This window comes from bacterium (genome assembly GCA_024742285.1).
Taxonomy (GTDB): Bacteria; Myxococcota_A; UBA9160; order UBA9160; family UBA4427; genus UBA4427.
In genome coordinates, this window is sequence record JANSYR010000027.1 from 1 (window position 1) to 44,534 (window position 44,534).

Below are 44,534 nucleotides of genomic sequence, written 5' to 3' on the forward strand. Positions count from 1 at the left end.
CGAACGGGAGAATCCGCGTTCGAGCTCGGCTGATCCGCGGGTTCCGTGTCCCTCCGCCACGCCTGAGCGAAGTACCGCGCAGGAACTGCGGGTGACTTGCGTTCTCGTCGCCGGACCCCGGTTCGATCCGGCGTGGTTTTTTCCCAATCGTCCCGGGGCTGGATGGGGTATCGTGGACCTCGGAGATCCAGATGATCGATTCCTTGTTCACCCTGTATTGCGAAGATTGTGAAGTCGCCGGGCGGCCGAGCCGCCTCTGGGTGCGAGCCGAGATCGAAGTCTCGACGACGCGCGGACCCGAGACGCAGCACTATCTCGAATGCATGAACTGCGGCTACCGCTTCAAGAGCTGCATGGAAGACCACATGGAAGCGGTGGACGACGAGGAATGGAACCGGTTCGTGATCGAGCCGGGATCGTTCCAGCCCGGAGCACCCTCCCCGGATCGTTCCCGCACGACCGAAGGCTCTCGCTGACCGAAAGCGACTCCACCCCGGGCGCTGGCCTCCCGCCTCTCTCCGTCGAGGCGTCGGTGTCCGCCGATTCGCTCTTGGGGGCGACCGCGGATTTCGAGGCGCTCTCCGGCTGGCCTGCGCGCCTGGCCCGCTTCTGGCCCCGCCGCGTCGGGGCGGCGGAGCCCCTGGCGGCCGCCCTGGTCGACCACCATCGGACCGGGCGTCCGCGCCGGGTCTCGGCGACCCGCGCCGACGGCGTCCGTTTCGAGATCGAGACCGAGGAGTATTTCACCCTCGAGGGGGAGCTCGCCGAGCTCGATCGGATCGCCCTGGATCAGGCCCGCGGGCGGGTGCTCGACGTGGGCGCCGGCGCCGGTCGTCACGCCCTCGCCCTCGAGGCGCGGGGGCTCGAGGTCGTCGCGGTCGACGTGAGTCCGCGCTGCGTGGCGCTCTGCAGGGCGCGGGGCGTCCGCGACGCCCGGGTCCTCGACGTCATGGCCCTCGACTCCGACGCCCCCCTCGGTCGCTTCGACACCCTGCTCTTCGGGATGCAGACGATCGGGGTGGCGGGGGGCGTCGTCCCGCTCGGGAAGCTGCTCACGCGCCTGCGCGCCTGCCTCGCGCCGGGGGGGCGACTGATCGTGGATTCGAGCGATCTCTTCGAGGCGTGGGAGGGCGACGCGTCGGACCGGTCGCCCTCGCGCGGCGAGATCGTACTGACGACCCGCTATCGCGGATGGCGCGGGGAGCCCTTCCCATGGGTCTATCTCGCGGAAGACGTGTTGACCTCGGTCGCGCGGGAGGCCGGCTACGAAGTCGAGGCGCTCGGGCGGGTGGAGCGTGGAGAGTACCTTCTCGCTCTTCACGCCGAGGAAGCGTGTTAGGCGATGGATCCGCGTCGCGCGAAGCTCGAGCAGCTGTTCCGGTGGAAGCAGGTCGCCCTCTGGTCACCGGTGGTCTGGCTGCCCCTGGTCGTCTACTGGGGAGCGACCGGTCGCGGGCCTCGGGCGATCGGCCTGGCGATCGCGGGGGGCATCTTCGTCGGCGTCGCGCGCTTCGTGGTCGGGAGCGCGCGCTGTCCCGGCTGTGAGACCCGCTTCAGGGACACGCCCGCGGGCTTCCGGCGGATCTGGAACGACATGACGTGCGAAGCGTGCGGCCTCTCCCTCTTCGAGCTAAGACGTGGCCGCGCCCGGGACTAGCAAGCCGTAACGAGCCTGCTTCGAATGGAGGAGTCGCCCCATGGCCCCCGCCTTCGATACGTACTCCCGTGACCCGGACGACGTCGCGCGCGTCTTCCGCTACTTCGCCGAGGTCGAGACGCCGCGGCTCGGCTCTCGGGTCTACACCGACTACTGTGCCGGCATCGCCGACGATCCCCGACTCCTCGAGCTCGCCTGCCGGACGATCCCGTCGCAGCCGCCGCCCAACGTGTTCTTCGCGGCGGTCAAGCACCTGCTCCTCGAGGACCCGGAGCGGAGCGACGAGGCCCGCGCGTTGGCGCGCTTCTATCCGACGCTGAGCGGTGGCTCGATCCCGGACGAGTCCGCCTTCCCGGCGTTCCGCGCCTTCTGTCTCGCCCACGCCGACGAGCTCGACCCGGTGCTGCGCTCCGGCCGGACGCAGACGTGCGTCGTCCACCGCAGCGCGATCATGCTGCCGGCGATCGGGACCCTTCCCCGGGTCGCGCAGGCGGACGGTCGCGTCGGCCTGCTCGAGATCGGCCCGGCCATCGGCCTGAACCTCCGTCTCGACCACTATCGCTACGTCTACGAGGGGGAGGGCGCGACGCTCACCTGGGGCGCCGAAGACGCGACGCCGCGACTCGCCTGCGAGATCCGGGGAACCGTCCCGCTGCTTCCGGCGCGGCTCGAGATCGCAGCGCGCCACGGCCTCGAGCTCTCGCCGATCGACGTCGACGATCCGAGCGCGGTGCGCTGGCTGCGCGCGTTGATCTGGCCCGAGCACGTCGAGCGCGGCCGCCTGATGGACGAGGCGATCGAAGTCGCCGCGCGCGTGCCGGCGCTGATCGCTGCGGGCGACGCGACGAAGGATCTCGAGGACGCCGTCGCGCGCCTGCCCGCGGATGCGCCAAGGGTCGTCTTCGCGACCGTCGCGCTCTACCAGATCGACGACGACGGCCAGCGCGCGATCCACGCGTCGCTCGCCCGCGCCAGCGCGGCGCAGCCGATCGACTTCGTCACGATGGAGAGCAACGGCCAGGGCGGGTGTCGGATCGACCACTTCGCCTTCGAAGCCGGCGGCGCGACCGACCACACCGTTCTCGCCCAGGCCGACAGCCACGGTCGTTGGATCGAATGGGGCCGGCAGCTCTGACCCTGAAGACCGCGCCGCCTCGAGTGGAGCCTTCAGCGGTCACCGGCTCCGCCGGTGACAGCGCGCTCCGCGCGCGTCAATAACGTGCGATGACCTCGTCGCCGAAGCGCTTCACCCAGTCGATCTTCTGCTGGAGCTTCATCGTGTCCGGCTCGTAGGGATTGCGATAGCCGACGGTCAGACACGTCACGCCCTTGTCTTCGAGGCGCTTGAAGTCGTCGACCCCGAAGGCGGGCATCCCGGCGTAGACGCTGAACGGCTCGTTCTCGCGGCCGTACTGCTTTCGGTAGCCGTTCACGATCTCGAGCCGTTCGACGAGCTCCTCCTCCGAGAGCGAGACGAAGTTCACGCCGTTGCCGAACTGGCCGGCGCGGCGATAGGCGGGCTTGCTGTGGCCGCCGATCACGATTTCGGGCATCGCCGACGGAACCGGACACATCTTGATCCGCGGGATGTCGTAGTACTCGCTCTTCCACTCGAAGTACTCGCCGGACATCAGCCCCTGGATGATCTGGATCATCTCGTCCATGCGCTTGCCGCGGCTGTCCCAGTCCTGGCTGCAGGCCTGGAAATCCTCGATCCACGGGGAGAGGCCGATGCCGAAGATGAGGCGCTCGTTCGAGAAGACGTGGAGCGAGGACACCTGCTTCGCGGTCAGGACCGGGTCGCGGATCGGGAGCTTGAGCACGCCGAACGCGAACTTGATGTTCGAGGTCACGACGGACATGGCGGCGAAGAGCTGGAACGGATCGAGGAAGGGGGCGCCCTCGAGGAAGTCCCGATTGCCGGTCGGCGTGTAGGGGTACTTGTCCCGGGCGACCTCGGGGTAGAGGATGCTGTCACCGAGCGCGAAGACGCCGAAGCCGGCCTCGTCGGCGGCCTGCGCCAGGGGCAGGTAGTGGTCGATGTCGCACATCGATTCGGCGATTCCGAACTGCATGGTGGTCTCCCGTCGGGGCCGTCGGTGGCCCGGGCCACAACGATAGCCGCGCGATAACGTGTTCGGGGGCCCTGAATGTGCCCGTGAGCGAGGAGGTTCGATGGCCGAGTTGAAGCACGATCTGCCCGAGGGCATGGTGGAATGGATCGCCGAGACCGGCGGCGGCGAGGTCACGCATCTTCGTCGCCACGTCGCACGGCGCGAGGCGTGGATCGTCGACGTGACCCGGCCCGACGGCAGCGTGCTCGAGGGTTTCCTCCGCCTCCAACGCGACGACGGTGGGGTCGATCCGCGGCGGCTCGAGCGCGAGACCCGGATCACCCAGGCGTTGATGGAGACCGACGTTCCGGTGACGACCGTCCACGGCTGGAATCCCGACCTGCGCTGCACGCTCTTCTCGCGCGACCCGGGCCGCTCGGACATCGACAAGCTCGAAGACCCGGCGCAACAGCGCGCGATCATGGAAGACTTCATGCGCGTCTGCGCGCGCTTCCACAACCTCGACCTCGACGCGCTCGGGATCGACGACGTGATGGAGCCGCGTCCGACGAACGCGCGCGAAACGGCCCTCAACGAAGTCGATTTCATCTGCCGACAGTGGGAGCGCTTCCTCGACGGCTACGACGACCCGCTGACCGTCTACGGCCTCGACTGGCTGCGTCGCTTCGCGCCGGAGAAGGTCGCGCGCGTGTCCCTCGTCCAGGGCGACACGGGTCCGGTCAACTTCATGTTCCAGGGCGATCGCGTGAGCAGCGTGATCGACTGGGAGCTCGGTCACTGGGGCGACCCAATGGAGGACCTCGGAAACATCCTCGTTCGCGAGATGTGGAATCCCAGCGGCGGGCTCGAAGGGCTCTTCAAGCTCTACGAGGCGGAGAGCGGTATCCCCTACGACCGCTTCGGCGCCCAGTACTACGCCGTCCACCAGCAGGTGCGCGGCATGATCCCGATCCATCACGTCGCGCTCCACGCCCATCCCCGCGAGTCCCTGGCCTGGTATCTCTGTTATCGGTACCTGGGCGATCGAACGACCTGCGAGATGCTGATGATGGCGATGGACGTCGACGTCGAGCGGCCGGAGATGCCCGAGGACGTGGGCGCGCCCGACGTGCTGGCGAACGGCGCGATGTTCGCTCTCGAGAACGACGTCACCCCGACGGTCGAGGACGCCTTCGCGGCGCGACGCGCGCAGGACGTGAAGATCCTGATCGAGTGCATGGACCGCAGGCGGCGCTACGGCGCAGCGATCGACGAGATCGAGTGCGAAGAGATGACCGCGCTCCTCGGGACCCAGCCGAAGTCCGTCGCCGAGGGCAACACGAAGCTGTGTGAAGCGTTCCGCAACCACGAGATCGAGGACGCCGCGGCGATCGAGTACCTCACGCGCAAGGCCTGGCGGGACGCGTGGCTCTACTCGCCCGCCGTCGACATCTACCCCGATCGGGACTGGTCCAGGATCGACTGATCCGTGGCCTGGTTCTTCGCCTGCGGGCGCTCGGCGAAGGGGGTTTCGCGGCGGGCGTTTCGTGTCAGTCGTCGTTCGACATGGCGCCCATGACGGTGGCCATGTGCGGGATGGCGTTTGCCCAGAAGGTGTGGGTGCCCTGGTCGAGGAGCTCGCGGCCGGCTTCGACGAGGGCCGCCTGGGCGGCGGCGGCGAGGGCGCTGCCGGTCGAGATCCGCGCGGCGCCGGCTTCGAACATCTCGCTCGCCGAGGGGCCGCCGGGCAGGATGAGCGCGTTGATCGGACGGTCGACGGCGGCGGCGACGGTTCGGAGGTCGTCGGTGGTGGCGAGGCCGGGGGCGTAGAGCACGTCGGCGCCCGCTTCCTGATAGGCCTGGAGCCTCGAGATCGTGTCGGCCAGATCCGGGTTGCCGCGAATGTGATTCTCGGCGCGGGCGGTCAGCACGAGGGGCGCCTCGCTCGCGCGGTTGGCCTCCGCCGCGGCGCGGATCCGGTCGGCGCCGTGGGCGGGGTCGTAGAGTGCGCCCCCGCTCCAGTCCTCGATCGAGCAGCCGGCCAGGCCCGCCTCGAGGGCCGCGCGGATCGTGGTCGCCGCGTCTTCGGGGGCGTCGCCGAAGCCGTTCTCGAGATCCGCGCTGACCGGCAGCGGCGTGGCACCGACGATCTCCGCCGCGTGCGCGATCGCTTCGTCGCGGGTGACGCCGCCGTCCGGTCGGCCGAGGGCGTTCGCGAAGCCGGCGCTGGTCGTGGCGAGGGCCGGGAAGCCGAGGGAGGCCAGGATCCGGGCCGAGCCCCGGTCCCAGGGATTCGGCATGACGAAGGTCTTCTCGTGGAGGGCGCGGAAGGTGTCGCGGGCTTCGCTCGGGGTCGGCAGGGCGGTCGTCATCGATGGGGCTCCGGGGCGCGAGGTTCGCTCGCGAGCGTCGCAGAGGGTCGGTCCGTTGTCTGGCGCCAATCGGACCCCGATCTCGCGGGCCAATGATGGGTCCAAAAGGCCACATCAAGGATCGGAGTTTCGAGAGCACTTCAGTCGCAGACCCCTTCCTGCCGATTCGAAGGAGGCGAGGGCGATTCCGCCTCCGCGCGAACGGGGCGAGCCATGCCGACAGTCGAAGAACTCAAGATGGACGGGACCGAGCGCGAGTGGTGGGAGCGCGTCCGCGCGCGCGGTGCGCTCTGGTACGTGGTGAACAAGGGCCTGGCCTTTCTGATCCTCTTCCCGGCGCTCGGTCTCGGCGTGCTCGACTGGGACTGGAGCCCGAGCCTGCTCGTCGAGGGTTGGATGATCGGCCTCTTCTGGGGCGCGTTCTTCTTCATGCGCAAGGAGCTGCGCTACCGCTTCACCCTCGAGCAGGAAGGTCTGCCCGCGCCGGACGGCTGGGGCGACTGACCCGACCGTTGGGGCGAGTGACGGGGGCTCCTGATCCGAATCCGTCGAAGGGGCGAACGGCGAGCGATGGATCTTCTCTGGCTGCTGCTCGCGATCGCGGCGCTGGTCGCCGTCTTCGCCACGACCCGTCCGGGTCGCGACGCGATGAAGCGGATCGGGCTCCGCGATCGCGTGCCGGGGGCGGCGCCGACGGACGATGTCGCGTATCTCCTCTCGATCTGTGGGGGCGACCGGGTCGAGGCCGCGCGGTGCGTCGAAGCAGAACGCGACCGCTTTCCCGATCTGACCGAGGCGGACCACTACCGCCGGGCCATCCGCAAAGGCATGGCGGAGCGTGAGGGCATGGCGGAGCGTGGGGGAACGGCGCAGCGCGAGAGTCCAGGGGAGCGCAACGCCTAGTCCGCTCCTCGACCGGTCGTGCCACCCGCCAGGAGGTAGATTCCTGCCGTGGACCCCCGGCTCTTCCTTCCCCTCGAGACGACCGATGCGTCCCCGCCCGCGACGCTCGGGCGCGGGGACGAGGCGCTGGCGTGGTCGGGCCTCGCGTGTGGCTGCGGATCGGAGGCGTTCCGGGTCACCGGTTGGCCGCGCATCACGACCGGCCGCGGCGGGCTCTTCTGGCGGAGCCTGACCCGCGTCTTCCGAGAGACGCGCCAGCCCATGGAAGAAGGGGAGCTGCTCGAGGCGCCGTTCTGGCTGCCGCTGCGGGTCCAGTGCGAACGCTGCGAGCGAGAGACGGTCCTCCTCGACCGGGATGCCGTCGCCGATCGCTTGTCCGAAGAGGGGCGCAAGGAGCCCCGCGAGTCCTATCGTTGTCGCGTCTGTCGGCGCGGACGGGTCGGGCTGCGGGTCGGGTCGGCGGTCGATGCGAAGGCACCCGAGCGGGCGGACTTCGTGGTCGTGGCGCGCTGCCGCGCCTGCGCTCGGGAGAGCCGCGTGGCCTGGTCGCGGGGGCGACCGAGCGAGCAGGAAATCGAGCTCGACATGCTCTACGGGCGACGTTAGGCGGAGCACGACCGATGCCAGGCGGAGCATGGCCGACGTGAGACGGAGCGACTCGGACCGGTGAGCATCCAACCCAATCGCGTGATCGCGAAGATCATCCATCAGGTGGACCAGGCGGACTGGCCGCCGCTCCGCTCGGAGGTCTTCGCGGAGGAGGGCCGCGACGCGTGGCTGCGGATCTACCGGGCGCCGGCGCATCCGCGCTACGCGACCGCGATCCACTTCTGGGTGCACGCCCTGCGCGACGAGCTCGCGGCGACCGGGCGGCGCGTGGATCTCGTCGGGGCGGCGGGACATGCGCTGTGTCGGGCGCGGTCGATCGAGGCGTGGCTCGAGACGCTCGACGAGAACCGGTGCTTTCGGGCATCGCCGGCGCGCGCGGAGCTTCGCGACGCGATCGACGAGACCGGGAAGGCGGAGCTCCACTGGATGCTCGAGAGCGACACCCGGCGGTCGAGCGTGCTCGATCTGCGGTCCGGCTTCGTGGCCGATTTCTGGGCGCGGGGAGGGGGGCCGAGCTGGCGGAGAGGCGCGGGATGGCCGATCTGAGGCGGATTTCCGTGCTCCTTCTCCTGGCCCTCGCGGGCGTGTCGAGCGGTTGCTCGGATCCCGACGCCGCGATCCTGGCGCGGTTCGACGATGCGGAGCGGGCCCGTTTCAAGCGTGGACAGCAGGTCGCGGTTCCCTGCTGGACGTGCCACGACCTGGCCGGCACGGTCAAGAAGGTGGGACCCTCGCTCCTCGGCCTCTACGGACGGCGCTCGGGGGCGGCCCCGGACTACGAGAGCTCGGCGGCGCTCCGGGCCGCGTCGATCGTCTGGGACGACCGGATGCTCGGGGCGTTCCTGCGCAATCCGGCGGGCTTCGTTCCCGGCAATCGGATGGTCTCGCCGGGTGTGCAGGACGCCGCGCGTCTCGAGGATCTCCTCTTCTACCTGCGGCACGTGACGGAGCCGGGCGCACGAGATCGCTAGTGACTTCCCGATCGCGCGTATCGTCCGCGGCCGGAAGCGATACGCGGACCAAGCGCGCGACCGCGGTCGGAAGCGATGCGCAGACCACGCGCGCCTCGCGTGCGTTTGCGACTCCGGATCAGCGTGTTTCGGGCAGGAAGCGCCACGCCCCGGGGTGGCTGGTTTATGCTTGGGACCCGCCGCGGCATGAGCCGCGCGGTCCCGCGACCCGCCGCCGCCCCGGGTCGCCGTCTGCGAGGCTCACTCCCGATGAACGCGAACGCGGAGAACGATCGGTCCGCCCGTCGAGCGGAGCTCCTCGCGCGCCGGACGCGCGCGATCCGGAACGTGACCGTCCGCCTCTGCGACACGCTCTCGCCGGAGGACTGCGCGGCGCAGTCGATGCCCGACGCGAGTCCCGCGAAATGGCACCTGGCGCATACCACCTGGTTCTTCGAGACCTTCCTCCTCTCTCGGGAGGATCCCGACTACAGCGTCCGTCACCCGCGTTTCGAGTACCTCTTCAACTCCTACTACAACGCCGTCGGCGAGCAGTACTCGCGCCCGGACCGCGGATTGCTCACGCGGCCGGGCTGGGAAGAGATCCTCGCCTACCGCGATCACGTCGACACGGCGCTCCTCGGCCTGCTCGAGGACCCGGGCCGACTGCCCGGTGCGGCCCTCGACGTCGTCGAGCTCGGGCTCCACCACGAGCAGCAGCACCAGGAGCTGCTCCTGACCGACGTGAAGCACCTGCTCTCGCACAATCCGCTCGCTCCTGTCTACCGACCGATGAAGGAGCCTTCCGACGTCGCGATCCAGTCGATGGCCTGGCACGCCTATCACGGCGGCCTCGTCGAAATCGGTCACGAAGGCCGCGGTTTCGCCTTCGACAACGAGTCCCCCCGCCATCGCGTCCATCTCGAGCCCTTCGAGCTCTCGTCGCGCCTCGTACGGAACGGCGAGTTCGCCGCCTTCATCGACGACGGCGGCTACCACCAGCCGGAGTTCTGGCTCTCGGAAGGCTGGGCCCGCAAGGAGGAAGAAGGCTGGGAGGCGCCCCTCTACTGGTCGAAGCAGGACGGGCGGTGGCACGCGTTCACCCTCGGCGGGCGCGTGGCCGTCCGGAGCGAGGAGCCGGTCTGTCACGTGAGCCTCTTCGAGGCGGACGCGTTCGCGCGCTGGGCCGGCTGTCGTCTTCCGACCGAGGCCGAGTGGGAGCACGCGGCGGCGGACGTCCCGGTCGAGGGCAACCTGCTCGAAGGCGGTCGCTTCCATCCCGAGGTCGCACCGGCCCGCGCGGTCCATCTGGGGCCTCTCCAGCTCTTCGGGGACGTCTGGGAATGGACGGCCAGCGCGTACTCCGCCTATCCGGGCTTTCACCCGGCGGCCGGTGCGCTCGGCGAATACAACGGTAAATTCATGTCCAGCCAGATGGTTCTGAAGGGCGGATCGTGTGTGTCGCCCCGCTCCCACCTGAGGGCGAGCTACCGCAACTTCTTCCCGCCGGACGCGCGTTGGCAGTTCAGCGGGATCCGTCTCGCGCGCGACGTGGAGCGCGGCGGGGTCCTTCCCGCCTGAGCCGGCTCATTCGAGGCGTCGGGGCTTCCGACAAGAGGGGTGATGAGCCCGTCCGCTGCAGATCCGAGATTGACCTTCGCCCTGGCGCTCCTCGCCGGGATGATTGCGCAGGCCCTCGCGCGGCATCTTCGGCTGCCGGGCATCGTGCTGCTCCTGATCGCGGGCATCGCCCTCGGCCCGGACGGGCTCGGCTGGGTCCAGCCGCGCTCGCTCGGACACGGCCTCTTCTCGATCGTCGACTTCGCCGTCGCGATCATCCTCTTCGAGGGCGGGCTCAATCTCGAGATGTCGCGCCTGCGGCGCTCGGGCCAGGCGATCCGTCGGCTGATCACGTGGGGCGCGGTCGTGACCCTCCTGGGCGGCGCGCTCGCTGCGTACCTGTTCCTCGACTGGGGCGTCATGAAGGCGCTCCTCTTTGGCGGCCTCGTGGTCGTGACGGGGCCGACGGTCGTCGGTCCGCTCGTCTCCGAGCTTCGCCTCCGCCCGAAGGTCGCGACGCTGCTCGAGGCCGAAGGCGTATTGATCGACCCGATCGGCGCGATCCTCTCGGTCGTGATCCTCAAGCTCGCGCTGTCTTCGGCGGACCTGGGGCCACTGCTCCTCGCGCAGAGCGGCGCCGGGCTCGCGCGCATCGCGGCGGGCGGCGTGCTCGGGATCGCGGCGGGCTTCGTTCTGGCGCGGGCGCTGCGGATCTCCCGGCTGCTTCCGGACGGGCTCGAGAACGTCTTCGTGCTGGCGGCGGTGCTGCTCCTCTATGCGGGCTCCGAGACGCTGCTCTCGCACAGCGGCGTCCTCGCGGTGACCGTCGCCGGCGTCGTCGTCGGCAACACGCGGTCCTCGGTCGAGCGGGAGCTGCGCGAGTTCAAGGATCAGCTCACCGTGATGCTGATCGGCCTCCTCTTCGTCCTGCTCGCCGCGGACGTGCGCTTCGAGCAGGTGCGCGCCCTCGGTTGGGAGGGGCTGGCCGTCGTCGCCGCCCTGGTCCTGGTCGTGCGTCCGCTCGGCGTCTGGCTCTGTACCCGGGGCGCCGACCTGGAACGCAACGAACGGCTCTTCCTCGCGTGGGTCGCCCCGCGCGGGATCGTCGCCGCAGCGATCGCGAGTCTCGTCGCGGCGGACCTCGAGCGGGCCGGGCTCGAGGGCGGGATCGAGCTGCGCGCGCTGGTCTTCCTGACGATCGCGGTGACCGTCACCCTCGCCGGGCTGACGGCGGGCCCGATCGGGAGTCTCCTGGGCGTCCGTCTCCGCCAGCGCGACACGGTTGCGATCCTGACGGCCCAGACCCTCGGGCTCGCGCTCGCGCGGGAGCTGCGCCGCGGCGGGGTCCCGGTCGTCTTCCTCGACTCGAACCCGAACGGGATCCGTCGCGCGGAGGACGAAGGATTCGCCGTCGTGTACGGGGACGCGCTCCAGGAGACGGTCATGCAGCGCGCGCGACTCGGCTTCGTTCGAACCGTGGTCGCGCTGACGGCCAACGAGACGCTCAACGGCGTGTTCGTCGCGCGCGCTCGGGACCGCTTCGGGGTTCCGAACGGGCTCGTCGCCGCCTCGGAGGTCGGCGGCGGACTCGTCTCGGAGCAGGTCGCCGGCGGAACGGCGAAGATCGCCTTCGAGGGGCCCCACGACGTCGAGCGTTGGGACGTCCGGGGACGACGGGGCGACGTCGAGATCACACGGCTCCTCTACACGCCGCCGGAGGTCGCGGACGATGGTTCCGAGACGGTCGAGACGTCGTCGTCCGGAGGTCTCTCGGAACGCTTCGTCACGCTGACCGTCGACCGTGACGGAAAGACGTTCGTGATGGACGGGCGGTGGGCGTTCAAGGCGGGGGACACGATCTCCGTCGCGATCCACGCGCCGGAGCGCGAAGATGCCGAGCGCGAGCTCGCTGGGCTCGGGTTCACGCCGCTGCCGGAAGACGAGGCGGACGGTGAAGCGGGCGACGCGCCGGACGCGGATGGTTGAGCCGACCGGCGTGGCGTAGGATCGCGGCGATGAGTGCCGCGACGCCGCTCCGTTCCCTGGATCGCCATCCCGACCTGGTCGCCGCGGCGATCTATGCGCGGGAGGTTCCGGCGCCGATCGCGGCGGTCTGGGAGAACGTCCACGACTGGGAGCACCTGCCCTGGCTCCACGATCAGGCGTTCACGAAGATCGCGCTCCGCGAGGCCGGCGACTGGGGCTGGCACGCGGACGTCGGCTTCCCCGGTGACACCGAGGCAGACGTCGAGCTCGTGATCGATCACGCCGCCTCGTGTTATGTCGCTCGGACGCGGACCGAAGGCACCGTCCGCGGGGAGACCTGGACGCGCCTCACGCCCCTCGCCGACGACCGGACCGGGGTCGAGGTCGAGTTCCTTCTGCCTGCCATGCCCGAGGCGGCGCTCGCGCAGGCGGGGGACGCGATGGTCGCGCTCTATGCCGGGCTCTGGGACCAGGACGCGGAGATGATCCGGGTCCGGGATGCCACGGATCCGGGGAACCGGACGGCCTCCGCGGGTCGCGGACCGGTCGAGCTGGGGGCGTGGTCGACGGTCCGGTCGACGCTGCCTCGGGTCGTCGAGGTCGGGGGCCACCGCTTCGTCCTCGCGCTCCGCGGGGATCGGCCCGTCGTGTTCGCGGCGGAGTGTCCGCACTGGCGCGGGCCCCTCGAGGACTGCGCGATCGAGGCCGACGGGAGCGTGGTCTGTCCCTGGCACGGGTACCGCTTCGAGGTCGAGACGGGGCGAAGTAGCGACGGGCGGGGCCTCAAGCTGCGCCCGGCGCCCCGGATCGAGCTGGACGAGGCGGCGGACTCGATTCGGCTGGTGGCGAGCGGAAACCCCACGCAAGTGTGAAACTGTTCACGGTCACGTCGGGGACGAGTGACGAGACTGTCCCCATGATGAACGCCGCGAGAGGACTGGACATGGATCGCCGCGAGCTGCTCGGAAGCGTCTCGATCTTCGCCTCGCTCGAAGAGAAGGAGCTCGATCTCCTGCTCCAGGCGACGACGACCAAGAAGCTGAAGCCCAAGGAAGTGCTCTGTCGCAAGGGCGACCCCGGGAACCAGCTCTACGGGGTCCTGTCCGGCTCGCTCAAGGTCACGACGACGGGAACGGACGGCAAGGACGTGATGTTCGGCCTGATGGGACCGGGCGAGGTGATCGGTGAGATCGCGCTCTTCGACGGCGAGGAGCGCTCGGCGACGGTGACCGCGGTCGAGACGACCGAGCTTCTCACGCTCCATCGCCGCGAGCTGCTCCCCTTCCTCGAGAAGAACCCGCGCGCCGCGATCGGCCTCGCGGGCGTGCTCGCCGCGCGCGTGCGGGCGCTCTCGGATCGTGCCGAGGATCGACAGACGATGCCGCTTCCGGGGCGGATCGCGAAGCGCCTGCTCAGCCTCTCCGAGAGCCACGGCAAGCGACCGATCGTCGGCGGCCCGGTCGAGGTCCGCATGCCGCAGCAGGACCTCGCCGACCTCGTGGGGACGACCCGCGAGAGCGTCAACAAGCAGCTCCGCGCCTGGGAAGAAGAGGGCATCGTCGAGCTCGGCCGCGGCCGCGTCGTCTTGAAGCAGCCAGAAAGCCTCGAAGCCGTCACGGCGATGTTCGAGCTCTGACGGCGCCACTGTCCGCCGGACCCGCCGTCTGCCCACTCGGATCCCGACTTCGCATCGGGATCATCCACCGCACGATCGACCGCGACAGGTCCGCCGATCCGTCGCGCACGGGGCCGACCGGTTCCCCGTGGGATCAACTCGTCTACCACTCGTGCAGGCGGTCGCGCAGCCGTTGCCTCGCCGCGCTGTTCCATCTTGCATGACGTGCATCGATGGGGGCAAGATGGGCAGCAGGGGGAACCATCCGAAGCACTCCTGATCCAGAGTCGATTCGATGCCCGACGAGGGGGCCCCGATGACCAAGGCCATAGGCATCTTTGCTGCTCGAAAGGCTGCGGCTCACTTGCGTCGCGCCCGTTCGCTCCGTCTCCTTCCGGTGCTCGCGATTCTTCTGGGAGGCGTGATCGCGTCGAACGCGTTCGCTCTTCCCCCTCGAATCTACGCGAGCCCCGCCGCGGATGGCGTCCCCCCGGTCTTCTCGCCGGTCCCCCTTCCCGCGAGCGCCACGCTCGACCTCTGGATCGAGACGGGGGCGAACGACTCGAACGACGCGAGCGAAGAAGTCTGCTTCGACGGCTCGGGAGACGAGCTCTGCGCCTGGCATCTCGAGATCGAGGTGACGGGGGGTGCGACGATCACTTCGTTCGCCGAGAACTTCGATCTTCCCGGTCGAGCGCTCGAGTACTCGATCCCCGATCCGACCCACCTGCGCGTTCTTCGACTCGACGCGAGTGGGGCCGAGGCGGGTGACGAAGGTCGCCTGCGGATCGGGCGTCTCGCGATCGTGAATCCGGGCGGTGGCGAGGTCGTCCTCACGTCCGCGAGCTCGGTCGTCGATGCGGACCTCGAGCTGATCTCGCTCGCGACGGAGGTCATCGCCTCTCCCGAGCCTGGAGGAAGCCTTCCGCTCTTCGCAGGACTGCTGGTGACCGCGGGCTGGGCGCGGCGTCGGCGCCAGCGCTCCGGGTCACGCGTCGCGGGTCGAGGGGGCGCGACGGTCCTGGCGATCGCTGCGACCGTCCTGATCTGCGCCCCTTCGTCGAGTCACGCGCAGCAGGCGATCACGCCCGTCGAGGACCTCTGTCTCACCGGCGGGACCCACTCCTATCGACCGGAAGCCCCGGCGCTGCCGGTCGTAACGTCGACGGTCTCCGGGTATGCGTGCGCCGACCCGTTGGGGACCGGCGTCGCGACGCCCTTCGGCACTTCGATCTCGATTACGTCGACCCATCCGATGGAATGGGTGTCGGTGACCGTCGGCTACCGGGGCTCTGCGGCGCCGCAGCCCACCGTGACCGTCGTTCTCTCCGACGGGCTCGGCCTCTCGGTCGTCTCGGAGATCGTCGTCAACGGGGGTGGCTCGCTCTTCTTGCCCTCCACCGGAAGCACCGCATTCTCGCTTGCGGCCACGGACACCGTCGAGCTCGGCGTCATCGATATCTCCCACCGGCCCCATTGTGGCGACGACTTCGTGGACGGAAGCGATCCGGACGGGGACGGGCTGCCGACTTCGTGGGAGCGCTGCGGTCTGAAGGTCATCGAACGCCCGGACCCTGCGCCCGACATCACCAAGGTCTGCCGTCTCGAGCCGTGTTCGCTCGACCTGGAGGCGATGGGCGCCGACCCGCTCACGAAGGACGTCTTCGTCGAAGTGGACTGGATGCGGAGAGGTCCACATCGCCGTTCGCACTGGCCGCGCCGGCGCGCGGTCAAGCAGGTCGTGGCGTCCTTCCTCGACGCGCCGGTCTCGAATCCGAGCGGCATCACCGGCATTCGCCTCCATCTGGACGCAGGGCCCCGGTCGATCATGAATCCGGAGACCGGCGAGCGATGGCGCGATCTCTCTCGTTCGAACTCCATCGCGCACGTCGACCGGCTCGGATCCTGCGAAGTCATTCCGGGTGACCTGTCGGACCCCGCGGATGGGTGCGGATTGCTGTACGCCACGATCTGGGACGAGTTCGACAGGATCCGTGACGGGACCACCGTGCTTCCGCGCAACTTCGAGGCCGCTCGAAAGTCCGTCTTTCGCTACGGGCTGTTCGCGCATCGCGTCGATGGACCGGCCACCGGCGTGGCGGCTTCGACCGGGGGACTCGCTCGTGATGCGCCGGCTTCGGATTTCATCTCGAGTCTGGGAGACTGGAACGGGAGCGGCACAGGAGACGTCCTCGATCAGGGTACGACGCTCATGCACGAGCTCGGTCACACGCTCGGGCTGGAGCATGGCGGCCCATCTCCCGAACCCAACTTCAAGCCGAACTATCTGAGCGTCATGAACTACTCGTTCGCCACGACGGGTCTGCTGCGACTGACGCGTGGGAACCGGTTGCAGTATTCGCGATGGAGCCTTCCGGATCTCGATGAGTTCGCCCTGGTGGAGACGAACGGGATCGACGGTCAGGATTCGGACAATGCGACGGCCCTCGCAGAGTGGGGAACGCGGTGGTCCTGTCCGCCGGGCGTCTGTACGGCGTCCGGGGTGGCCTGCTCTCAGAGCAGCGACTGCGCGGTCTCCGAGACGTGTCTGAACGGCATGTGTTCGGGGAGTGCCGACTACTGCATCGTAGACGTGCAGTGTCCTGGAGCGGAGGTCTGCGCCCTGGGAACCTGCAGCACGAGCGGGAATGGCTGCGCAGATTCGATGGACTGCCCTGTCTCCGAGACGTGCGTCGGTCTCGACACCGTGAGCTTCGATTCGCTCGTCGCGCAGGGGGCCAAGGACTGGAACTGCGACGGGGAAGATTCGATCGCAACGCCCATCCAGAGCGATATCAACGCTTCCGCGGATCTCGAGTCGAGTCTCGACGGTGAATGGAACGACTGGGAGAACCTCGTCTACGTCGCCGGCTCGGTGGGTGGCCTTGCGCCTGGGCCCTCCGCTACGCCGGTTCGGCTCACCGACATGCCTTTCGAGATCCTGAGTCAGATCCGCGACGAACGCGCCGTGGACGTCCAGGCCCAGCCCGACATCGCGCTGCGGCCGGGCGGAACGGCGGCCATCGAAGTCACGGTGCGCAACACCGGTCGGATCGCCGATACCTACTCCGTCGTTCTCGCGAGCTCCGGGGGCTGGGCCTCGGTCTCGGGGCCGCCCGTCGTCGCACTCGATGTGGATCAAGAGGCGGAGTTCGTCGTGAACGTCTCTGTTCCGCCCGGCGCGATCGTGGGCGCGGAGGACGAAGTCGGCCTCGAAGTGACGAGTCTCTCGAACGCCGAGATCCAGGAAACCGACACGACGATCGTCGAAGTCATCTCGTGCGGCGACGTGACGCGCAGCGGCGGGGTGGACGAAGGCGACGTCGATCGGCTGCTCGAAGCGCTGCTCTTTCCGCTGGAGAGGCCGCTCTCGAACGAGAGCGTCGAGCGGTGTTCCGTGATCGGCTCCGCGAGTGACTGCGACCTGGTCGACCTGGTCGTGCTCGATCGCGAGGTCGTCTCGGCTGCTTCGCAGCCAGGGATCGCACAGGTCTGCGGCTCGGCCGTTCCCTAGTGGGCAGACGCGACCAGGCCGGTCGAAAGAGCCCGACCCCGTCCACCGTCTCGAGCGTCACGTCGCGCTGGGAGAACTGCGCCGCGCCGATCAGGACGGGCGTGCGCGCCGGGTCCCGACTCATTGCGGTGTGTATTTGCGGAGCTTGCGCTGCAGGCTCTGGCGGTGGAGGCCGAGCCGCCGCGCGGCCTGCGAGATGTTGCCCTCGCATTCGGCGAGCACGAACTCGATGTACTCGCGCTCGTGGCGGTAGAGGCTCTGGAACTCGTCGGGGATCGGGAGCTCGCTGTCTTCGTCGTCCTCTTCGTTGAGGGCGCGCTCGACCTGGTCGACGTCGGTCGGCTTCATCAGGTAGCCGACCGCCCCGAGCTTCGTCGCCTTGACCGCCGTCGCGATCGAGCCGTAGCCGGTCAGGACGACGATCCGCGCGTCGGGACAGCGCGCGAGGATCTTCTGGATCGCGTCGAGCCCCGAGTCCGCACCGAGCCGGAGATCGACGACCGCGTACTGGACGTCGAGGTTCGGGATCGCGTCGACGGCGGCGAGGTCAGCGGCGCGGTGGACCTCGTAGCCGCGGTCGCGGAGCTCGGAGCCGAGGGTCTCGGCGAAGCGGTCGTTGTCTTCGACGAGCAGGATCGATCGATCTTCCGAGGTCGGGATCGCAGCAGGATCAGCCATTCTGGGGCCTCCAGTCGGGCGCGGGGACGGATACGGGACCGCCGGTGGACACTTCGCTGGCCTCGGCCGGGTCGGTGCTCTGCTTGGTCGGGACGAGCGGGAGCGAGATCTTCGCGACCGCCCCGCCGAACTCGCGATCGTCCAGGGTCAGCTCGGCGCCGATCGCCTGCGCGAGGGAGTGGACGTAGTAGAGCCCGAGACCGACGCCTTCCGGCTTGGTGGTGACGAAGGGCTCGCCGAGATGGCGGCGCACGACTTCCGGCCAGCCGGAGCCGCGGTCCTGGACCTTGAGCTCGGTTCGCGCGCCGTCCTTGCTGAGGACGATCTCGACCTCGCTGTTCGCGCCGCCGGACTCGATCGAGTTGTCGACGAGATTGATGAGGGCCTGCGAGAACGCGATCGGCGGGAGCAGCACGCGCTTGGGGCCGCGGCCGTCGCCCAGGAACCGGATGGTCGCTTCCTCGTGGACCCGACCGACGCTCTCGACGACCTGGCGCACGAGGCGATCGAGGTCGACGACCTCGAGGGAGAGGCGGTCGGGCTGGAGCTGGCTGCCGGCCATGTGCCGCAGGATGTCGCCGCAGCGCTCGAGCTCTTCGATCGCGGTTCGGAGGTCGTCGTCTTCGGCGAGGTCGTGGGTCCGGCCGACCCGGGCGAGGCGGAGCTGCGCCGTGTTGAGCGGCGTGGCGAACTCGTGGGAGAGGCCCGCGGCGAGGGCGCCGACGGCGCGCAGGCGGTCGATGCGCGTCTTGCGCTCCTGGGCTTCGGCGAACCAGACCTTCAGGTGGTCGAGGGTCGACGAGAGCCACGCGGTCATGATCCAGAAGACGAGGGCGACGCTGATCTGCGCGGGAAAGAGGATGTTCGCCGGAACGAGCGCGTCCTCGAGGCCGGGCGGGATGTGGCTGTTCCACTGGATGATCGCGATCGAGACGAGCAGCAGACCGAAGAAGGCGAAGCCGAGGCGCCCCTCGAGCAGGAGCGCACCCAGCACGGAGTGGACGAGGAGGATCGGCACCATCGGGTTCCACGCGCCGCCGGTCAGGATCAGCAGCGCCGACAGCCCCAGGATGTCGGCGCCGAGCTGGATCATCAGGTGTCCGGGGGAGCCCTTGGTCCCGCGACGCAGACCGATCCAGGTCCCGATGTTGAGGACCGAGAGGGTCGCGACGACCGACAGATAGAGCGGGAGCATCGCGGGCTCGAGCACTTCGAACTCGAGGGCCGGCGCGATCACGATCACCTGGGCGGCGATCGCGACCCAGCGCAGACGGACCACCCAGGCGAGCTTCGCGGTGCTCTGCTCGGGGTCGGCCGTGATCGGCGGGTCGAAGAAGGAGCGGAAGGTCTCGAGCATGGGGGGTACCGCCGCGGAGGGTAGCAGCCGCCTCGAGGCCAGAAGCGCGGTGCGGTGCCCCCGATTGCTGCGCCGCGGGTCCATTCTCACATCCGCAGCCGGCGGGCAGCCCTCAAGCAAGTCCGGTTTCGGGCCGAGGAGACGGAGAGCCCGCGGGAACGTCCCGGGCAGCCGCGAGGGGAAGAGATGGCGCGCTTGCGAATCGGGCTCGGAGTCGCTCTGCTCCTGTGCTCGCTGGCCGGGGCCGTCGCCGCCGGCGACTACCGAAGCGGCTTCGGCTTCGGGATCACCGTCCCCGACGCCTATCTGGTGCTGACCGCCGAGGAGGTCGCGAGCAGCGCCGACGTCTTCCTCGACGAGGAGGCGGACGAGACCTACGGCGGCATCCCGAGCGCGGTCCGTCGCGAGATCTTCCAGCGCGTGCAGTCCGGTGAGATCGAGATCTTCTATCGGACCGAGGACGTCGACTTCGATTTCGTCGACAACGTGAACGTCATGGTCCAGAACGCCCTGATCCCTTCGAGCGAGTCCCAGCTCGCCGAGGTCTGTCGCATCCTGCCCGGCGAGTTCTCGCGCATGTTCGGTCGACCGGTCGGCCTCGACGATTGCGAGCTCCGCGCGGTCGCGGGACGCCCTTCGCTCTATCTCGCGTTCGACGGCGCGCTCGCCGGAACCAAGACGCTCCAGTACCAGGTCCAGCGGAGCGGCGGTGAGACGCTGATCCTGACCGCCACGGCGAAGACCGCGAACATGCCGCGCATGCAGAGCGAGTTCGAAGCGATGGTGGCGTCGATCCGATCGAACTGATCGGCGCCTATTCCACGCGCACGCGCAGCGCCGCCAGCGGCTTGCGATTCGTTCGCGCGACCCAGGCGACGAGCATGATCGCGACGCCACCGAGCCCCGCTGCGAGCCCCCACCAGATCCCGACCATGCCGAGCCCCATCGGAAACGCCAGGCCGTACGAGAGCGGCAGGCCGACCGCGTAGAACCCGATCAGGTTCACGACGGCACCGGCCTGCGGGCGGCCCATGCCGCGCATGAGTCCCGCGCCCACGACCTGGACGCCGTCGAAGATCTGGAACGCCCCCGCGATCGGGAGCAGGATCGCCGCCATCGCCACGACCGACGCCTCGCTCGTGTAGAACGCCGGGAGCGCCTCGCGGAAGACGACGAAGCAGACGGCGGCGATCGCCATCACGCCGCCGCCCATCAGGAAGCCGACGCGACAGGCCACGCGCAGCCCGTGCGCGTCGGCGGCGCCGATCAGGTTGCCGGCGCGCGCGCTCGCCCCGATCGAGATGCCGAGGGGGACCATGAACGTGAAGCTCGCCAGGTTCATCACGATCTGGTGGGCGCCGAGCTCGGTCACGCCCATCCAGCCGACCATCATCATGGCCACGGTGAACGCGTTCGCTTCGAGACCGAGCTGCGCACCGACGGGGAAGCCGAGGGCGAGATAGCGCTTCAGACCCGCGAACGAGAACGAGCGGGCGTCCCATCGTCGCCAGGCGCCCTCGTGAAGACGGAAGCGTCGGATCCAGAGGAAGAGCCCGATCGGGAGGATCACGTTCGTGATCCCGGTCGCGAGACCGGCGCCGACGAGTCCGAGGGCGGGCGCGCCGAGGTTGCCGAAGATGAGCACCCAGTTGAGGAACACGTTCAGCGCGTTGCAGAGGAACATGACCCACATGGCGGGGCGGGTGAGGGTCCGCCCGGCCAGATACTGCCGGAGCGCCAGGAACAGGTTGAAGCCGAGGGTGCTCGGGAGGCGCGCGATCAGGTAGTCCTGCGCGAGTCCGGCCACGACCGGGTCCTGGCCGAAGCGCAGGAAGAGCCACTCGGTCGAGAGCCAGAGGGCGATCAGCGGAATCGAGACGAGGAACGCGACGACGAGGCCGCGCTGGAGGGCCAGGCCCATCGCGTCGCCGTCCCCTTCGCCGTGGGCCTGGGAGACCAGGGGGTCCATGCCCTGGACGACCCCCTGGGCGACGGAGCCCGAGGACCAGGCCCAGGTGGACGCGACGGCGACGGCGGCGAGGGAGTCGAGGCCGACCCGCGCGACCATCATCGTGTCGATCACGCCCATCGTCATCATGCCGAGCTGCGCGGCGGCGACCGGCGCGGACAGCCCGAAGAGCGTCCTGAACTCGAGGCGTGCGCGTCCAGCGGACCTGGGTGCAGCGCTCTCGGGGGCGGGGTTCTCGCGGGACGACATCGGTTTCGCTCGGGGCAGGCGGGCGCGCGGACGCGGGAGGCTACCGGGATCGGCCGACGCGTGCGATCGTCCGGTCCCGCGCCGTGAAGGAAGACGAAGAATGATCCGACGAAGCCTGCTCCTGGTCGCGGTGCTGAGCCTGCTGGCGCTCCCGGCCCAGGCCCACGGCCCGACCATCGAGATCTCGCACAGCGAGATGAAGCCGCCGCTGCTCAACCTCTTCGTGGGCACGACGGTCCACTTTGCGAACACGGTCGCCATGCCCGGAGGCCACGTCGTCGTCGACGAGGCCGGGACCCTCGAGAGCCCGCCCCTCGAAAAGCCCGGCGACGGCTGGCACTACACCTTCGAAGAAGCCGGCACCTACGACGTCTTCGTGAAGCAGCACCCCATGGCCAAGGCCAGGATCGTCGTCATCCCCAAAAAGAAATGACGCCACGGTCCTGCTTCAAGCGCAGAGCCCTCGGCGGTCGATCGCTGCGCGATCGACAGGCGCGTGAGCGCAGCCCAGAAAGAGGAGCCCTCAGCGGTCGATCGCTACGCGATCGACAGCGCGCGCGGCGAAGCCGCGAACTGCGCGCGTCGGTTTTCGGCAGTCAGTCCTGACTGCCGAAAACCGCAAAAAAGTCGCTCACGTCGCCGAAGGCGCGCTCGGGATCGAGCAGCAGGTCGTAGGTGACCGGCGGCGTGACCGGCGCGGCCGGTTGGGTCGGCTGATCGGTGGACTCTTCACCGAACTGCTCGATGCGCCGGTAGAGGGCGTCCCAGGTTTCCTGGGGATCGTCCATGTCGATCTCGATCGTGAGCTTGGCCATCGGACCTCCTTGGTCGGGGGTCGCGCCAGGAGCCGGGGCTCCTCGGTCTCCGATGGCCTGGTCTTCTCGCCGGGCCGTTTGGAGACGGGGGTCGAGGCAGATTCCATGCGCGATACGGGTCGCTCGGGACAAACTACGGGAAAAACGTCGTTCCACAAGCGAGGCCGCATTCGGCCGCGCATTTCCCGCGACCGTGGGCTCTTATACATGATCGTCGAATCAATCAAAAAAATACGTGATCTAGTGCACGCTCGTTTCTGACGTCCCCTCAGGAAAATTTCCTGCGAAATGCTGGCGACTTTCCGGTAGGGTGGCATTCATGAACGACGCGCCCCACCCGACCGACGCGGCCCGTGCGGCCACCGAAGAAACCTCCCGGACCCCCGATGCGGTTCGGATCGGAACGGCCGATGCTTCCGGCATGCCGACGACCTCAGAGCCGGCGGGAGCCCAACCCGACCCGCCGGATCCCGCAGACGAGGTACTGGTCGACCAGGCCGGGCGCCCCCTCGGACCGCGCGCGCTCAAGACGCGCCGGAAGATCCTCGAGGCGACGACGGCGCTGCTCGGTGAGAAGCCGATGCGCGAGATGCGCGTGATCGACATCGCGCGCCGGATCGGTTCTTCCCCCGCCACCTTCTATCAGTACTTCAAGGACGTCGAGGACGTGGTTCTCTACCTGGCGGGTCAGGCCAAGGAGGCCACGCCGATCCTCGTCGCGATCATCGACGGGGACTGGGAAGGCCCGGCCGGCCTCGAGCGCGGCAAGCAGCTCGCGAACCTGGTGATCGATCACTGGGAGAAGTACGCGCCGGTCCTTCGCGCCCGCAACAACGCTTCGGACGAAGGTCACCCGGCGCTTCGTGAAGAGCGGATGGCGGCGATGATGCCGTTGGTCGACGCCTTCCAGCGCGCGATCGAACGCTCCCAGGCGAAGCAGGCCGACTCACAGGAAGGCGCCGATGGCGGGGCCTTCACCGGCGGGCGTGTCGACGCCTTCGCCGGCGCGACCGCACTCGCGTCCGTGCTCGAACGGACCTCGATGTACCACCAGTTCGTGGAGGAGACGGGCAGCTCGCGCGACTCGCTCGTCGAGACCACCGCCGTGATTCTGCAGGGGATCCTGACTTCGCGGACGTAGCCGCATTCCGCGAGGTCGGTGACCGAACGCGCCCGACGAGCGCCGGGACATCGACGAGGGTTCCGGTGCCCAGCGAAAGGCCCGCTCTGGCGGGCCTTTCGTGTGCTCGGAGGCGGCTCAGCCGGCGGGTGACGGATCGGCGAAGACCGCCTCGTCGATCAGGATCGGCGTGCGCGCCTTGAGATCGTCGAGATAGGTGCGCAGCGCTTCGTCGCCTCGTCGTCGCTGGAGATCCTGGAGGACGAGGTCCTCGATCTCGGCGAGGGGCGGCGCGACCGACGGCTCGCGGTCCACGGCCTTGGCCAGGTGGACGCCGCCACCGGCCTCGATCGGTTCGCTCCAGGCGCCGGTCTCGAGCGCGAGCAACGCTTCGAGCACGCTCGGCCCCACATAGTCACGGATCTTGCTCGCCGGCAGCAGCGTGTCGGGCACGGGCGAGACCTGGCGGTCGGCGAGGTCGGCCTCGACCTCGTCCGCGGAGTCGCCGGCGACGAGCCGCGTCCGGGCCGCGGCGGCGCGCTCGAGGGCGGTCCCGCGCGGGTCGTCTTCGCCGCGCCGCGTCGAGAAGTAGAGGGTCAGGGCGCGGAGCCGTCCCGGGCGCGTGAAGAAGTCGCGGTTCTCTTCGTAGTGGCGTTCGACGTCCCGCGCCGACGGAGTCTCGCCGTCGACCTCGGCGACGATCGAATCGATCAGCCCGGCGGTCAGCTCACCGCGGACGCGACGGTCGATCACGGCGAGGCCGAGCTCGAGGGCCCGCTGGACGAGGAGTTCCTCGTCGATCATCCGGTCGAGGACCCGCCGCCGCATCGCCTCGTCGACGGGGCTCCGCAGGTCGCCGGCGACCCCCGCGAGCACGCGCTGATAGTCGACCCGCCGGATCGTGCGATCGCCCACGACGGCGGCGGCTTCGATCGGTAGCCGCCCCGGATCCGTCCGCTCCTCGAGGAGCCCGAGGCTCGCGAGGGCGAGACCCACGGCGGCGCCGGCCAGCAACAGCCAGGGCGTGCGGGCGTTCGGGCCGTCTTTCGGGGAGGCGGGGGTCTCGCTCAAGGCGTCTCCGGCGTTCGGGGGCGCCGAGCATACCCCGCGCGACTCGTCGTCACCGCTTCGATTCGCACGGGTCACCCGCCACGACTAGATTTCGCCCTCACCGTCCACACACGATGCGAAGCCCTTCGCGCCCGGAGCCTCCCGTCATGTACCTCAACCTCGGAACGATCCTTCTCGCGAACGCGAGCGAGCAGCCCGAAGCCGTCGTGATCCGCGCCGGCGATCGCGCGATCACCTACGGCGAGCTCGACCGCGCGGCCCGGGGCGTCGCGACGAGTCTGCGCGAGCGCGGCGTCCAGCCCGGGGACAAGGTCGCGCTCCTCGTCCCCAACGTGCCCGAGTTCACGATCGCCTACTTCGGCGTCCTCTACGCCGGCGCGACGGTCGTTCCGATCAACGTGCTCGCCGCGGCGCCCGAGGTCACCTATTTCCTCGAGGACTCCGGCGCGCGCGTGCTGGTCGTCCATCCACTCTTCGAAGAAGCGGGCCGCGACGGTGCCAAGCCTCTCGACGCCGACGTGATCCTCGCCGTCCCGGGCGACGATCCCGACACGATCGGCCAGCTCGCCCAGGCGGATCCCTGCGACGAGCCGTACAAGACCTCGCCCCAGGACACGGCGGTCATCCTCTACACGTCGGGCACGACCGGCAAGCCGAAGGGCGCCGAGCTCACCCACTCGAACCTGCTGATCAACTGTTCGATCGTCGTGCCGAAGCTGATGCCGCCGACGCCGGCGGAGGGGGCGCATCGCGCGATCGGCGCACTGCCGCTCTTCCACTCGTTCGGACAGACGGTGATCCAGAACGGCATGATCGCCACGGGCGGCTCGCTCACGCTGCTCGCGCGCTTCACGCCGGAAGAGGCGTTCGAGGTGATCGAACGCGACAAGCTCACGATCTTCGCGGGCGTGCCCACGATGTACTTCGCGCTTCTCCATCACGAGGGCGACCGCGCCTACGACGTCTCGAGCCTGAAGGGCTGCATGACCGGCGGCGCGCCGATGCCCGTCGAGGTGATGGGCGCATTCGAAGAGAAGTACAACGTGATCATCCAGGAGGGCTTCGGCCTCTCCGAGACGTCCCCGGTCTCGAGCTTCACGGTCCCCGACAAGCCGCGGAAGACCGGCTCGATCGGCTACCCGGTCTGGGGCGTCGAGATGTGCATCGTCGATGACGACGACAACCCGCTGCCCAACGACGAGCGCGGCGAGATCTGCATCCGCGGCCACAACATCATGAAGGGCTACCTGAACCGGCCGGACGCGAACGCCGAGACCCTGAAGAACGGCTGGTTCCACTCGGGCGACATCGGTTATCGCGACGACGACGGGTGTTATTTCATCGTCGACCGCAAGAAGGACATGATCCTGCGCGGCGGCTTCAACGTCTATCCGCGCGAGGTCGAAGAGGTGCTCTACGAGCACGAGGACGTCGTCGAAGCCGCGGTCATCGGCGTTCCGCACGAGAGCCACGGCGAAGAGGTGAAGGCGGTCGTCGCCCTCCGCGAAGGGGCGAAGGCGAGCGCCGACGACCTCCAGGTTTTCTGCAAGGACCGCCTCGCCGCCTACAAGTACCCGCGAATCGTCGAGGTCATCGGCGAGCTGCCGAAGGGCCCGACGGGCAAGATCCTGAAGCGCGAGCTTCGGGACTGATTCCTGGGCGCTCGCGGGCGCGGCTGGCGCCGCTGCTCGCTGTCGGGCGCAGGGCGCCCGACCGCTGAAGGCTCACCCCTGGCGCTCGCGGGCGCGGCGTCCGAGTGAGGTTTAAAACCCACGTCCATTTTTCGCTTTTTCTTCGCGGGACGTGACCGATTCTGTCACGGGGCGGGGGCATTCTCGGGATGTCGGGCGAGATGGCCCTCCGAGTCCTCGAGCGAAGCCCCACACCCCAGCCCCCAGCTGGGGTTCGCGTAGCCAGCAGCCAGCAGGTGGTAGCAGGTAGACAGGACCCGGGTCCGGGCCGATCGCGTTCGACGCCGCGTGGCGGGGGTCGTCCCGTCGCCAGTCGGTGGCTCAGTCCCCCAGGACCTCCTGTTCACCGGCTTCGCGATTCGTCGACCCCCCAGGTATGGCGGAAGCGAGAACGGATGCGGAACGCATCCGTTCTCGGACGACTCCCGTCACGCGGTGTGTGACCCAAGCGGGCGCCGCGGCCACTTACACATCAAGGAGTCTGGACGGAGTCCGGAAGGAGTCAGGAGAGAGAACGGAACTGGATACGGCGCCACTCGCTCTTCGTTTCGGAGAGATCCCGATACGAGGAGCGATCGAGAACACGCGATGAGAGACCGGACCGGGATGGTCCGGGTGAACGAAACGACGGATGAATCGAACGAGTACAGAAACACGCGTCCCAGGGAGACACTGGTCATGAACTCCACCCCCAACAATCGATCCACCCCCGCGACCGGAACCCGAAACGGGCGAACCGGTCTATCCCGAAAGAGCGCTCGCGTGCGCGGCGGTGCCGCGGGCTACGGCCGGCTGGCGAGCGCGCGCGACCGACAGACGGCGCGGGAGCGCAACGCGGCGGAGCGCGCGCGCGTCGAGGAGATGTTCGCGAGTGCGCCGCTCCCGTCGGATCGCCGGCGGGCGCGATGGACGGCCGCGGCTCCGGCGTTCGAGCCGGGTGCGGCGCGGCCGGCGCGGCGACTGCGGGCGCTTCCGGCGATGCCGGCGAGCTGTCCGGTCTGCGCGAGCACGACCGTGACCGCGGACGAGGTCGCGCGGCCCGGCGGCTCGCTCCGGCTCTCCGAGTGTCTCCACTGCGACCATCGCTGGACCGAGAAGCCGGCGCGGCGCTTCGCGGCGCTCGGCGGGGCGATGGAGCGACGGAGCCCGGCGGGCGTGTCGCCGACTCGCTAGCGAGGGCGACCGAAGAAGGCGGGGAGGCGCCACCTGCCCCTCGAATTCGAGGGTGTGGCGACGAACGTGATACGTTCACCGCATGCGGCTGCTCCTCTATACGGGCAAGGGCGGCGTCGGGAAGACGACGACGGCGGCCGCCACGGCGGCCTGCGCCGCGGCGCGGGGCGAGCGTGTGCTCGTGGTGTCGGCGGACGCGGCGCATAGTCTGGGCGACGTGTTGGGCGAGCGGCTCGGGCCGACCCCGACGGCGGTGGCGCCCGGGCTCGACGCCTGCGAGGTCGAGGCGCGACACGTGATCGAGACCCATTGGGGTCGCGTCCGTGAATACCTCGTGAACCTGCTCCGCCATCAGGGGATCGACGAGGTCGTCGCCGAGGAGCTCGCGTTGCTCCCGGGCGCGGAAGAGCTGGCGACCCTGGTCAGCGTCGAGGACTTCGCGGCGAGCGGGCGCTACGACCTGATCGTCGTCGACTGCGCCCCGACCGGGAGCACGCTTCGGCTGGTGACGCTCCCCGAGGTCGCCCACGGCGGCATGCGCTGGCTCCTGCGGCTGCAACGCGCCGCGGCCCACGTCGCCGAGCCGGTCGCTCGCGGCCTCGTCGGTGTTCCGCTTCCGAAGGCCGACGTCTTCGCCGAGGCGGAGCAGCTCCTCTTCGAAACCCTCGGCCGGCTGCGCACGCGCCTGCTCTCGGACGAGACGAGCGTGCGGATCGTGCTGACGCCGGAGTCGATGGTGATCGACGAGGCGCGGCGGGCGCTCACGGACCTGGCGCTCTTCGAGCTGGGGATCGACGCCGTCGTGATGAACCGGATGCTGCCGGCGGCGGCCCTCGAAGAGGCGTTCTTCCGGGACTGGGGCCGCGCGCAGGAAGAGCGGCGCGCCGAGGTCGAGGCGGCGTTCGCACCGCTCCCGATCCTCGAAGCCCCCCTCGCCGAGGACGAGGTGCGCGGCGTCGCGGCGCTGGCCGATCACGGCGCGCGGCTCTTCGCAGAGCGCGCCCCTTCCGCAAGGCTCGGCGCGGGGCTCGGTCTCCGCTTCGAGCAAGGCGAGGCCGGCACCGCCCTCCGGCTCCCGATCGTCGGCCACGATCGGGCGAGCCTCGACGTCGCCCGGATCGACGACGAGCTCGTGATCGGAATCGCCGGTCGCCGGCGCCGGATCGCGCTGCCCGCCGGCTTCGCGCGGCTCGAGGTCGAGCGCGTGGCATTCGAAGACAGCGCGCTCGTGGTCGCCTTCGGCGAGCCCGAGGCGCCGGGAGGCGTCCCGGCATGAGGGTCCTGCTCCATACCGGCAAGGGCGGCGTCGGGAAGACGACCCTCGCGCTCGCGACGGCGCTCGCGGCGGCGGAGCACGGCCATCGCGTGTGCGTTCTGTCGACGGATCCGGCGCACAGCCTGGCCGACGCGCTGGCCGTTCCGGTCGGACCCGACATGAAGCGCGTCGCCGAGGGCGTGTGGGCGCGGGAGATCCGGGCGCAGACCGAGCTCGACCGGGCCTGGACGCCGGTCCAGGCGTGGCTTCGGGAATTGATCCGGGAGGACGCGGACGCGCTCGTCGCCGAGGAGCTGCTCGCGTTCCCCGGGATCGAAGAGCTGATGGCGCTCCGCGCGGTCCGCGAGGCGGAGGCGAGCGGCGAGTTCGACACCTGCGTGGTGGATTGCGCGCCGACCGGTTCGACGATGCGGCTGCTCCGTTTCCCCGACGCGCTGCGGATCTTCATGACGCAGTTCTTCGAGATCGAACGACGCGGGGCGCGGGTCCTGCGCCCGGTCGTGCGCGGGCTCGGGGGCGGCGGGATCATTCCGGAGGAGGCGTTCTTCGACGCCTTCGAGCGGCTCTACGAGGAGATCGACGACGTCCAACGGATCCTGCTCGACGGCGAACGGACCAGCGCGCGGCTGGTCGTGAACCCGACCCGCGTGGTCGTCGACGAGACGCGCCGATCGTTCGCCTATCTCTCGCTCTACGGAATCGCGACCGACGCGGTCCTCGTCAATCGGCTGCTTCCGGAGGTCGCGGCGGGGGGCTACTTCAAGAGCTGGCGGGCGCGCGAAGAAGAAGAGCTCGCGGCGATCGAGCGGAGCTTCCCCGTTCCGATCCGACGCGCGTCGCTCCAGGCGAAGGAAGTCCTCGGCGCCCCGGCGCTCGCCGCGCTCGGCCGCGATCTCTTCGGCGACGTGGATCCCGCGGCCCGACTCCACCCGGGCCGTCCCCTTCGAATTCGAAGGGCAGGGGGCCGAACGCGCCTCGAGATCGATCTTCCGGGGATCTCGAAGGAGGAGATCGAAGTCCTCGTGAAGGGCGCCGATCTCCACCTGCGCGTGCGCGACGGGCGACGCTCGATCCACCTGCCGGATTCGCTCGTCGGTCGCGACGTCGAACGCGTTCGCCTCCGCGAGCCGACCCTCGAGATCTCCTTCGCCGATGGCTGAGTCGGGGACCGAGACCGAGACGACCGAGCGCGAGACGGAGACGGTCGACTCGATCGAAGCGCTTCGCGCTCATCCGCGCGTCCACGCCTCGCGCGATCGCCTCGGAGCAGCCCCGCGTAGGCGGATCGTCAGCCTCGTGCCGAGCCTGTCCGAGGCGCTCCACGTCCTCGGTCTCGGGGATCGGTTGGTCGGGGTGACCGACTTTTGTGTCCATCCGGCGGGCGCTTTCGAGGCGATCGCGAAAGTCGGGGGGACGAAGGACGCCGCCGTCGACACGATCGTCGCGGTCGCGCCGGATCTCGTGATCGCGAACGAGGAAGAGAACACGGCGCGGGTCGTCCGGAAGCTCGCCGAGCAGGGCGTCGACGTCTGGGTCACGTATCCGCGGACGGTGCGTGAGGGGGCGGAACTCCTCGAAGAGCTCGCCGACCTGGGCGCGAGCGAGGCGGCGCGGGCCGAGCACGTCGCGCCCTGTCTCGAAGCAGTCGCGCGGGCAGAGTGCGGCCGGCCGGCCCGGCCGCCGCGGGTCTTCTGTCCGATCTGGCGTGACCCGTGGATGACGATCGGGGGCGACACCTACATCGACGACATGATCTCGCTCTGCGGCGGCCGCAATCTCTTCGGGGAGGTCGAAGCGGCGGCCGTTCGCGGCCGGGCGGATCGCCGCTATCCGAGGGTCGAGCTCGAGGCGGTCGTCGCGCTCGACCCGGAAGTGATCCTGCTGCCGGACGAGCCCTACGCGTTCGCGGAGGCCGACCGGGAGGCGCTTCTGGCGACCGACTGCGCCGCCGCCCGCACGGGTCGGGTCCATCTGATCGACGGCACGCTCGTCTCGTGGTACGGTCCGCGTATCGCCGAGGCAATTCAGGTACTTGCAAAGATTTTTGCGAGCGCCTGAGAGCGCTCGGGGGCGCCGGCCGAGAGGCCGGAGGTGGCCCCGGGTCCTGGCCTCGAGCGGAGTTCGCCAGAGGAATCCGGGCTCGTTGGGGGGCGGGAACGGAATTCAGCCTGCGGCAGCGTGGCGTGGAGAGCACGGACGGGGATCCGGTCCGCGCTGTGCATCTTCCGGGGTGAAATCAGGTCGGGTAGCCCGGCCACGACTTCATCGCGAAACTCCAGCAACAGGCAACTTCCTCGCAACTCTCCCATCAAGAAGGAGCGAACGCCTCCCGATAGAGGGACGTAGCTCTCGCGCAATTTCGGTTCGAAACGGGCCATTCCATTGCGAATCCCGGATCCGGAGGCGCGCGACGGGCGAGGACGCGCCGCCTGCGGTGGCGTCCTCGCAAGTCTCGGGTGCACAGGGAGGTGCCAGGCGAAATGACCAACCATCTATTCCATCGACTCGGAGCGGGTGAGCGAACCCGACTCCGAAGCCCGGGAGGCGGCGGCAGGGGATGGACCCTGTTCGTGGCGCTCGGGCTGCTCGTCTGTGCGGTTCCCGCGCTGGCGGCCGAGGTCGTCGAGGTCCGGGTCGGGAGACATCCCACGTTCACCCGCGTCGTCTTCGAGCTCGATCGCGCGGCCGGCTATCGCATCGAGCGTTCCGACCCGTCGATGGAGGTCGCGGAGCTGATCGTTTCCCTGGAAGCGTCCTCCATCCCGCGCTCCATCTCGAAGAAGAAGATGCTGATCGAGCAGGTCGATCTCGAGCCGAACGGCCGACGATCGACCGCCCGCGTGCGGCTCTCCCGGGACGGTCTCCGACTGAAGGAGATGATCCTGACGAACCCGCCGCGGATCGTGCTCGATCTGCTGGACGACCAGGCGATCGCGAAGGTCGCGGAAGCGAAGCCCGCTCCCGCGCCGACGCCCGCGCCCTCTGCGACGCAGAAGGCGACCGACGAGGACGAGGCCTTCGACAACATCGTCGCCGGCATCGAGCCCGAAGCGGCGACGCCGAAGGCCGAAGTCGAAGCGGAACCGGAGATCGCGTTCGAGGAGCCGGAGCCCGCTCCGGCCGTGGAGCCCGAGCCGACGCCGATCGAGGTCGCGCGCACGGAAGCAGCCGAGGTCGTGGAGGACGCGGTCGAGGATGCCGAGGCGGCGCTCGAAGGCGTGGACCCGCAGACCGCAGTGGCCGACGCGGCGGACGAGATGCCCGCGGCGTACGACACCGGGGATTCCGAGGCGTTCGACGTCGACAAGGCCCTCGCCGAGCTGAACCCGGAACCGGCCTCCGCGCCGGCGCCGAGCCAGCCGGCGAAGCCGAAGACGCCGCGCCCGATGGTCGCGAAGTCGACGCCCGACGAGGGCGGCGGCTTTTCGACCTACGCCCTGGCGGGCGGTGCGGCCTTGCTGCTGGCGGGCGGCGCGTTCTTCTTCATGAAGCGACGCGGTGGCGCGAGCGGTGGCGACGACTGGGACGGGGAAGAGGACGGCTTCGGCAGCGACGACGCGAGCGCCGAGGCCAACCCCTTCGCGAGCCCGGACGAAGAGCAGACGCTCCTGGGTGGCCCCGACGACCAGACGGTGGCGCCCGGGATGATGGATGGGGACGAGACGACGGTGGTCGCGGTCCCGGACGAAGAGAAAGAGTCGGAGTCGGTGGTGTTCGACTCCGAGGAGAACGACATGGACGACATGGAAGTGATTTCGCGTGAGCAGGTGAACGAGAGCCTCGGTGCCCCGGCGATGCCGCCGGTGGTGGGTGGGGCCACGGACGACGTCCAGGCGATGTTCGCGGAGATGACCCGCCGCATGGAGGCCCTCGAGGCCCGCTGCGACGAGCTCGTCGATGCGCGTGACCGGCTCGAGCGCCAGGTCGCGGCCCAGACCGAGGAGCTGCGCGTCCAGCGCGCGGCGATCGCCCGCACCCAGCGCGCGGTCCGCAACCTCGGTCGCGGCGAAGACGAGGCTGCCGAGCAGGAGGCCACCGAGCCCGCGCTCCGCGAGCCCACGCCGGAATAACCGTACGCGACGGGCTTCGCGCCCGAACCGAACCGAGGACGCGCGTCTTGCTTGCAGGACGCGCGTTCTTCGTTCCGGCTCTCCACTTCTTGTTAGGCGGCCTCTGCCTCGCGCCGCGCGATCTTCATCGCACCGAGACAACCCGCATGTCCACCCCGTGTCAGCACGATCGACTCCATCCCGTTGACCAGCCCGAAGCCCCGGGCGACGTCGGCGAACTGCGGATGGACGAGGAAGGTCGAGCCGCCGTAGACGATCCGGTCGACGGCGGCGGCGCGCGCATACGCGCTCGCGAGCAGGCCGATGTTGTCGGAGACGATCCCGAGCACCGCGGCGGCGAGGTCCTCCCGCGACGGGTCTTCGGCGTTCTCGTCCTCGGCGCGCCGCGCGAGCTTGCCGAAGGACGAGGCGATGATCGCCCCGACGTCGGCGACGTCTTCGAAGAGATCGCCGACCATGAGGTCGACGCTCTGCCGGTTGCCGCGGAGCCCGAGCGCGTTCAGCTCCTCCGCCGTGCGGACCCCGAGGAGCGCGTGGCCGAGCCCGAGGGCGGCGCCGCCACCGAGGGCCGTGCCGCCCATGCGCTCGACGTCCTCGCCGTCGACCCGGAGCGCCGACGTCCCGGTTCCGACCGCGACGAGGAGATAGGGCGCGTCCCGATTCCGGCCGGTCCGCGCGAGCATCTCGTCGGCGCCGCGCGCCCAGGCCTGGAACTCGATCGGACTCGACACATCGCGGTCGAGCTTCGCGGCGAGGGCACCCGCGCCGCAGCCGGTGAGCCCGAGATGTCTCGGCGCGAGGGCCTCGAGGATTTCGACGGCGCGTTCGGTCTCGCTCGATCGCCAGTCCGCGAAGGCGAGGCGGCCGTCGCCGGTCCGCACGCAGAGCTTGGTCAGCGTCGCGCCCGCGTCGAGCCCGACGGACAGCGCCGGGTCGCCCGTGAAGCGCGCCGGATCGAACGCGCCGAAGGGCGCGAAGTCCCCGAGCAGGCTCTCGTCCGTGTCGTGCGCCGCCTCGCTCAAGCCGGATTCTCCTCGAGCGCCCGCGTTCTCCGGGTCGGGAACCCCCGACTCGCAGCGAGCCTCTCAAACCGAGGGAATCGCTCACGATTCGTTCGAGATTTCAATGAGTTAGACTCCGCCCCCGGAATTCCAGCCGAACCCTAAACGATGTATACCGCGTTCTACGGCCTGCGTGAAAAGCCCTTCGCGCTGAGCCCCGATCCCCGCTTCCTGTATCTCGCCGGCTCCCACCGCGAGGCGCTCGCCCATCTCCTGTATGGGATCGAGCAGGGGGAGGGGTTCATCTCGGTCACGGGCGAAGTCGGAACGGGCAAGACCACGCTCTGCCGGACGCTCCTCGAGCGACTCGACGGCGACACCGAGCTCGCCTTCCTCTTCAACCCGAGTCGGACCGCCCTCGAGCTGCTGCAGTCGATCTGCGCCGAGTTCGGACTGCCGGCGGAGGGCCTCGCGCGGCGCGCGTTGATGCACCAGCTCAACACGTTCCTGCTCGAACAGAAGCGTCGCGGCAAGCGCGTGCTCCTCATCATCGACGAGGCGCAGACGCTTTCGGAGAACACCCTCGAGCAGGTTCGTCTCCTCTCGAATCTCGAGACGAGCCGCGACAAGCTGATCCAGATCCTGCTCCTCGGGCAGCCCGAGCTCGACCGCAAGCTCGACGAGCGCGGGCTTCGCCAGCTGCGCCAGCGCATCAGCGTGCGCTGGAAGCTCGACCCGCTCTCCCCGGCCGAGACCCGCGCCTACGTGCGTCATCGCCTGTCCGTCGCCGCCGGCGAGCCGAAGGACCTCTTCAGCGAAGCGGCGCTCAAGGAAGTGCACCGCCGCACGGGCGGGGTCCCCCGCCTCGTGAACCAGCTCTGCGATCGCGCGCTCCTGGCAGGCTACGCGGCCCGCGCGGCGAAGATCGGTCCGCGCCTCGTTCGCGAAGCCGCGCGAGAGATCCCGGACGCGCGCCTGCGCCACGAACGAAGCGGCCCGACCGAATCCGGCGGGCGCCTGGCCTCGTTCTTCCGCCCGTGGATGTTCGTCGCTTTCGCGGCGCTCGTGGTGGGCGGAGCGCTCTACGCGGGCCTGCAGGTCGGGCGTTCGGGCCTCCTCCAGCCGATGACCGCCGCGCTCTCGAAGGACGACCGCGAACGCGAGGCCGGACCGGGGGAGGGCGGGCTGCCTGCGGTCGGTGCGCCGGCGCCGACGCGGCCGATCTCCGCCGACAACGACATCACGGTCATCGCGCCCGACGGCCGGGTCGTCTCGCGGGGCGCGCCCTCGGCGGGCGGCCCCGGGAACGAGAACGGAAGCGGCGACGGCCCGACGGTCGTCGAGCTGATCGGCTACATGCCCGGCGAGGTCCGCGATCAGCTGGTCGATCCCGAAGCGACGGCGCGCGCCGAGGAGGCCCTTCGCGCCGGTCTGTCCGGGGCGAGCGAACCGGTCGGCGAAGCTGCCCTCTCGCCGGGGCTGCTCGCGCAGCTCCTCGAGCGCCGGGCCGCGTCGGCCGCCCTCGCCGAGACCCACGAGGTCGTGCTCGACCGATTCGGTCGCGCGGTCGACTCACTGGCCGATCGGCCCCGGGACCCGAACGCCCTCCAGCGCGCCTTCGAATCCCGCGGCCTGACCGCGACGCCCTTCGACGGCGGCTCCCTCGCGCTCCTGCGTCGCCTCGATCATCCCTTCGCGATCCCCCTCGCCGCGTCCGTCGATCGCGGCGCGGACGAGCGCCCTTCGGCGACGACCGACCGACAGCGTTGGCTCGCGGTGATCGGCTTCGAGGACGACCGCGCCCGGGTCGCGGGCCTCGTGCCCGGCCAGGTCGTGACCGTGACCGTCGACGACCTCGAGGCCCACTGGCTCGAGACCGGCATCGTCGTCTGGGAACGCTTCGAGCCCGTCCCGCCAGTCCTGACGATCGACGACGAGGGACAGGGCGTGCGCTGGCTCCAGCGCGGCCTCGCCGAGCTCCGCTTCTTCGAAGGCGCGCTCAACAGCCGCTACGACGACGCGACGACCGAAGCCGTCCGCCGCCTCCAGGTCGACGCCGGCCTCGTCGCCGACGGCGTGGCCGGTCCGCTCACGCAGATCGCGCTCTATGCGGGCATGACCCGCTACCCGGTCCCGCGTCTCTCCGAGCGCGCGCCGTCCCCGCTCGCCCGCGACGCCCGTCCCGTGCGCGCCGACCGAGCCACCGAATCCACCCCGGCTTCGCCCCCCGAGCCGAACGCTCCGGGAGGGGGCCGAGGATGAGCACGATCCTCAAGGCGCTGCGACGACTCGAAGAAGACCAGCCCGCCGAGCCGGAACCCGCCGCGAACACGACGGACGCGGCCGCCGCCGCCTCGAGCACGGACGACCTCCGCGGTCGCATCCTCGCCGAAGAGCGGGCGAATCAGCTCGTCCGCGAGGCCGCTCGCGACGCCGCCGTACCCGACGTGGACGCCGCCGAGCCCAGCGACTCGATGCCCGCGCCGCTGCTTCGTCACGCGCCGCTGGCCGCGGCCGGGCTGGTCGCGCTCGTGATCGGTGTGATGGTGATCCCCGCGCTCCTCGATTCGACCGAAGCGCCGGCGCCGACCGGTTCGGAAGAAACGGTCTCCGTCGCTCGCGCGCCCGTGGCCTCCCCGGCACCGGCGGATCCGCCGCCCCGCGCCGAAGGGCCGGACCGGCCCGCGACCGCCGCGCGCGCCGTCCAGGACGAAACGGAGGCCCGAGCGGCGACCCAGGCGGAAGTCGAAGCGGAGGCCGACGCTCGCGCCGCTGCCGACGCGCGAAGAGCCGCCACCACGGCGGCGACTCGAACCACTTCCGCCGGCGCCGGCGCCGCCGCGACCGCGGTCGCCGTCGCGGCCGCCGATTCCGCCGCGGCGGACGCGTCCTCGAGCCGTGTCCCGGCGCCGAAGCCGAGCCGTGTGGCACGAGCCGAGGGCGTCGCCGTCGCCGATCTCCCGGTCGCCGCGCCGCCGAGCCCGGCCCGCGCGGAGCCCACCCCGCCGCCGAGCCCGGCCCGCGCGGAGCCCACCCCGCCGCCGAGCCCGGCCCGCGCCGAACCCACCCCGCCGCGCGCCACCCGGACCTCCGAGCCGCCCGTCGAGCTCGCGCTCGTCGAGCCGACCCGGACTCCGAAGCCCGCCCGGCCGCCCACGACCTCGCGCGCCACGCCGAAGCCCTCCGCGTCGGCCCCGAGCGCGTCCGCTCCCGCACCGAAGCGAGCCCTCCCGCCGCCGCCAAAGCAGGTCGACCGCGCGAGCGTGCGGCCCGCGGCCGGCCCGCCCCCGGTGGCCCGCGAGCGCTCCGCCCGCGATCCGATCGCCTCCGACGATCGGCCGGTCGCGAAGACCACCGACGCGAAGCCGATCGAGCGCGTCACCCGCCCCGACGTGCCCGACGTGACCGTCCTCCGCACTTCCTGGCATCCCGACACCACCCGCCGCTCCGCCCGCATCCGCGTCGAAGCGAGCAAAGAGGTCATGACCCTCCAAGAGGGCGACGCGATCGGCGCCCTCGTGGTCAAGGAGATCACCCCCTCCGCCGTCCTCTTCGAAGCCGGCGAAGTCGAGCTCCGCCGCCGGGTCGGGAAGGGGAGCTAGACGCCGCGGCGGCCCGTTCGTCGCCTCCCCCTCGCTTCACTCCCAGATCGACCCCTCCGACTAGCGCCGCCCTCCGCCCCCGAAGCGATCCGCCGGACTGCGCACCCCTCGTCCTCCGCGATTGAGCACGTGGGTGTAGATCATCGTCGTGTTCACGCTCCGATGGCCGAGCAGCTCCTGGACCGTCCGGATGTCGTAGCCGGATTCGAGGAGCGCGGTCGCGAAGCTGTGCCGGAACGTGTGCGGAGTGACCCGCTTCGTGATCCCCGCCTCCGCTGCCGCCCGCTTCACGTGGCGCTGGACCGTCGTCTCGAACACGTGATGACGCCCGATCCGCCCCGTCCGCGGACAAGCGGACCGCGCCTCCGCAGGGAACACGTACTGCCACCCGGGCTCGAAGCCGGCCCGCGGATACTTCCGCGCGAGCGCATCCGGCAGCTCCGCCTCCCCGAACCCCTCCGCGAGGTCGGCCCGATGGAGCTTCTTCGAAGCGAGGATCCGAGCCCGAAGTGGCTCCACCGCCCGATCCGGCAACACCGTCAGCCGATCCCGCCGCCCCTTCCCGTCCCGAATCCGAAGCTCCCGCCGAGCGAAGTCCACGTCATGGATCCTCAGCCGAAGCGCCTCCAACAGTCGCAATCCGCCTCCCCACAAGAGCAGCGCGATACACCACGAATCCCCCTCGAGATCCGCGATCACCGCCTCCGCCTCCTCCGGCGTCAGCACCACGGGCAACCGCGCTGGCCGCCGTGCTCGAACCATCCCGGACAGATCCCCGATCTCGCGACGAATCACGTAGCGATAGAGAAAGAGGATCGCGTTCAGCGCCTGGTTCTGCGTACTCGCCGCGACGTCTCGATCCATCGCCAGATGCGAAAGAAACGCCTCGATCTCCGCCCGCCCGAGATCCTTCGGATGGCGCAGCGCATGGAACCGGATGAACCGCTTCACCCAGTCGACATAGGATCGCTCCGTCGCCCGAGAGCGATGGCGCAGCCGGAGCTGCTCGCGAAGCTGATCAAGGAGACGGGGCGGGCGGCGGCCGGCGCCGGCAGATTCCCGTCGGCTCGTTTCACGATCGCTCTCCGATCCTCCGGAATCGAGATCCTCAATCGGAAACCGCACCATTCGTTCGCCCCACCGAAGTCCAAGACCTGCCCGAATCGATGTACTCGACCCGGTCCCGCGCGCCAACTCATGAACACCGGTTCACGCGCATCCATGCGCCAGACCGAGGCCCTTTCGCACCGCTCTGCCGCGTTATCGAATAACACGGCAACATGCGGGGAGGTGGCGGCACCCTCATCCGGCCCCGTTCGACTCGGATGGAGCTGGAACGAATCGCCTTCGGGGAATGCGCGATTGAACCGGGTCGGAATATCGAGGATGATCCATGCGCAGCCGATGTGCGGCTGTCAGGTTACTAACTAGTTATGCGGCATCTCCTGGCGGAGAGCTTGAGACTCTCGATGAAGGCACTCCGGAGAGAGCTCTCCTATCTGACCACCTTCTTCGCTGTTCCCCTCGCGATCTTGCTGGCGCTAGATCTCGCCCTTTCCGAGTCTCCGATGCCCATCCCTGAGAGAGTCTGCCGATTCGAGGACGTGTGCGCCTACGGATACTGTTTCTGGATTCCTGGCGCTGTGTACTCAACCGTCAGAATCGGAGCTCTTTTGACGGGAAGAAACCGCGGAGACGGTTCCCAAACCTGAGAAATCGGTCCGATCCAACCCGCCGGAGACGCCGCATAACAAGCCGCTGCACCTGACAGACAGTTGGCCGAGGTAGGAGTGGGCTCCGCCGCCCAGATCCACGTCCCTTCGGGACGCGGAAGGCGGCTCTAGCCGATTGGCTACGATCTGAGTCTCTCGATCGGTACGGCGCCAGCGAAGTCTGCAGGTGATCGGCTGATCCGTTATACGGCAGACGCGATTGAGCTGTATTCGCGCCCTCGCACTTCTCGGTTGCGTGTTCGGCCTTGCCTGCGCAGGTCTGTCACCCTCCTCGGCTGAACCTGACTCGAGCGTCCAAGTGTCTGCCCCAGAGTGCCCAGTTTTTCTGTTCGCGTTTCCGCGAAGAATTCCCGAAGGTGCGATCTGCGAAGGGCGTCGGGTTCGAGTGATTCCGTCGAGCGGCGCGCCTACCTATTGGGGGTGCTACTCCCGCGAGGCTCTGGCCCACTATTGCGATCCCGGACTCCCGGAGGAGACTAACCACTGCCTGGCGGCTTCTCTGGTCTACGACGTCTGCGAGGCGCGAAGCGTCGAGATCCTGGACGATCTCGGAGGCACGATCGGTGACGTCGGTGAGCCGCGGCCCAACTAGACGGGGATCCGAGTTCGCCCGGCGCCCGCCGTATAACAAGCCCCTGAACCTGACAGACAGTTAGCCGAGGTTGGAGCGGGGCTCCGCGGCCTCCTGACGCTTCGCGTCCAAGGCCGCTCGTGCCGCTGGGCTACGATCGCCGTACCTCGACCAGTCCACGCCGGCGAAGTCTGCAGGTTATGGGCTGATCCGTTATACGGCATGTCTCGATGCGCCTAGCTATCGCGATTCTTAGTCTGGTGTTGCTGAGCTGCGAAGTCGTAGACGTTGCTCGATGCAACGGATGTATCTCGGAAGCCATGCAGGACAGTATGGACTTGCTGGCGACGGGCAGCGTCGAGTTGATGATGCTGACACTCGCGCTCGACGAGCTTCGCGAGGGCGAAACCCAGGAGGCTATCTGCTCGCTCGAGCTCATCTTAGATGGCGAGCTGAATCAAGCGGAATCGATGCTCTCGAATGACTTGTCGGACGCCGCTCGGGAATCGCTGGAGGGGCGACTTGAGATTGCGCGCGAATACCGGGCGCGACATCCCAAGGAGTCCTCGGGTTGCTGATTTGATCCTGGCGGTACCGCGGACACGCCGTATAACAAGCCCCTGAACCTGACAGACAGTTGGCCGAGTTGGGAACGGGGCTCCGCGGCCTCCTGACCCTTCGGGTCCAAGGCCGCTCGTGCCGCTGGGCTACGCTCGCCGTACCTCGATCAGTCCGCGCCGGCGAGGTCTGCAGGTTATGGGCTGATCCGTTATACGGCCGCGAACGGCTTCTGCTATGGCGATCGACATTCGACTGATGAAGCCGCGGCCGGACGCCGATCAAGAGCGGTCGTCGATGTCGCTTGAGAACGAGGCCCACTACTGGTTTCTCTGGCCCCTGATCGACGCGCTCCGGGCAAGCCACGGAAAGTACGTTGATCTCTACGGAGACGTGGCGTTCCGTAGCTCAGAGTTGCCCCTACTTGAGAAGCTGATCTCGGACTGCAAGGCCCGGTTGGCTTCCAGCCCGCCCGAGTGGCAACAGCACTGCGGCGTCTCGCTCGCTGGCTCGACCAAGACGATCCATTCCCAGCTTGTTCGGAGAGGAGATCTTGAACTCTGGCTCGAGAAGCTCGCTTCTCTGGTCGAACTCGCGAGAGAGGTGGGTTCGGGTGTCGAATTTTCAGGCGACTAAGTATTCGCCGCCGTATAACAAGCCCCTGAACCTGACAGACAGTTGGCCGAGTTGGGAACGGTGCTCCGCGGCCCCCTGGCGCTTCGCGCCCAAGTCCGCTCGTGCCGATTGGCTAAGATCGCCGTACCTCGATCAGCCCGACGCCGGCGAAGTCTGCAGGTTATGGGCTGATCCGTTATACGGCAGACCCCGCGCCGGCCGCCCGGGAGGTCGTGTGCGAACTCGACGGATTCTCTTGTGGATCCTAGGTGTCGTTCTTACCGTTTCTCTCTTGCTTTTCGGCGCCTTCGTACTTCTCGCTCCGGCGTGCGAATGTGACTCGCGAGGAGCGCAAGCCGCCCGTGAGATCCCGCAAGCGAGACTCGCTCGGCTCTTCGACGATGTTCGCCGACTTGGCCCAATGAATCGCAACCTACGCGAGAACGAAATTCCGGCCGAGTTCTCTGATCTCGGCGTGATTGCCGTTCGCGGAGCAATCTATCCACCTGGCCAAGTCAATCTCAGGCTTGTGGGGTGTCTCGACCACTTTCTCGATCTGGTCGTGTATGGCGCCGACGCTGCGGTCAGAGACGGGCCCCGGATCTCGTTGTGGTGCGGCGAACCGCCGACCGATGGCGTTGAGGTTCTCTGGCGCCCTGATGTCGAATAACTCGTGGCGTCGTCCGCCGTATAACAAGCCCCTGAACCTGACAGACAGTTTGCGGAGTTCGGAACGGGGCTCCGCGGCCTCCTGACGCTTCGCGTCCAAGGCCGCTCGTGCTGATTGGCTACGATCGCCGTACCTCGATCAGTCCGCGCCGGCGAGGTCTGCAGGTTATGGGCTGATCCGTTATACGGCAGATCTAGTTGCGTCGAGCATGACCGGGTGGAGCTTTCTCGTATTCGAGGCTGACGAACCGAATGCAACCTTGGTGGATGGCGCGCCTTCCGCGTGTCTTCGATCCAAGGGCGCCGCGCGGTTTCTAGAAAAGAGGCTCGACTACCTGTACTCCGAGGTTGGCTTCGGGATATCCGAGAGCGACGACGCCTGCACGAATGACCCTGCCGTTCTGGCCGCCGTGATCCTGGGTTTGAACTCGCTGTACGAGGAGCTCTCCTCGGCTCGACCTGAGTGGCGCGTTCAACTCGGCTACGAATTTCGACCCGGCGAAGAGCTCGGGCCGCCGATCTACGCGCAAGCCTCGCGCGACGAAATCCGCCAGTTCCTTAGAGAGTCGATCTCGATCTGCGAGACTGCTCGCGAGAACGCCGCCTATCTGGTTTGGGGCGGCGGCGCGTAGATCCGCCGTATAACAAGCCCCTGAACCTGACAGACAGTTGGCCGAGGTTGGAGTGGTGCTCCGCGGCCTCCTGACGCTTCGCGTCCAAGGCCGCTTGTGCTGCTGGGCTACGATCGCCATACCTCGATCAGCCCGTGCCGGCGAAGTCTGCAGGTTATGGGCTGATCCGTTATACGGCAGACGCGGATGAATGCGCTGACAGACGCTGAGGTCGAACAGCTTTTTTGGTCCGACGCAGACTTCCTCGGCTACTACTGGGACGATCGCTTCGACGATCCAACCCTGGTTGTGCGCGTCACCCCTGCAAACGCCGAGACAGTCGAGCTGGTATGCCATTGGACGATGGGGCTTAAGCTCGACGTCGACTACAAGACAAGCGTGAACGGTCTCCTTACCTGGCAGGTCGAATTCGAGCCGATGCCTGAGCGCCGCTGGAGGGTGGTGTTCGATCTCGCCTCGCATGGATCGGTCGAATTTGAGTGCCTCGGACTGTCGCTACGACCGCCTGCGCCAGTGTCCGCCGTATAACAAGCCCCTGAACCTGACAGACAGTTGGCCGAGGTTGGAGCGGGGCTCCGCGGCCTCCTGACGCTTCGCGTCCGAGGCCGCTCGTGCCGTTGGGCTACGATCGCCGTACCTCGATCAGGCCTGGCCGGCGAAGTCTGCAGGTTATGGGCTGATCCGTTATACGGCATGCCCGGGCAGCTTCTAGGAATCGGGGGCTCTTCCATCTTGCTCGGAACTTCCGCGACTATCTCCGCGGTAGAAGCCCCCTCGCGGCCCCCCGACACGAGCCGCCGACGGGGCAGGCTGAGGCTTTTGCTCTCGGCCGTCGCCGCGCTTCTTCTCTTCTCCTGCGCGGACGAAGTCGACCGGTGTCTGGATCGCGGCGGATGCTGGGTCTCCGGAGCTGAAGTCTGCGAGATGGCCGATCAGGCTCGCTGCGACGAGTCTCGATCGGCGCGCTGATCGTACGCCCTCGCGAGCACGCCGTATAACAAGCCGCTGCACCTGACGGAGAGTTGGCCGAGTTCCGATCGGAAGTCCGCGGCCTCCTGGCCCTTCGGGCCCAAGGCCGCTCGAGGCGCTGGGCTACGCTGCGTCGTACCTCGATCGAGTCGACGCCGGCGAGCTCCGCAGGTGAGCGGCTGATCCGTTATACGGCGCTCCCCCGCGACTTCGAAGAAGGCGGGTTTCTGCCGCGCGGGCGACGGTCGCTGTTGGGCGCCTCGAAGACTCGCCGTCCGGGGCTTGAGAGTTCGAGCCTGAATGCGGCTTGGTGGTCCACTCTGCGTGGCCTGGTTGGCCTTGATATCCAGGCGAAGCCCGTCTCGACCGTCGCTTGCTCGAGACGACTCGTTGGCTTCGGTTGTCCGAGACGCCCGGCTGAATCTGCCTCGCGTTGGTCGACCCGCAGGCCGGCCGCTTCCGATCGGAAGCAGGCTCCGAATAGGGACTCGGCCAATCGGACTCCGAGCCTCGATGTTGCGCCGTCGCGCCGTATAACAAGCCGCTGAACCGGACGAGGAGTTGGCCTTGCGTTGCCCTGGCTCCGCCAGGCAAACTTCCCGCTGAGAGCGGGAAGAACCTGGCTCTTGCCGTCTGGCGACGGCCCCTGAACTTGACTCGGATCGCCTGCGGCGAACCTCGCCGGTTAGCGGCTGATCCGTTATACGGCACGCGACTGAAAGCGGTCTCTACCTCTGGCTGCTGCTGTCTCCGAGTCTCCGTTGAGCTCGCCGCCGATTGGCGGAGGCTTTGAGGATGGAGCTTGGAGCGACCTCCGCCGACTGCCATCACCTGACGGTGACTGTCGGCTTGTGCAGTCTGGCGACGGGCTTCGAAGTCTCGAAGTGACTCGAGAGGCGAGGGCGGCTGCCTTACTGTCGCCGCCGTCCGATCCGAAACGATCCGTGTCTAGACGAGACGCTGGAGGGCGAGCCGCCGATATCCTCGGGACTTCAGGAGATGCGGTGGCGAAGGCCTCGGACGACCTCGCCGCGACTCTGCCGTCGCGCGCCGTATAACAAGCCCCTGAACCTGACAGGGCGCTTGCCGAGACGTGAGCGGCCTCCGCCGCTCAGACTCTTCGCCTTAGTCGGCGAAGAGAAAGCGGCTCGAGTACTCTGGCGACGAACCTGATCGGCTCGACCAGGCGACGATGGCGTCCCCTGCAGGTTATGGGCTGATCCGTTAGACGGCAGGTCTATCGCCGTGCCTGAGACGCGACCAATCGGAGTTCGAGTCTTCGCCTTCGCTTTGGGCGGCTATTCGCTCTTGGTCTTCCTGATCCTGATCGCGGGAGTTGTCTCCGCAGAGCAGATCGTTTCCTATCCGATTCTTGTTCTCGATCTCGTGCTCGTCACGTTCGGACTGCTCGGCGCTCGATCGATCTACTCCCTCTGGCCTCATTCGAAGTGGCTGTTTCTAGGCTGGCTCTTGTCTTTCTTCCTGATCGGCCTCG

41 protein-coding genes and 1 pseudogene are annotated in these 44,534 nt (G+C 68.9%); 32 read left to right on the top strand and 10 right to left on the bottom strand.

Going from position 1 to position 44,534, the window contains the following annotated elements; all coding sequences use genetic code 11:
- The first annotated feature begins 191 nt into the window (after positions 1 to 191).
- Genes NXI30_28140 through NXI30_28155 form a run of 4 tightly spaced genes read left to right on the top strand, consistent with a single transcriptional unit; the run spans position 192 to position 2,792 of the window.
- On the top strand, positions 192 to 476 hold the full coding sequence (locus tag NXI30_28140) for a hypothetical protein (GenBank protein MCR9098109.1): 285 nt from the start codon (positions 192 to 194) through the stop codon (positions 474 to 476).
- Between the two features lie 56 nt (positions 477 to 532).
- A complete protein-coding gene (locus NXI30_28145) occupies positions 533 to 1,339 on the top strand; it encodes a methyltransferase domain-containing protein (GenBank protein MCR9098110.1) in 807 nt (268 codons plus the stop codon).
- Between the two features lie 3 nt (positions 1,340 to 1,342).
- Entirely contained in the window at positions 1,343 to 1,657 is a 315-nt protein-coding gene (locus NXI30_28150; GenBank protein ID MCR9098111.1) for a hypothetical protein, read from the top strand.
- A gap of 40 nt (positions 1,658 to 1,697) precedes the next feature.
- Positions 1,698 to 2,792 (top strand): DUF2332 domain-containing protein, encoded by a 1,095-nt coding sequence (locus NXI30_28155; GenBank protein MCR9098112.1) that lies wholly within the window; start codon positions 1,698 to 1,700, stop codon positions 2,790 to 2,792.
- 76 nt (positions 2,793 to 2,868) lie between these two features.
- Here the strand turns inward: NXI30_28155 and NXI30_28160 are convergent, their stop codons facing one another.
- Positions 2,869 to 3,732 carry an LLM class flavin-dependent oxidoreductase gene (locus NXI30_28160; protein MCR9098113.1) on the bottom strand — a complete coding sequence of 288 codons (864 nt, stop codon included), beginning with the start codon at positions 3,730 to 3,732 and terminating at the stop codon, positions 2,869 to 2,871.
- A 100-nt stretch (positions 3,733 to 3,832) separates the two neighbouring features.
- Between NXI30_28160 and NXI30_28165 the strand changes: the two genes are divergently transcribed.
- Positions 3,833 to 5,197 carry a phosphotransferase family protein gene (locus NXI30_28165; GenBank protein ID MCR9098114.1) on the top strand — a complete coding sequence of 455 codons (1,365 nt, stop codon included), beginning with the start codon at positions 3,833 to 3,835 and terminating at the stop codon, positions 5,195 to 5,197.
- A 64-nt stretch (positions 5,198 to 5,261) separates the two neighbouring features.
- Here the strand turns inward: NXI30_28165 and NXI30_28170 are convergent, their stop codons facing one another.
- Positions 5,262 to 6,083 (bottom strand): isocitrate lyase/phosphoenolpyruvate mutase family protein, encoded by an 822-nt coding sequence (locus tag NXI30_28170; protein ID MCR9098115.1) that lies wholly within the window; start codon positions 6,081 to 6,083, stop codon positions 5,262 to 5,264.
- A 213-nt stretch (positions 6,084 to 6,296) separates the two neighbouring features.
- Between NXI30_28170 and NXI30_28175 the strand changes: the two genes are divergently transcribed.
- The 10 genes from NXI30_28175 (at position 6,297) to NXI30_28220 (ending at position 17,220) form a co-directional block, all read left to right on the top strand.
- Positions 6,297 to 6,587 carry a hypothetical protein gene (locus tag NXI30_28175; protein MCR9098116.1) on the top strand — a complete coding sequence of 97 codons (291 nt, stop codon included), beginning with the start codon at positions 6,297 to 6,299 and terminating at the stop codon, positions 6,585 to 6,587.
- Positions 6,588 to 6,653: 66 nt separating this feature from the next.
- Positions 6,654 to 6,986 (top strand): hypothetical protein, encoded by a 333-nt coding sequence (locus NXI30_28180; protein MCR9098117.1) that lies wholly within the window; start codon positions 6,654 to 6,656, stop codon positions 6,984 to 6,986.
- 48 nt (positions 6,987 to 7,034) lie between these two features.
- Complete coding sequence (locus NXI30_28185; protein MCR9098118.1) at positions 7,035 to 7,592, top strand: hypothetical protein; 558 nt, start codon at positions 7,035 to 7,037, stop codon at positions 7,590 to 7,592.
- A gap of 60 nt (positions 7,593 to 7,652) precedes the next feature.
- Positions 7,653 to 8,141 (top strand): hypothetical protein, encoded by a 489-nt coding sequence (locus NXI30_28190; protein ID MCR9098119.1) that lies wholly within the window; start codon positions 7,653 to 7,655, stop codon positions 8,139 to 8,141.
- A complete protein-coding gene (locus tag NXI30_28195) occupies positions 8,129 to 8,566 on the top strand; it encodes a cytochrome C (GenBank protein MCR9098120.1) in 438 nt (145 codons plus the stop codon). Before NXI30_28190 ends, NXI30_28195 begins: the two co-directional genes overlap by 13 nt.
- A gap of 249 nt (positions 8,567 to 8,815) precedes the next feature.
- Positions 8,816 to 10,126, top strand: coding sequence for an ergothioneine biosynthesis protein EgtB (gene egtB / locus NXI30_28200; GenBank protein ID MCR9098121.1), 1,311 nt, complete (start codon positions 8,816 to 8,818; stop codon positions 10,124 to 10,126).
- Positions 10,127 to 10,168: 42 nt separating this feature from the next.
- On the top strand, positions 10,169 to 12,091 hold the full coding sequence (locus tag NXI30_28205) for a cation:proton antiporter (protein ID MCR9098122.1): 1,923 nt from the start codon (positions 10,169 to 10,171) through the stop codon (positions 12,089 to 12,091).
- Positions 12,092 to 12,120: 29 nt separating this feature from the next.
- Positions 12,121 to 12,963, top strand: a complete 843-nt coding sequence (locus tag NXI30_28210) for a Rieske 2Fe-2S domain-containing protein (GenBank protein ID MCR9098123.1) — start codon at positions 12,121 to 12,123, stop codon at positions 12,961 to 12,963.
- Positions 12,964 to 13,007: 44 nt separating this feature from the next.
- Positions 13,008 to 13,727, top strand: coding sequence for a Crp/Fnr family transcriptional regulator (locus NXI30_28215; protein MCR9098124.1), 720 nt, complete (start codon positions 13,008 to 13,010; stop codon positions 13,725 to 13,727).
- Between the two features lie 376 nt (positions 13,728 to 14,103).
- The gene (locus NXI30_28220; GenBank protein MCR9098125.1) at positions 14,104 to 17,220 is read left to right on the top strand and encodes a hypothetical protein; all 3,117 of its coding nucleotides are present in this window, start codon (positions 14,104 to 14,106) and stop codon (positions 17,218 to 17,220) included.
- A gap of 120 nt (positions 17,221 to 17,340) precedes the next feature.
- Here the strand turns inward: NXI30_28220 and NXI30_28225 are convergent, their stop codons facing one another.
- On the bottom strand, positions 17,341 to 17,898 hold the full coding sequence (locus NXI30_28225) for a response regulator (GenBank protein ID MCR9098126.1): 558 nt from the start codon (positions 17,896 to 17,898) through the stop codon (positions 17,341 to 17,343).
- Complete coding sequence (locus NXI30_28230; GenBank protein MCR9098127.1) at positions 17,891 to 19,255, bottom strand: ATP-binding protein; 1,365 nt, start codon at positions 19,253 to 19,255, stop codon at positions 17,891 to 17,893. The genes NXI30_28225 and NXI30_28230 overlap by 8 nt, the downstream gene beginning before the upstream one ends.
- A gap of 186 nt (positions 19,256 to 19,441) precedes the next feature.
- Here NXI30_28230 and NXI30_28235 point away from each other — a divergent pair, with 186 nt between their 5' ends.
- Positions 19,442 to 20,062 carry a hypothetical protein gene (locus NXI30_28235; GenBank protein ID MCR9098128.1) on the top strand — a complete coding sequence of 207 codons (621 nt, stop codon included), beginning with the start codon at positions 19,442 to 19,444 and terminating at the stop codon, positions 20,060 to 20,062.
- 7 nt (positions 20,063 to 20,069) lie between these two features.
- Here the strand turns inward: NXI30_28235 and NXI30_28240 are convergent, their stop codons facing one another.
- Positions 20,070 to 21,473, bottom strand: a complete 1,404-nt coding sequence (locus NXI30_28240) for an MATE family efflux transporter (protein MCR9098129.1) — start codon at positions 21,471 to 21,473, stop codon at positions 20,070 to 20,072.
- A 100-nt stretch (positions 21,474 to 21,573) separates the two neighbouring features.
- Between NXI30_28240 and NXI30_28245 the strand changes: the two genes are divergently transcribed.
- Positions 21,574 to 21,906 carry an amidase gene (locus NXI30_28245; protein MCR9098130.1) on the top strand — a complete coding sequence of 111 codons (333 nt, stop codon included), beginning with the start codon at positions 21,574 to 21,576 and terminating at the stop codon, positions 21,904 to 21,906.
- 163 nt (positions 21,907 to 22,069) lie between these two features.
- Here the strand turns inward: NXI30_28245 and NXI30_28250 are convergent, their stop codons facing one another.
- A complete protein-coding gene (locus tag NXI30_28250) occupies positions 22,070 to 22,288 on the bottom strand; it encodes a hypothetical protein (protein MCR9098131.1) in 219 nt (72 codons plus the stop codon).
- A 319-nt stretch (positions 22,289 to 22,607) separates the two neighbouring features.
- Between NXI30_28250 and NXI30_28255 the strand changes: the two genes are divergently transcribed.
- On the top strand, positions 22,608 to 23,429 hold the full coding sequence (locus NXI30_28255; GenBank protein ID MCR9098132.1) for a TetR/AcrR family transcriptional regulator: 822 nt from the start codon (positions 22,608 to 22,610) through the stop codon (positions 23,427 to 23,429).
- 117 nt (positions 23,430 to 23,546) lie between these two features.
- Here NXI30_28255 and NXI30_28260 read toward each other — a convergent pair whose 3' ends face one another.
- Positions 23,547 to 24,479 carry a peptidylprolyl isomerase gene (locus tag NXI30_28260; protein ID MCR9098133.1) on the bottom strand — a complete coding sequence of 311 codons (933 nt, stop codon included), beginning with the start codon at positions 24,477 to 24,479 and terminating at the stop codon, positions 23,547 to 23,549.
- Positions 24,480 to 24,625: 146 nt separating this feature from the next.
- On the opposite strand from NXI30_28260, the gene NXI30_28265 reads away from it, so the two are divergent.
- From NXI30_28265 to NXI30_28290, 6 genes are all read left to right on the top strand, one after another.
- On the top strand, positions 24,626 to 26,131 hold the full coding sequence (locus tag NXI30_28265) for a long-chain fatty acid--CoA ligase (GenBank protein MCR9098134.1): 1,506 nt from the start codon (positions 24,626 to 24,628) through the stop codon (positions 26,129 to 26,131).
- Between the two features lie 717 nt (positions 26,132 to 26,848).
- Positions 26,849 to 27,343, top strand: a complete 495-nt coding sequence (locus NXI30_28270) for a hypothetical protein (protein MCR9098135.1) — start codon at positions 26,849 to 26,851, stop codon at positions 27,341 to 27,343.
- 82 nt (positions 27,344 to 27,425) lie between these two features.
- Positions 27,426 to 28,619 (top strand): ArsA family ATPase, encoded by a 1,194-nt coding sequence (locus NXI30_28275; GenBank protein ID MCR9098136.1) that lies wholly within the window; start codon positions 27,426 to 27,428, stop codon positions 28,617 to 28,619.
- Positions 28,616 to 29,779: a TRC40/GET3/ArsA family transport-energizing ATPase gene (locus tag NXI30_28280; GenBank protein ID MCR9098137.1), complete on the top strand. Its 1,164-nt coding sequence runs from the start codon at positions 28,616 to 28,618 to the stop codon at positions 29,777 to 29,779. The genes NXI30_28275 and NXI30_28280 overlap by 4 nt, the downstream gene beginning before the upstream one ends.
- Positions 29,772 to 30,677, top strand: a complete 906-nt coding sequence (locus NXI30_28285; protein MCR9098138.1) for a helical backbone metal receptor — start codon at positions 29,772 to 29,774, stop codon at positions 30,675 to 30,677. Before NXI30_28280 ends, NXI30_28285 begins: the two co-directional genes overlap by 8 nt.
- A 422-nt stretch (positions 30,678 to 31,099) precedes the next feature.
- Positions 31,100 to 32,689 carry a hypothetical protein gene (locus NXI30_28290; GenBank protein ID MCR9098139.1) on the top strand — a complete coding sequence of 530 codons (1,590 nt, stop codon included), beginning with the start codon at positions 31,100 to 31,102 and terminating at the stop codon, positions 32,687 to 32,689.
- A gap of 92 nt (positions 32,690 to 32,781) precedes the next feature.
- Here NXI30_28290 and NXI30_28295 read toward each other — a convergent pair whose 3' ends face one another.
- Positions 32,782 to 33,711: a hypothetical protein gene (locus tag NXI30_28295; GenBank protein MCR9098140.1), complete on the bottom strand. Its 930-nt coding sequence runs from the start codon at positions 33,709 to 33,711 to the stop codon at positions 32,782 to 32,784.
- 147 nt (positions 33,712 to 33,858) lie between these two features.
- Here NXI30_28295 and NXI30_28300 point away from each other — a divergent pair, with 147 nt between their 5' ends.
- Positions 33,859 to 35,952, top strand: a complete 2,094-nt coding sequence (locus tag NXI30_28300; protein ID MCR9098141.1) for an AAA family ATPase — start codon at positions 33,859 to 33,861, stop codon at positions 35,950 to 35,952.
- Positions 35,949 to 37,292, top strand: coding sequence for a hypothetical protein (locus tag NXI30_28305; GenBank protein ID MCR9098142.1), 1,344 nt, complete (start codon positions 35,949 to 35,951; stop codon positions 37,290 to 37,292). The genes NXI30_28300 and NXI30_28305 overlap by 4 nt, the downstream gene beginning before the upstream one ends.
- 60 nt (positions 37,293 to 37,352) lie before the next feature.
- On the opposite strand, the pseudogene NXI30_28310 reads toward NXI30_28305, so the two are convergent.
- Positions 37,353 to 38,318: pseudogene (locus tag NXI30_28310) on the bottom strand (integron integrase).
- Positions 38,319 to 39,410: 1,092 nt separating this feature from the next.
- Here NXI30_28310 and NXI30_28315 point away from each other — a divergent pair.
- The 3 genes from NXI30_28315 (at position 39,411) to NXI30_28325 (ending at position 40,790) form a co-directional block, all read left to right on the top strand.
- Positions 39,411 to 39,617: a hypothetical protein gene (locus NXI30_28315; protein MCR9098143.1), complete on the top strand. Its 207-nt coding sequence runs from the start codon at positions 39,411 to 39,413 to the stop codon at positions 39,615 to 39,617.
- A gap of 299 nt (positions 39,618 to 39,916) precedes the next feature.
- Complete coding sequence (locus NXI30_28320; protein MCR9098144.1) at positions 39,917 to 40,174, top strand: hypothetical protein; 258 nt, start codon at positions 39,917 to 39,919, stop codon at positions 40,172 to 40,174.
- 217 nt (positions 40,175 to 40,391) lie between these two features.
- Positions 40,392 to 40,790, top strand: a complete 399-nt coding sequence (locus NXI30_28325; protein MCR9098145.1) for a hypothetical protein — start codon at positions 40,392 to 40,394, stop codon at positions 40,788 to 40,790.
- 412 nt (positions 40,791 to 41,202) lie between these two features.
- On the opposite strand, the gene NXI30_28330 is transcribed toward NXI30_28325, so the two are convergent.
- Entirely contained in the window at positions 41,203 to 41,538 is a 336-nt protein-coding gene (locus NXI30_28330; GenBank protein ID MCR9098146.1) for a hypothetical protein, read from the bottom strand.
- Positions 41,539 to 41,647: 109 nt separating this feature from the next.
- Here NXI30_28330 and NXI30_28335 point away from each other — a divergent pair, with 109 nt between their 5' ends.
- From NXI30_28335 to NXI30_28345, 3 genes are all read left to right on the top strand, one after another.
- Positions 41,648 to 42,070 carry a hypothetical protein gene (locus tag NXI30_28335; protein MCR9098147.1) on the top strand — a complete coding sequence of 141 codons (423 nt, stop codon included), beginning with the start codon at positions 41,648 to 41,650 and terminating at the stop codon, positions 42,068 to 42,070.
- A gap of 186 nt (positions 42,071 to 42,256) precedes the next feature.
- Positions 42,257 to 42,598, top strand: coding sequence for a hypothetical protein (locus NXI30_28340; GenBank protein ID MCR9098148.1), 342 nt, complete (start codon positions 42,257 to 42,259; stop codon positions 42,596 to 42,598).
- Between the two features lie 1,749 nt (positions 42,599 to 44,347).
- The coding region (locus NXI30_28345) for a hypothetical protein (protein MCR9098149.1) at positions 44,348 to 44,534 on the top strand (187 nt) is incomplete at its 3' end.

What these genes read in the sequence shown, in the direction of transcription:
- NXI30_28140 (MCR9098109.1), top strand. Translation starts at nt 192, where the DNA reads ATGATCGATTCCTTGTTCACCCTGTATTGCGAAGATTGTGAAGTCGCC.
- NXI30_28150 (MCR9098111.1), top strand. Translation starts at nt 1,343, where the DNA reads ATGGATCCGCGTCGCGCGAAGCTCGAGCAGCTGTTCCGGTGGAAGCAG.
- NXI30_28155 (MCR9098112.1), top strand. Translation starts at nt 1,698, where the DNA reads ATGGCCCCCGCCTTCGATACGTACTCCCGTGACCCGGACGACGTCGCG.
- NXI30_28160 (MCR9098113.1), bottom strand. Translation starts at nt 3,732, where the DNA reads ATGCAGTTCGGAATCGCCGAATCGATGTGCGACATCGACCACTACCTG.
- NXI30_28165 (MCR9098114.1), top strand. Translation starts at nt 3,833, where the DNA reads ATGGCCGAGTTGAAGCACGATCTGCCCGAGGGCATGGTGGAATGGATC.
- NXI30_28170 (MCR9098115.1), bottom strand. Translation starts at nt 6,083, where the DNA reads ATGACGACCGCCCTGCCGACCCCGAGCGAAGCCCGCGACACCTTCCGC.
- NXI30_28175 (MCR9098116.1), top strand. Translation starts at nt 6,297, where the DNA reads ATGCCGACAGTCGAAGAACTCAAGATGGACGGGACCGAGCGCGAGTGG.
- NXI30_28180 (MCR9098117.1), top strand. Translation starts at nt 6,654, where the DNA reads ATGGATCTTCTCTGGCTGCTGCTCGCGATCGCGGCGCTGGTCGCCGTC.
- NXI30_28195 (MCR9098120.1), top strand. Translation starts at nt 8,129, where the DNA reads ATGGCCGATCTGAGGCGGATTTCCGTGCTCCTTCTCCTGGCCCTCGCG.
- egtB (MCR9098121.1), top strand. Translation starts at nt 8,816, where the DNA reads ATGAACGCGAACGCGGAGAACGATCGGTCCGCCCGTCGAGCGGAGCTC.
- NXI30_28205 (MCR9098122.1), top strand. Translation starts at nt 10,169, where the DNA reads ATGAGCCCGTCCGCTGCAGATCCGAGATTGACCTTCGCCCTGGCGCTC.
- NXI30_28210 (MCR9098123.1), top strand. Translation starts at nt 12,121, where the DNA reads ATGAGTGCCGCGACGCCGCTCCGTTCCCTGGATCGCCATCCCGACCTG.
- NXI30_28215 (MCR9098124.1), top strand. Translation starts at nt 13,008, where the DNA reads ATGATGAACGCCGCGAGAGGACTGGACATGGATCGCCGCGAGCTGCTC.
- NXI30_28225 (MCR9098126.1), bottom strand. Translation starts at nt 17,898, where the DNA reads ATGGCTGATCCTGCTGCGATCCCGACCTCGGAAGATCGATCGATCCTG.
- NXI30_28230 (MCR9098127.1), bottom strand. Translation starts at nt 19,255, where the DNA reads ATGCTCGAGACCTTCCGCTCCTTCTTCGACCCGCCGATCACGGCCGAC.
- NXI30_28235 (MCR9098128.1), top strand. Translation starts at nt 19,442, where the DNA reads ATGGCGCGCTTGCGAATCGGGCTCGGAGTCGCTCTGCTCCTGTGCTCG.
- NXI30_28240 (MCR9098129.1), bottom strand. Translation starts at nt 21,473, where the DNA reads ATGTCGTCCCGCGAGAACCCCGCCCCCGAGAGCGCTGCACCCAGGTCC.
- NXI30_28245 (MCR9098130.1), top strand. Translation starts at nt 21,574, where the DNA reads ATGATCCGACGAAGCCTGCTCCTGGTCGCGGTGCTGAGCCTGCTGGCG.
- NXI30_28250 (MCR9098131.1), bottom strand. Translation starts at nt 22,288, where the DNA reads ATGGCCAAGCTCACGATCGAGATCGACATGGACGATCCCCAGGAAACC.
- NXI30_28255 (MCR9098132.1), top strand. Translation starts at nt 22,608, where the DNA reads ATGAACGACGCGCCCCACCCGACCGACGCGGCCCGTGCGGCCACCGAA.
- NXI30_28265 (MCR9098134.1), top strand. Translation starts at nt 24,626, where the DNA reads ATGTACCTCAACCTCGGAACGATCCTTCTCGCGAACGCGAGCGAGCAG.
- NXI30_28270 (MCR9098135.1), top strand. Translation starts at nt 26,849, where the DNA reads ATGAACTCCACCCCCAACAATCGATCCACCCCCGCGACCGGAACCCGA.
- NXI30_28275 (MCR9098136.1), top strand. Translation starts at nt 27,426, where the DNA reads ATGCGGCTGCTCCTCTATACGGGCAAGGGCGGCGTCGGGAAGACGACG.
- NXI30_28280 (MCR9098137.1), top strand. Translation starts at nt 28,616, where the DNA reads ATGAGGGTCCTGCTCCATACCGGCAAGGGCGGCGTCGGGAAGACGACC.
- NXI30_28285 (MCR9098138.1), top strand. Translation starts at nt 29,772, where the DNA reads ATGGCTGAGTCGGGGACCGAGACCGAGACGACCGAGCGCGAGACGGAG.
- NXI30_28290 (MCR9098139.1), top strand. Translation starts at nt 31,100, where the DNA reads ATGACCAACCATCTATTCCATCGACTCGGAGCGGGTGAGCGAACCCGA.
- NXI30_28300 (MCR9098141.1), top strand. Translation starts at nt 33,859, where the DNA reads ATGTATACCGCGTTCTACGGCCTGCGTGAAAAGCCCTTCGCGCTGAGC.
- NXI30_28305 (MCR9098142.1), top strand. Translation starts at nt 35,949, where the DNA reads ATGAGCACGATCCTCAAGGCGCTGCGACGACTCGAAGAAGACCAGCCC.
- NXI30_28320 (MCR9098144.1), top strand. Translation starts at nt 39,917, where the DNA reads ATGCAGGACAGTATGGACTTGCTGGCGACGGGCAGCGTCGAGTTGATG.
- NXI30_28325 (MCR9098145.1), top strand. Translation starts at nt 40,392, where the DNA reads ATGGCGATCGACATTCGACTGATGAAGCCGCGGCCGGACGCCGATCAA.
- NXI30_28335 (MCR9098147.1), top strand. Translation starts at nt 41,648, where the DNA reads ATGACCGGGTGGAGCTTTCTCGTATTCGAGGCTGACGAACCGAATGCA.
- NXI30_28340 (MCR9098148.1), top strand. Translation starts at nt 42,257, where the DNA reads ATGAATGCGCTGACAGACGCTGAGGTCGAACAGCTTTTTTGGTCCGAC.